This window comes from Pseudoalteromonas sp. SWYJZ19, from assembly GCF_015864375.1.
Lineage (GTDB): Bacteria > Pseudomonadota > Gammaproteobacteria > Enterobacterales > Alteromonadaceae > Pseudoalteromonas > Pseudoalteromonas arctica.
In genome coordinates, this window is record NZ_JADYXI010000004.1 from 57,672 (window position 1) to 115,342 (window position 57,671).

Here is a 57,671-nt window from a genome sequence, read left to right on the forward strand (position 1 = left end):
TCGCGCACACGTAGTACGTCAATTGGCATATTAGTTGAGTGTGCAATTAAGCGTTGTTCACGAAGGTTAAGTTTAACACCTAACTGTTTTAGCAGATCTTGACAATCTTTAGATAGGCGGCCACCTTTTTGGATGGCGATACGTAGACGATTACTGTTGTTCATTATTCATTTTCCTTTAATTTAAAAACTAAAAACCCCGAGGGGAACCTCAGGGCGAAAATGAATCAATGTTATTTGAATCGCCAGAGGTTCCTTTTAGGAATAACCTCTCAGCGAAAGACCTGACAGGTTATTCCGGTGAATGGTGGTGATGATGTACTGTTGTCAGGTTTAAGCGCATTTTTTATCCTATGTAACTGCCCGTTGTTTTGTTAACGTGCAGTTGTTATCTGTTTAAATAAATTTCGCATTCATAAAAACATAAACAGCTATATTATGGCAAGTTTTTTTTAGCTTAATTAAAGCATATGTTATAACTGTCGATAATATTAAGGTAATAAGCGCAATTTTAGCGAATAATTGTTTGTTTATTATTCAAATTAAGCATTTTGACAATCAAACAGTTAAAATAAGGAAGTATGTATGGATATTATGATTCCTTATTTAGGAAGAATAACTAGGCTAGAAGTTGAGACAAAAAGTGCTTTTCATATTGCGGGTGTGCAAAGTGGCGCTGCGGCTGAAAAAGTTGAACTAGAGAATAAAAAAAGGCGTGAGTTACAAAAAAAGAAAAATCTCAATATGCTTGATGATCAAAATAATAAAAAAAAGTCTAACTTAGATGGGGACGAAAATCCCCATTTAGATACATGGGCATAGGTTACAGTTAATAGTTTAAAGTTATTTGTAGATTGCTAGAATTCAAAAAGGGAAGCCTATTTACTAGGCTTCCCTTTTTTGTTGAACTAATTACTTCTGGCTTTTACTTTTGAATATATAAAAGCTAAATATAGCGAATACACAAACTTGAGCCGCAATACCTTGCCATGTCGATTTTATACCAAGCCATGCAATATCAAAGCTCATTGGTAGTGACGCAATACCTATTATATCGGCCTCTTGTAGTGCAATAACGGCTTTGCCCATAAGCACAAATGAGAGTGCAAATAATAGGTAAGTGGTAATTGCAAAAAACTTAGCAACCGGTAATTTAATTGAGTATTTAATTAATACCCACGTAATAATAGCCAGTATTGCTACACCGATGGCAAAACCCGATGCAATAGATGAATATTGAGCCGGCGAGCTTTGTGTTAATAATGACTGGTAAAATAGTACGGTTTCGAATACTTCACGGTATACGGCAATAAAAGAAAGCCCTGCTAACCCCCATAATGTACCCGACTCAAGACGCTTATCTATATTGTCTTTTATGTATTTTTGCCATTGTTGCGCACTGGTTTTACTGTGCATCCATACGCCAACATACAGTAAAATAACAGCGGCAAATAATGCACCTGCACCTTCCATAACTTCGCGACTTGCACCACTTATTTCTATTAATGTTTGCGCAGCAGCCCATGTTAAGCCACCTGCAATAAGTGCGGTTATCCAGCCAACATGTACATATTTAAGCGCATCTTGACGTTTAGTTTTAATAAGTACGGTCATAAGGGCAATAATAACGAGGAGTGCTTCTAAGCCTTCGCGTAGCAATATAACTAAACTTGCTGAGAGGAGTGCACCATCAGTTAGTTTGGTTTCGTTTAGCATGCTATCTGCTTTCGCGAGTTGAGCTAGCGCCGCACTTACTTTATCGCCAACGATGGCAGTATCTTTCTCGTTTTTGAAGGTTTGACGCAGGTTCATCAGTTGTACTTCGATGTTTTTACGCAAAGCTTCGTCGTAAGCATTTAAGTTATTTTCAACAAGTTCAAAGCCATCTAAGTATGCGCTAATTGCTAAGTCACTCGCTTGAGAGTAATTACCTTTAGCATGCGCGGCTTGCGCTGCAAGTAACTGCGTTCGAGTAACCGTTATCGGATTTTTTTTACCGGTAAATAATTGCTCTGGATTACCACGTAACCATTTAACGTAGTGTGCTTGCGCTTCACTTTGACCTGCCGATAATTGTGCAGGGTTTAGGTTTACAATTTGCGAAGCGGTAACATTTTGATCTACATTTTGCGGTTTTTTAACGTCTTTAAATGCCAAGCTACCAACATAAAAAGCTAAAGACCAACGTTGTTGTTCGTTAAATTGAGTAAACGCAACCATTGGCGTGTCGTTAATACCATTACTTACAGCGTCAAACAAACCCATTAATGAGCGGTTAGTTGCGCGTTCTTCATCGGTAAAGTTGGTAGGCTCTGGTGATAAGTTTTTTGCAAGCGGGCCGTCGCCTTGACCACTTGGGCCGTGACACATTGAACAGTTAGCAGCAAAAAGCGCTTTGGTTTGCTCAACAGGTAGTAGTGACGTAGGTAACGATAGCTGCGGCATAAAGACAAGAAGTGATTCACGAAGCGCAGAGCTTGCTGCGCGTACATCGGCAACGCTTGCTTTATTGGCAATCGCTGAATGCAAGGCTTTAGCTTGTACCTTTACTGTGTCGAACTCATTTGTTTGGCTTGATAGCTGTCCAGCTTGCTCAATAATAACGTGCGCAAATTCAGTCATTTCTTGATATTCGTCGGGGTCGAGTATTTCACCATTCCCAACAGCTGCTACGTAATCAACACCTACGTACTCTGCAAGCTGTGCAATTTGCTTTATTTTTATTTGTTGATCGGGTGAGGCAGAAACGCTAAAGCTTGCCGTCATCATGATCAAAAGTGCAAAAATGAAATTAAGCTGACGCTTGCTTACAGACACAAAGTTAATAAACATGTGAGAATTATTTATGGACATTGAAAAGCCCTGCAGAGGAAAAGCCAAAATTATAATTGTTTTCATTTGCATTTCAAGCAGATTAATTTAAACAAAGCAGATAAATAAAAAGGATAACAATTTATATAACTTTAAAGTGTTTTTGTAACACGAGAGTAACAGTAACCAAGTGATTTTTATAATAACTTGGTTACTGAATGTGTTGCGGACAAAGTATTTATTACTTGGCTTGCTCAGCTGACTTAATGCTGCTTTGAATAAGCGGCGAAATAGTTAAGCCTTGTACAATAATAGAAAATATAACCACAACGTAAGTAACAATAACGATTAAGTTATGTAGGTCTGAACCGCCTACAAAAACTTGCTCGCGTGGTATAGCTGCGGCCATTGCCAGTGCAAGGCCACCACGTAGTCCACCCCAGGTTAAAATTTTAACACTGTGTTTATCGTAAGTCCTAAAGCGTTTAAAAATTACAAATGGTGCGCCTACACTTATAAAGCGTGCAAGTAATACCGCAGGTACCATTAATAAGCCTAAACCTATTTCGCCAATAGTGATTGGCATAGTAACTATCAACATACCTATTATTAAAAACAGTAGGGCATTTAAAAAGCTGTCGGTTGCATGCCAAAAGTCTTTTACGTAGCGTGTGTCTTCAGGGCCTGTGCGCTCAGTTGCTTTAGTGCGGGTGATATTACCCATTAATATGCCGCTCGTTACCATAGCAAGTGCGCCAGATATTTCCCAAATATTTGCAGCAGCAAAACCTGCGGTAGGAATCGTTAAGGTAATTAATAAGCGAATGTTTACATCGCGGCTATTAATAATTAAAAAGTGGCCAACTAATGCAATGACTAAACCAAATGCAATACCCCCTATGGCATCAACAAAGAATAGCTCTGCTATGTCGCCAAATTGTGCATCGGTACCATAAAAAGCAACTGAGAATATAGTGGTAAATATAACTAAACCGATACCATCGTTAAATAGCGACTCACCTTCTACTTGAACTGAAATACCTTCTGGTGCTCTCATTTGTTTAATAATAGCAAGTACAGCAATAGGGTCGGTTGGACTAATAAGCGCGCCAAACAATAAACAATAAATAAAAGGAACATCAAAACCAAAAACGGGGAATAAATAAAAGCTTAAATAGCCCACTATAAATGTGGAAGCAATGGTTGAAAATAATACCAGAGCAGTAATTTCCCATCGCTGCTTACGTAGGGCAAGTAGGTTTATTTCGAGCGCACCCGCGTAGAGTAAAAACCCCAACATGCCTTTAAGTAATAACTCGTTAAAGTTAATACTGGAAACAATTTGGGTCATTGCTAATGCATTTTGATCGCCTAATAATTTAACTGCAATGATCAGCAATAAAGAAATAACCACAGAGCCCGTTGTAATGGCAATAGTAGTTTGCATTTTGAGGATGTACTGGTTTGCAAAGGCTATAAATATTGCAATTGCAGAGAGAAAGCAAATGAGGTACCAAGCATTCATTGATTAACCTTAACTATTTTTTAAACGACACACAAAAAGGAGGATTATAAACCCGCGTATGGTACTCCTGTAATATTTGAGAGTCACAGTATTTATACCTTTATATCGCTTTTAATAAGGATTATTTTTAGTAAGAGTTAATAACAAATTAGGCTTTGTAAATATTGTCATCAATAAATTAAATGTACGTTATAAATACAGAGTGTATTGTAAAATCGAATAATGAATCACTCCCTAAGCTCGAATAATAAAACGCACGTTAACCCATAAAATAAAAGTGCGTTTTGTAATTACTTGCCCTAAATGCTTTGCTTACGTAAAATCCCGCTATTATTTATTTTAAAGTGATTGGTATTATCAAACAGCTGTTTAGTGCAACCGGACCTTTGGCGTCATCGTTAGATGGATATACGCCTCGCCAACCACAAATTGATATGGCTGTAGCCGTTGCTGATGCATTAAAAAACAGTTCGCAATTAGTTGTTGAAGCAGGCACGGGTACTGGTAAAACATTTGCCTATTTAGCGCCTGCACTCAAATCAAAAGGCCGAACGATAATATCGACTGGCTCTAAAGCCTTACAAGAGCAGTTATACCACCGCGATTTACCTCAATTAGTAAAAGCGCTTAGTGCTTCTAAAAAAACCGCCTTATTAAAAGGGCGTGCCAATTACTTATGCACCTACCGACTAAACCAGCATGTTGCGCATGTACCTACTGACGACTCTGATGTAATGCACCAACTAGCCATGGTGGCTAAGTTTGCCAGTGAAACGCAGTCAGGCGATTTAGCCGATTGTATTGGTATAGAAGATGATGCCAAAGTGCTGCCTTATGTAAACTCAACAGCCGATAATTGTTTAGGCAAAGAATGCCCAGACTTTCAAAGCTGCTATATACGTAAAGCACGTTTAACTGCGGCCGATGCTGATGTGGTTGTTATTAACCACCATTTGTTTTTTGCCGACATGGCCGTAAAAGAAAGTGGCTTTGCTGAACTTATGCCAAAAGCCGATGCGTATATATTTGATGAAGCCCACCAGTTAAGCGAAATCGCCAGTGATTATTTTGGTGAGAGTATTAGTACTAAAAAGCTGGTGGATTTAATTAATGATTTACGTGCTATTTATAGAGCCGAAATTCCCGATATGCTGCAGCTAGGTAAAAGCTTAAATAAGCTTGAAACAAGCGTTGCTGATTTACGATTACAGTTTGGTGTTGATGGCAGTAGAGGCGATTGGCGAGAAAAGCTAAGCGATAAACAAATATGCGCGGCACTTCATCGTGTGATCAGTGATTTAGATTTTGTTTATCAAGTACTTAAACTTTGCCTAGATAGAAGCGACAAAATTGAGCATCCGTTTGAGCGTGCACTTGCGTTTAAAGGGCAGTTAGAGCGGGTTTTTGATACTGCTCAAACCGGTTTTAGTTACTGGTATGAAACAACGCGCCGTTATTTAACTATTAATATAACGCCATTAAATGTATCAGCTAAATTTGCTCAAATGATGCAAGACACGGGGGCAGGCTTTGTATTCACATCAGCAACACTTTCGGTCGACAACAAACTAGAGCATTTTAATGCAAGCCTCGGTTTAAAACCAAAGCAAAGCATGATGGTAGATAGCCCATTTGATTACCCTAATCAGGCGCTGCTGTGTTTACCGCGTTACTTACCTGAATCGCATGCTGATAATATGCCGCATGCGATTGTAAAATTAACACTTGAGCTTATAAAGTCAGCGCAAGGGCGTTGTTTTGTGTTATTTACGAGCTATCGAATGATGCACTTAGTTGCCGAAGGGCTCACCACACAAATAGACTACCCAGTTTATATGCAGGGGCAAATATCTAAGCGTATTATTTTAGAGAAATTTACCCGCCATGGTAATGCGGTATTACTCGGCACGGCTTCTTTTTGGGAAGGTGTTGATGTACGCGGCAGTACACTAAGCTGTGTTATTATAGACAAATTGCCATTTGCAGCCCCTGACGATCCATTGCTTCAAGCTAAAATGCAAGATTGCCAAATGCAGGGAAAAGACCCTTTTTCACACATACAATTACCGCAGGCTGTTATTGCGCTAAAACAAGGTGTAGGGCGTTTAATTCGAGATAGTAAAGACAAAGGCGTACTTGTAATATGCGATAATCGCTTAGTTACACGCCAATATGGCCAAGTATTTTTAAAAAGCTTACCGCCGATGCGCCGCACGCGAAGCTTAGAAGATGCCAATACATTTTTAAAACAAATTAATTAGAGTAATAAAATGATCAAAAGTAATATTCTTGCCCTTGATGCTTCAACTGAAGCACTTTCAATTGTTTTACATTTTCAGGGCCAAACATTTCATCATTTTGAAGAATGTCCGCAGCAACATAGCCAAAAAATACTTCCACTTGTGGATGAGCTATTAACTAAAGCAAACTGTAAATTAAAAGACTTAGATGTCATTGGTTTTGGGCAAGGCCCGGGTAGTTTTACTGGTGTGCGTATTAGTGTAGCAATAGCACAAGGTTTAGCGTATTCAACTAATTTGCCGCTTGTAGGTGTGTCTACTTTGGCTATTATGGCGCAACAAGCGTTTGAACAAAACGGTAGTCTTAGTGTTTATCCAAGCATAGATGCACGCATGGGCGAGATATACTTTGCACATTACCAAGCGCAAAATAATCTAATGCTTTTAGTTAACCAAGAGTGCGTTATAAAACCTGATTTACTAAACAATGACTATATAGCGACCAGTGAGCCATCTGTAGCGGTGGGCACAGGCTTTAAAACCTATCCTGATGCGCTTAATGACTTTGAAAACGTGACAATTAATACTGATATTACATTGCCTGATGCGCGTTATATGTTAGCGCATGTTGAAGCCGCGTTTTTAGCGGGTGACGTTGTAAAAGCGAGTGACGCTCAACCTAAATATGTGCGCGATACGGTAACGTGGAAAAAGCTACCAGGACGTGAGTAGCCATATCTTGAATTCAAGTATTATTTGCAAATTGGTTGTTTTTAAATCATAATTTTATGCAATATTAAGGTTGGAGACGCGTAATGACGCTGCCTATTGGTTCAGGTTTTTTTACCGGAGATATTCCGGGTAGGGTTAGCCCTACTAAAGTTGTTACTAATAAACCACAGAGTTTATTAGACCAGCCGGCTGCTCAAAAAACGAATACCGATTATGTAAAAAGCAGTGTCGAGGGCGTCGAACTGGCTAATCAACTGTTTAAAAGCAGTGCTAAAAGCAATGAATACAGCCAAACAATTTACGACCAACCGACAGCTCAAGTAAGTAAAGCGATTTCTACTTATACTGAATTTGCCAATTTAGAACGCAGAGCCGAAGTACAAAATTTAATAGGCGTTGATATATACGCTTAAAGCTCATTCAAACGTTTTATACCAACCTACATAAATCTTTGATCAATTTAACGGATTAAATTGCACTATAACGTCGTTAAAAATTTTTTATTTAGAACAACTAGATACAAAAATTTTTGCCTAGTTCTAGTGTAATTTTCTTAACGTTAAATAGACCCCGTATATAAGCAGGTTGGTATTAGATAAATACAGTGATAAAATTTAATAAAAAGCCCGAACATATGTTCGGGCTTTTTGTGTTCAAAACGAAGCAAAGATTACTGTTCAATAAAGCCGATTAGCTTATCTGCAATATCAGTATTATTTTGTGAACCAATAAATTGATCACTGCCTTTGCCATAAGCAAATACTTGAACGTCTACAGCGGTGTGTCCACCGGTTGTCCAGCCAGTAAAGCTCGCATCACTAATAATACTTTTAACAGCTAAATTAAGCGCTTTTTCGCCCATTTTTTTAGCTTGCTCAAGTTTGATTTGGTTTTCAGTTGTAAATTCAATATTGGTGTTAGCAGTCCATACTGGTTTTAAGTCTTTAGACTCCATAAGTTTGTCTGTTAACTTACTAGCCGTTGCCTTAACACCTTTAATTACGTCTGTTTCCCATTTAAATTGGCCGTGCGAACCAATAGTTAGGCCGCCCGTTGAGTGATCGGCTGTAACCACAAGTATAGTGTCTTTATTTTTATCAACGTATGCTTTTGCTTTTTCGATTGATTTAGCAAAGTCGTCCATTTCAGCCATCGCACAGGCTATATCGTTAGAGTGACCACACCAATCAATTTGGCTGCCCTCAATCATTACAAAAAAGCCTTCTTCGTTTTGGTTATCTAGTAAACCAAGTGCTTTAGATGTTAACTGAGTCAGGCGAGTTGGGTTTATATCAAGTGCAAATGGCAGGCCTTTGCTTGCATACAAACCTATGGCAGGTATTTGTGTAATTTGGCCCAGATTATTAATATCGTCGCCATATTGGTAACCTGCGGCTTTAAATTCTTCAACTAAATTACGGTCATCTCGAATAAAATATTTAGTACCGCCACCAAGCATTAAATCAACGGGTAATTTACCAGCAATCTTATTATCAATATAATCGTTGGCAATATCATCGTAGTTGTAACGAGATTCATTGTGAGCTGTAAAACTCGCTGGTGTTGCATGATTTATTTGTGACGTTACAACAAGCGCTGTTGTCATACCGCGCTCTTTTGCTATTTCGAGCATGGTTTTAACTGGCTTTTTATCTGTATCTACAGCAACCGCGCCATTATAACTTTTATGACCGCTACTAAGCGCTGTAGCACCTGCTGCACTGTCAGTTACATAAGTATGGTCGTCAGGGTAGGTATGCGCCATGCCTTTTAAAATAGTGTCAAAAACCGTACCTTCGACTTCTTTTGTTGCAGGGTCATCTTTAAAATAGCGATAAGCCGTGGTGTAAGCCGGACCCATACCGTCACCAATCATATAAATTACATTTTTAGGTGCTGATTCTGCGTAAGCACCAGAAGCGGTGCATAAAAGTGCCAATAAGCTGATCTGTTTTTTCATGGTTGTACCTTATGAGTGTACCTTATTTAATAGCCGCTGATATTGTATACAGATAGGATGATAAATAAATGAATATCTGAGATATTTATAATTTATACTTTGATTTTATATACATAGAATTGTAGTTAACGCTGTTAGTTCTATTTATTTAAATTATACTAGTTATAAGCTATCTATATATGGTGCTCTCACCTTTTATTTGTTTAAAAGGTACTCAATATTAATATGTTAAAAAACCTTTGCTTATCACACCATTTTTAAGTTGTTGAAAATATTGAGTTTGGTTTTCTACTCAGTGCTATATTTGATACCAGGAAGATAATTAAATCGTGAATTTCGCACCATTTCCTAAGTTAGTGGTCTGACAACTTGTATGCTATAAATAATGATGCTCTAAATTAATAAAGGACTTACCATGCAGCCGTTTAATATTGAAACCAATAATTTAAATATTCATGGCTTAAAAGTAGGTTCAGGGAACGAAATAGTAATAGCGCTACATGGGTGGTTAGACAACTGCCATAGCTTTATGCCAATGTTAAACAACGTTAACCCAAAGCACACTTGGTACTGCATTGACTTTGTTGGGCACGGTTTATCGAGTTGGCGAAGTGATGACGCACACTATTATTTTATTGATTATATTGATGATGTGTACCAACTTATAAATGCGCTTGGTGTTAAAAAAGTACATTTAGTGGGTCATTCAATGGGGGCTATGGTTGCAGGACTTTTGGCTAGTTGTTTTGGCGATTATGTTAAGTCTGTTACCTTTATAGAGGGTATTGGTTGTGTTACAACGCCAAGTGAAGGTGTATGCGAACAGCTAAAAAGTGCGGTATTAAATAGAGCGCGTTTAAAAAATAAAAAGTCGAGAACTTATAAATCGAAAGAACTTATTTATGAAGCACGTGCTCAAACAACCGATTTAAATAGTGAGCTTATTACGCTCTTAATGCAGCGAAATATAAAACAGACTTCAGATGGTTTTACGTTAACAACAGATCCAAAGCTTAAAAATCACTCAGGTTTTAGGTTTGATGAAGCGCAATGTATTGGTGCAATAAAAGATTTAGCTGCACCATGTCAATTAATTTTAGGTAACGAAGGTTATTCGTTTGTAAAACAAAATTTGGCAAAGTATATTAGTTATTACAATAACTTGAAGGTAATTGAAGTAGAGGGTGGGCATCATTGCCATATGCAAAGTAGTGAGTTATGTTTTGAGCATATTCAAGACTTTATGCTGCAAAATGGTGCATGTTAATTGTAAGTTTACGTGAAATGTGGGATTATTCCTGCATTAGAGTATTTGCTCAATTGTTAAAGCGCCTTACTTAGATTAAGGTTAATAAAAATATAATTATAAACAGGGGCTAAGAGTGGAAAAAATCTGGCTTAAGCGCTACCCAGAGGGTATGCCTGAAACAATCGATCCTGAGCATTACAACTCGTTACTCGAAGTGTTCGAAAAAAGTTTTTCTGATTACAAAGATCTACCTGCATTTACTAATATGGGTAAAACGTTATCGTATGACGAAATTGACACCGCAACCAAAAAAGTTGCTTCCTATATTCAAAATGATTTGGGTCTTAAAAAAGGTGACAAAGTTGCCGTAATGATGCCTAACTTACTGCAAACACCAGTCACAATTTTAGGTGTTTTGCGTGCAGGTTGTGTGGTTGTAAATGTTAACCCACTTTATACTGTGCGCGAATTAGAGCATCAGTTAAAAGATTCCGACACTACCGCTATTTTCATTCTAGCAAACTTTGCTGACACGCTCGAAAAGTCACTTGCTCATACCGATGTTAAACACATTGTAGTAACGCAAGTAGGCGATATGGTTGGCGGGCTTAAAAAGCATATAGTTAACTTTGTTGTGAAGCACATTAAAAAAATGGTGCCAAAATTCAACTTACCGAACACAATTAACTTTTCAGACGTTTTAGCTGCGGATGAAGCTAAATACACGCGTCCTGAAATGAGCTTGTCTGATCTTGCTTTTTTACAGTACACCGGTGGCACAACAGGTGTATCTAAAGGTGCAATGCTTAGCCACGGTAATATGGTCGGTAACCTTGAGCAAGTTTCAGGTTGTTTAGATAAAGTGTTAAATCGTGGTACAGAAGTCGTTATTACTGCTTTACCGCTTTATCATATCTTTGCTTTAACAGCTAATTGCTTAACGTTTATGAAATACGGCGGCTTAAACGTACTTATTACTAATCCACGTGATATGCCTGGGTTTGTTAAAGAGCTTGGCCAACATAACTTCACCGCTATTACTGGCGTAAACACACTATTTAATGGTTTATTAAATACTCCAGGTTTTGCTGATCTAGATTTTAGCCACTTAAAAATGTCGTTAGGCGGTGGTATGGCGGTTCAACGTCCTGTTGCCGAAAAATGGCAAAAAGTGACTGGTTCAAAACTAATGGAAGGCTACGGACTTACTGAATGTGCTCCTTTAGTTACTATTAGTCCTTTTGATTTAAAAGCATACAATGGCTCTATTGGTTTACCTGCGCCTAATACCGATATTAAGTTAATGCTTGATAATGGTGAAGAAGCCGCAAAAGGCGAGCCAGGTGAGCTTTGGGTTAAAGGCCCGCAAGTAATGGTTGGTTATTACAAACGACCAGATGCAACCGCTGAATGTTTAAAAGACGGCTGGTTTGCTACAGGTGATATTGCGACTTATGATGATGAAGGTTTCTTCTTTATTGTAGATCGTAAAAAAGACATGATCATTGTATCTGGCTTTAATGTTTTTCCTAATGAGATTGAAGAAGTAGTGGCTATGCACGAAGGTGTACTAGAAGTAGCCGCTATTGGTATTCCTCATGATGTAAGTGGTGAACAAGTTAAAGTTTTTGTTGTGAAAAAAGACCTTTCTTTAACTGAAAAAGATATAATAAGTCACTGTCGTGAAAATTTAACTAATTACAAGGTCCCCAAACTGGTAGAGTTTAGGGATGAGTTACCTAAAACTAACGTAGGTAAGATACTCCGAAGAGCCTTGAAAGATTAGCAACCTATAAAAAAGCCGACATATGTCGGCTTTTTTATTGTAGGAGATTAAGTGCAATACCAATTGATCGAAACCCAAAATCAACTGAACACTTTTGTTGAACAAATAAAAAACAAACCTATTTTAGCTATCGATACTGAGTTTATGCGTCGTCGTACTTTGTATCCTGAAGTTGCACTTATCCAAGTTTTTGATGGTGAACACTTAGCACTTATAGATCCATTAGCTGAGCTTTCACTATTTGATTTTTGGGAAATACTAAAAGATCCCGCAGTTTTAAAAGTACTGCATTCTCCTTCAGAAGATATTGAAGTTTTTCAAAAGTACGCAGGCTTTGTTCCAGCCCCGTTATTTGATACACAATTTGCATTACAATTACTTGGTGAAGGCAACTGTATGGGTTTTGCCCTTATGGTAAAAGAGCTGCAAGGTATTGAAATAGATAAAAGTGAGTCACGCACTAACTGGCTGCAACGCCCGTTAACTAAAAAACAATTAGACTACGCGGCTGCTGATACTTTTTACTTATTACCGTGTTTTGAGCTGATTATCGATCGCATTAATGCCGCTGGCTTCTTTGACATTGTAATAAACGAAAGTGAATTGATTGCCAAAAAACGTGCATTTCAAACACCTGACGAGCTTTTATATAAAGATATTAAAAATGCATGGCAACTTAAACCGCACGAACTAGCTGTGTTAAAAGAGCTTGCTGTATGGCGAAGAAATAAAGCTATCAAGAAAAATTTGGCACTTAATTTTGTGTTAAAAGAACATAACATGACTGAAATTGCCAAACGTGGTCCTTCAAGTTTAAACGCTCTACGTCAAATTCCAGGAGTTGAAGCTATTGAAGTTAATCGCTCTGGTGTCGATATAATAAAGTGTATTGAAGTTGCTAAAGAAGTCCCAGATGCTGAGCATCCAGATGTACTTAAGCGCTTAATTGATTTTCCTACCTATAAAAAAGTAGCGAAAGATATAAAACAAAAAATCACTAAAGTAGCTAAAGAGCACAATATACCAGAAGACGTTATGGCCTCTAAAAAGCAAATCAATCAATTGATTAGTTGGAATTGGAAGTTAACGCCTGATCAAAAACAGAGTCATATAAAGCCTGACTTACTGAGCTCTTGGCGATATACCTACGTTAAAGATGCTTTAAAAGAGTGGGATACTTAACGCTAAATATATACCTTTAACTGTGTGATAAGGGTCTTTTGATTCATATTACATGGTTAAAAAGTTTTAGTTGAGCGCAGGCATTAAAGCGTAGATATTCATAGTAATTATTAAAAAGTAAACACAAATAAAGAGGGCGCTAATAAAGCGCCCTTTCTTCGATTACTTCTTTTCTTCATCAGGTAGTGTAACGTTTAGCTCAAGTACGGCTAAATCGTCTTCGTTCTGATCGAACTGAACCTGAACTGCATCGCTACTTACGTTCACGTATTTACGGATCACATCTAAAATATCTTGTTTTAATTGTGGTAAGTAATCCGGCGTTCCTCGTTGAGAACGCTCGTGCGCGACAATGATCTGCAATCGCTCTTTTGCTAATGACGCACTGTTTTTCTTTTCTGAGCGGAAGTAGTCAAGTAAAGACACGTTAACCTCCAAAAATCCGTTTAAATAAGCCTTTTTTCTCAACGTCTAAGAAGCGAAAATCGACAGTTTCACCTAGTAGGCGATTAATTGCGTCAGAGTAAGCTTGGCCTGCATCAGATTCTGTATCTAATATAACAGGTTGGCCTGAGTTTGAAGCACTTAACACCGCTTGCGATTCAGGGATCACACCTAGCAGTGGAATTGATAGAATATCTTGTACGTCTTCTACCGATAGCATTTCACCTTTTTCAACACGACTAGGATTATAGCGTGTTAATAGTAAGTGTTCTTTAATGTTTTCTAGGCCTTCTTCAGCTCGTTTTGATTTGCTGTGTAGAATACCTAAAATACGATCAGAATCTCGAACTGAAGACACTTCTGGGTTTGTTGTCACAATTGCTTCGTCAGCAAAGTACATTGCCATCATAGCGCCAGCTTCAATACCTGCTGGTGAATCACATACTATGTAATCAAAGTCTTCTTTTAATTCGTTTAATACGCGCTCAACACCTTCACGGGTTAATGCATCTTTATCACGAGTTTGTGAAGCGGGTAGTAAAAATAATTTATCTACACGTTTATCTTTAATAAGCGCTTGGTTAAGTTTTGCCTCACCATTTATTACGTTTACAAAGTCATAAACAACACGGCGTTCACAACCCATAATTAAATCTAAGTTACGTAAACCAATATCAAAGTCGATAATAACTGTTTTATAGCCTTTTAACGCTAAGCCTGTGCCAATTGCAGCACTTGATGTTGTTTTGCCAACACCGCCTTTACCAGAGGTAACGACAATTACTTTTGCCATGAGATTTATCCTTTAACCAAAGCTGAAATTTCTAATGATTCGTCTTTTTGTTGTATTTGCACTGCATTTCCCCAGTGTTCACCTTGTAGCGAATCACTGATCCAGTAGTTACCATCTATTGAAACTAGTTCGGCTTCAAGTTTTTGGCAAAAAATGTGTGCTTCTTTAAAACCTTTTGCGCCTGCAATAGCGCGGCCGCGTAACGTGCCATATATATGTACATTACCGTCGGCAATAACTTCAGCGCCGTGACTTACTGCACCAAGCACGATTAAATCGCGGTCTTTTGCATAAACTTGCTGGCCAGAGCGAACGGTACCGCTAATAATTTGCGCCGGCAAATGCACTGTTTTTTCTACAATAGACGTATTAGCCTCTTGTTTAACAGGTTCGCTCTTAACGTCTTGTGAATAATTCAAAACAGATAAGCCAGCAGCTTTAGCTTGTGTATGTTGCTCATCTGAGCCATTACATACACCAACAGCGTTAAAGCTCATACGCTCGATTAATGACTTTAAGTGTACAAAATCAAGTGAACTGTTTTTAATTTCAATTAAATTAACAACAATAGGAGCACCCTCAAAAAACTTAGGGGCCTGGGCTATTTTTATATATAGTTGTTCTGCTAAAAGGTTTATATCAGTACTATAAAGATGCAAAACTGATAACGTAAAAAGATTCCCTTTTAACTCAAAAATTTGGTCCGACATACACGCTCAATTGAATTGTCTGATTAGAAATTAATTTTAGATAAACGTAGGCTGAATAGGGCCTTTATTGAAATTTCTAATCTAATTTTTCTAACTTATTATTACTCTCATGTTATAGTGTGCGGCATTGTTAAGCAAGAATTTATAGGGTCATAATGCTCACAGCAGTATATAAAAGTAAGAAAAAAGCGGATACGTTCTTATTTGTTGAAAAAAGAGATGATTTTGACAAAGTTCCGGAACCTTTAATGGCTATGTTCGGTCAACCTCTTTATGTGATGATCATCAACTTAGCAAAACGTGAGCATTTAGGTGGGGCAGATTTAGAGACTGTAAAAGCAGCGTTATCAAACCCTGATAAAGGCTACTACTTACAAATTCCACCACCTGAGCAAAATTTGCTAAGTCAGTTACGAAAAGAAAATGGAGTTGATAGTGATTAAAAAACTTATCGTTATATTATGTGGTGTATGTTTAAGCTCATCTGTGATGGCAAAAACACAGGCCGAATTTCAAGATTATTTAGCAAATTTAAAGCAAGAAGCCATCTCAAAAGGCTATGAAGCAAAACTTATTGATGATGCTTTTGCAACAGCAACATATAAAGAAAAAGTGGTTTCGGCTGATAAAAACCAGCCAGAAGTAAAAGAAACCCTTGAAACGTATTTACCAAAACGCGTACCACAGTGGAAAATAGACCGCGCACGCAAGCTTTATTCAGAAAACAAAGATGTACTTGAAAAAGTAGCGAAAGAGTTTGGCGTACAAGCACGCTTTATAGTGGCATTGTGGGGACTTGAAAGTAACTTTGGCGCTATTCAAGGTGGCCATAATGTTATTTCGTCACTTGTTACACTTGCTTTTGATGGACGCCGAGAAGCGCTTTATAAACGCCAACTTTGGGCTGCACTCGACATTTTAAAATCGGGCCATATCACGCTTGATAAATTTAAAGGCTCATGGGCAGGCGCAATGGGGCAAACGCAATTTATGCCTACCTCTTTTAATGCTTACGCGGTTGATTACAATAATGATGGCCGTAAAGATATTTGGACCACAAAAGAAGATGCTTTTGCTTCAATTGCTAACTATTTAAAGCAAGAAGGCTGGAACGACTCTCTTACGTGGGGTCGCCAAGTACAGTTACCTGAAAACTTTGATAGTAAATACGTTTTGGTGCGTGGTACAAAAACGCGCAAGCAGTGGTTAGAATATTGGAATGATTCTGAGCGCTCATTAGCTGATTGGCAAGCACTGGGTGTACGTAAAGCTGATGGCTCTGATTTACCTAATGTGGACGTACGTGCTGCGCTGGTTATGCCTGATGATATAAATGGCCGTATGTATTTAGCGTACGACAACTACAAAGTATTTATGCATTGGAATCGCTCGTATTACTTTGCTACTAGCGTAGGTTACTTGTCGGATAGAATTGGTTATCCAAAAATCTAATTATTAAAATATACATATAAATAAAGCCGCAATTGCGGCTTTATTCTTTTTTGAATATTTTATCTTTTAAGTCAATAACTTTACCAATTCCAGAACCTAGCTTCATCAGCTTATTAAGTTGCTCTGGCGTTAAACGTTGCAGCTCTGATGACCATTTAGTGACAGTTTCAAGTAGGTTGTGAATTTTCCCCATTTGTTTTTGTGCATAAAGCTCATCGTCGTTACTGGCTTCATCTAATAAGTTATCGCGTAGTAATGTTAAGGTGGGCTCAATTTCGCGCTTTTTACGTTCTTCAAATACGCGATTTGCCATATCCCAAATATCGCCAGCAGGGGCGTAGTACTCTTTTCGATCGCCAGGAATATGCTGCACTTTAATTAATTGCCACGATTGCAACTCTTTAATACCCATGCTTACATTACCGCGAGAAATACTAAGCGCATCTGCAATCTCATTGGCTGTCATTGGATTTTTAGTAATAATCAGCAAACCACACATTTGCCCAATCGTACGATTGAATCCCCAGCGGCTGCCCATCTCACCACAATGCATTACAAAGGCAAAATTCTTTTCGGATAAACTCATAGCTTAGTAACTTTCAGTAATTTCAGAAAGTAAATGCTAGCACGCTCATTTTGGATAGCAAGTTCTTAGCCATTTTATAAATTGATTTTAACGACTAAAGTATGATTTAGATTAATATTTATACATCTATATTGGGATATGTTGTACACAACAATACGTAAATAAATCCTTATTTTTAATTTTTTTCACATACGATGGAATGACTATGAAAGCTGCAATTAATAATGAATACAAAGGTAAATTACAAATAACAGATCTGCCAATTCCTGAGGTTGGAATAAACGACGTTTTAGTAAAAATAGCCGCTTGTGGCGTTTGCCACACCGATTTACATGCCTGTCATGGTGATTGGCCGGTAAAGCCAAAAATGCCATTAGTTCCAGGGCATGAAGGAGTTGGTGTTATTGATAAAGTTGGAAGCAACATTAAGCACTTAGAAGTTGGCGATAGAGTGGGTATTCCTTGGCTCTATAGTGCATGTGGGCACTGTGAGTTTTGCCTAGATGGCAAAGAAACACTGTGTTTATCGCAGCATAATACGGGTTATTCTATTGATGGTAGCTATGCAGAATATTGTTTGGCTCACGGTGATTACGTTGTAAAAATACCTGAGGGATTAGGCTTTTCTGAAGCTGCTCCATTATTTTGTGCAGGTGTTACAACCTATAAAGCATTAAAAGTATCTGGTGCTAAACCTGGGCAGTGGGTTGCTATTGTTGGTGTAGGCGGGCTTGGTCATTTAGCAGTACAGTACGCTAAAGCAATGGGTTTTAATGTAATAGCTGTTGATACAGGTAAAGAAAAACTCGCGCTTGCTAAAGAGCTTGGCGCAGATATAACACTCGACTTTAAAGAAGTTGTTCCTAGCGAAGCTATTTTTGAACAAGTAGGTGGTGCGCATGGCGTTGTGTGTACTGCGGTATCTAAAGCTGGGTTTGAACAAGCTTATAAAAGTGTACGCCGTGGCGGTAAATGTGTATTAGTGGGATTACCTCCAGAGGATATGCCGCTTCCTATTTTTGATACTGTGCTTAATGGCGTGTCAGTAGTGGGCTCTATTGTTGGTACACGTAAAGATTTGCAAGAATGCTTGGAATTTGCAGCGCAAGGTAAAGTAAAAGCGATTATTGAAGAAAAACGCTTAGAGGACATTAACGAGATTTTTGATGATATGCTCAAAGGTGAAATTAACGGTCGCATAGTGGTTACTATTTAATTTAGATTAAGCGTTTATAAAACACAAAAAAGCACGGCTTCTAAATTAGAATACCGTGCTTTTTAAGTATTTAACTAACCTGAGCTCTGGTTAAGATAGATTTATTATCCAGAGTTCAGGTTAACTAGTTAAAGAGTGTAACTAAAACTTAGTTTTGCATTACGCTCTTCCCCTGGCATACCACCTAAAAACATCGCTTTTGAGTAATACTTTTTGTTGAACAAGTTATTTAAGTTTAACTGCATATGCCATTTATCAGTTGTATACGATACCGCTGTATCGTAAATCGTGTAACTTGGTACGTAACCATCAGGAATTGAGAACGAACTTGAATTAGTACTTCTGTTATCTACAAATGTAATACCACCACTTATATTTACAGCTTCAGGTAAGTTAAACATATCTGCGTAATAAGTTACCCACGTGCTTGCTGTTACGTAAGGTACACCTTTTTGGCGTGTGTCGTAACTGCTGCTGTTAGGGTTACTTTTGTCACGTGCATCTTGATAAATACCGTTTACGTTTACTTTCCATTTATCATTTAAGTAAGCGTTTAAATCAAGTTCAATACCTGTTGTTTCTTCTTTACCATCATAATAGCTTTCAGGTACATTTGAGCCTGATGTTAAAGCGTCATAAAGTGGATTTGCGTATTCTAAATTAGTACGAGAGCTTTCGAATATAACAACAGAAGCCAGTAGTTGATCATCAAACGCTTTAAATCTAAAGCCTAAATCGTTACTCATTGATTCAGAATCTTCTCTGTCTGCTTCATTACCCGCAACAGATCCCAATACACTATACGCTGTACGACCTTTTGAATGATTTACAAATACAGATAAATCTTCAGATGGCTGGTACGTTGCACCTAGATTATACGTTAAGCCAGAATCTGATGTACTCGCTTCAGGTGTTGGCTCTGCGCGGCTTGAGCTATAGCGCTCATCTACACCAAAGTGCTCGTAAGTTTGCTCAATTCGGTTATATGCTACACCAATACGCGTTGTAAGCTCTTCAGTAAGATAACCAACATGTTGAATGCCTAAGCCCCATGCTTGTACTTTTTTATTGTAGTCGCTGGTTTTAAGTGGATCGAAGTCATCAAAGCTGCCAGATGGCCAATTTGGTTCTCTTATATCGTAAATATACGGCAAAGAACCTTGGTACGTTACATCACCATCATTGTTTGTGAGTACGTAATCTTGATCCCATATTGAGAATTGTTTAAAACGAATATCTCTATCTTCGTAGTTTGCGTTAATAAGTAATTCGTTATCTACGTCGCCTAACATAAAGTCATAACGTAAATCTAAAAAGTACTGCCACGATTTTTCATCTGCTTCTACCTGGCGGTATTCTTGACGGCGTGCTGCATACGGGTAAAGTACACCATCTTCAACTAAAGGTGCACGAGGGTCGTTATTTATAATTGAATCGCGCGTTGAATAAACGTAGTTATAAGCACCTGTTTGGCGTGCAAAACTTGATGTGTAGTTACGGTACTGTAGTTGCTGGTTTAAAAACAAATCGTCAGTAATGTAATAGTTATGCGTTAATTTAAAACGCAGCTCTTCACCTTCGTTGGCATCAGCCATTGGTGAAATAATACCATTTGTGCCAAAGCTATAAGGTGTTAAGCCATCAGATGCAGATAGCGAATTAGCAAGTTGGTCGCGTTGCGCATCACTTAACTGTACGCCGCTTCCTGTCGGATCGTTTACTAAATCGGCACCGGTTACTTCACCCGCGCTTAAACCGTTTGCAGTTTCTGCGTTGTAAATACGAATAGGGTGACCAATAGAATCAACCGCTATTTCATCTTTTATATAGGCTGCAGAAAGCATGATGTTTTGTCTGTCGTTTAGTACGTATTTAAGCGAGGTATAAATTTCGTCGCGATCTTCTTTTAAATCGCGAAAGCCGTCACTTGACGCTGTTTTAGCCATTACACGATAGGCCAAGTCATCTGTTATAGCGTTAGTGCTATCAAACGATAATGAATAGCTATCCCACTGGCCAAGCTCAGCCGATACTTTGTGTTTTTCTTCAAATTCTGGCTTTTTCTCAATTAGGTTAATTACGCCACCCGCACTACCAATGCCATATAAACCTGTTGCTGGGCCTTTTAAAACCTCAACAGATTCAACATTTGTAAGTGAACGAGTTGGATTAAATGTATTACCCAGGCCTGCACCACCATACATACCATCGTAGGTGTAGTTTGCATCTAAACCACGAATTACTAAGTTATCACCAATACCGTAGTTATTACCTGCTTGTGTTAAACCACTTACGTTTCTAACTAAATCTTGTAGGCTATCTACACCTTGAGATTCAATAAGTTCACGGTCAATAATCACAACCGGTGCAGGTGTTTTCATTAAAGACATGTCTGATTTAGTAGCAAGACCTGAGCTCATCACCACGCGGTTTTGTTTTTCGTATACGCTGATGCGTTCAATATCAGCATCAACTTGTGTATTTTGGGCAAATGCCATATTTGCATTTAAACAAGCAAGAGTAATAAGAGAGTACTTAAACGTTTTCATAGAGTGATAACTATTCGCGTTATTGAATTTGCGCGAATGATAATGGTTATTGTTTTTAAAGTGAATAGAAAGTTCATTTTATTTGATTAAATAAAACTGTTCGGGTAATTAATAAACAAAGTTAAGCCTATAAAAGGTACGTTGTACCTTTTATAGGCTGTTTGAGATGGGTGAGGGGTTTATTAAGGCTAAGTAAGCTCAGCCTTAATAGTGTGTATTTACAATTGGTTTTTATAAACAACACCTGCTTTCATTACAAAGGGTACTGACTCTAAGGTTTTAATGTTTTTAAGCGGGTTTTCTTTCACAGCAATTATATCAGCAGCAAATCCGGTTTTAATTTGCCCTAACTGAGTATCCATTTTTAATAACTTAGCGCTATTAATAGTGGATGCTTGAATGGCTTGTAGTTCTGTCATGCCAAATTCAACCATGCGGCTAAACTGTTTTGCATTATCTCCGTGCGGGTAAATTGCTGCATCCGTTCCAAAGACCATTTTCACACCCGCTTTTACAGCACGGCTAAAGCTATCACGTTGCCTTTTAGAAACTTGGCGTTCTTTATTTAGATTTTCTTCGCCTACGCCGTTTTGCTCGCCATAAGTTAGCGTGTATTCGGTGTTATAAATATCCATAGAAAGCCAAGTTCCATGCTCTTTGGCAAGGGCTATGGCTTCGTCATCTAAAAAGCTGGCGTGCTCTACGCTATCAACACCTGCTTTAATGGCTGTTTTAATCCCGCTTGTACCGTGTGCATGAGCTGCAACAGGTAAATCTCGCATATGGGCTTCATCAACAATGGCTTTCATTTCTTCAAAAGAATACTGCTGTGCACCTACTTTAGTCCCTTTTGAAAATACTCCACCGGTGGCGCAAAACTTAATAGCGTTTGCCCCGTATTTAATGTTTTCGCGTACTTTTATACGCGCAGCCCATGGACCGTCTGCGACGCCACTTGAAGTATATTTAAGCTCAGGAGGTAATCGGTTGTTATCACAGTGCCCGCCGGTAATTCCGAGTGATGGCCCCGCAGCCCAAATACGAGGGCCAACTATGTCACCCGCATTTATGCCGTCACGCACCGCTATAACGCTGTAACCTTCTGCGCCAACATTACGAACTGTTGTAAATCCGGCTTCTAAGGTTCTTTTAGCAAAATGAGCCGCTTTAATTGCCATTCTAGGAACTGACTGGCCTAAACGTTCACTGCGTGGAACGGTCGGATCGCTTGTTAAATGCACATGCATATCCATTAAACCTGGCATAAGGGTTAAATCAAGTAGTTGAATATGTTTATCATCTTTAGTTAGCGTTGGTTTTTTATTTTGTTCAATGTTTGTAATTACGCCATCATCAATAGTAATCAAGGGCGATTTAATGAGTTTGCCATCTTCCACATTAACCATGGCTTTAGCCGATAGGTATGTAACGGCATGGGCATTAAAAGTAGTTAAACACAGTAAGGCAATAGAGGTGCTGAGTAGTTGTTTTTTCATTTTATTTTTCTTTTAAATCATATTTGAATTAATAGAAATGTAACAAGCTCAGATAAAAGTGCAAATTTAATACGATGAACGCAATCTATCGTAATTACTTTATTAAGTAAGGCTTAATGCGCATAATCAAAAAACGATATTAAAAAGGATTATCATGAAATCAATTAAATTAGCATTAGTTGCCAGTGGCGTTATGTTTGCTTTAAGTGGCTGTATGAATACTGAGCTTAGTACACACACTAATAACAGTGCGCAGTTAAACACCGTTAACGCATCGGCAGGTATTGTTTCAGAGCTTTCGGCAGAGCAACAGCTCGATGTACTTGTTGCACAGTATTACGATGAATCGCTTACATATAGCCCCATCAGCGCAACGTATAATGGTCGTAACGAGTTTAACGATCAATTTACGCCTGTGATTTCAAAAGAAAATAGAGCTAAAAAAGCGGCTTTTTATAAAAAATATCAACAGCGTTTAAACTTTATAGATAAAGCACAGTTAACAGGGCAGTCGCTTTTAAGTTTTGAAATATTAGAGCGCGACCTTGCACTTAAATTAGAAGGCATGCAGTTTCCTGATTATTTACTACCAATTAACCAAATGGCGGGTGCGCATAACACCTTTGCAGGTTTTGGTTCAGGCCAAAGTGCTCAGCCGTTTAATACCGTTGAAGATTACACGGCTTTTATCTCGCGTAGCGAAGGTTTTGTAAAGTGGCTTGCCAGTGTAGAGCGTTCAATGGCGCAAGGCATTAAACTAGGTATTACGTTACCAAAACCACTTGCTGAAAAACTGCAGCCACAATTTGCAGCTCATGTAGTTAAAAATGCCGAAGACTCACTATTTTGGGGACCAATTAAAAAATTACCAGACTCGTTTAGCGCACAGCAAAAGCAAAAAATTACAGCGCAGTATCGTGAATTGATTATGCAGCACTTAGTACCGGCTTATAAAAGCATGAGTGACTTTTTAGCTAATCAGTATATTGTAAATAGCCGAGAAAGCGTTGGTTATAGTGACTTACCAAATGGTAAAACATGGTACGAATACCAAATTAAGAAAAACACGACGCTTAGCTTATCTGCAGATGAAATTCATGACATTGGTTTAAGTGAAGTGTCGCGTATTTTAAGCGAAATGAAAAAAGTAAAAGAAACCGTAGGTTTTAAAGGCGAATTGTCTGAATTTTTTGACCACTTACGTAATTCAGACGAGTTTTACTACAATACGCCACAGGAGTTAATTGCGGCATATGAAAACGTTAAGAAAAAAATAGATGCGCGTTTGCCTCTGCTTTTTAACATAGCACCAAAAGCACCTTACGTTGTAAAAGCGGTTGAAGCATACAGAGCGCAGTCTGCAGCTGGTGCGTCGTATGCATCTCCTGCACCTGATGGCTCTCGCCCAGGCATTTTTTATATCAATACCTATAACTTAAAAGCACAGCCGAAATTTTTACTCGAAACCTTATCTATTCATGAAGCAGCGCCAGGTCATCACTTTCAAATAGCCCTGCAACAAGAAATAGACGGCTTACCTGACTTTCGCAAATTTGGTGGTTACACCGTATTTGCAGAAGGTTGGGCACTTTACGCAGAAAGTTTAGGCAAAGAGCTAGGCTTATTTACCGACCCATACATGTGGTACGGGCGTTTATCAGACGAGCAATTACGTGCAATGCGTTTAGTGCTTGATACTGGTTTTCATGCAAAAGGGTGGACGCGTCAGCAGGGTATTGATTACATGCTTGCTAACTCATCTATGGCTAAAAGTGATGTAATTGCTGAAGTTGAGCGTTATATTGCATGGCCAGGCCAAGCGCTTTCTTACAAGTTAGGTCAATTTAAAATTCAAGAACTACGTGATTATTCAAAAAAAGAACTCGGCAATAAATTTGATATTAAAGCGTTCCACACGCAAATATTAATTGATGGCGCATTGCCAATGCCAATCCTTGAGGAAAAAATTAAGCGTTGGGTTAAATCTCAAAGCTAATTTGTAGCGCAAAGCCTGTACTTTGAAAGGGTATTGGCTTTGCGCCATTTACAGCAATACGGTAGAATGCGCGCTCTTTAGGGGGCACGAGTAAACTATGTTTGATCAACAATTAGCAAATACACAATTTTGGCTTAAAAAAAGCTTAAGCGACATGAGTCAAAACGAATGGGAAGCCATTTGTGATGGATGCGGAAAATGTTGTTTAAATACGTTTATTGATAGCGAAGATGAAGACGAATTTACCGCCACCGATCAGTTACGCGAAGGTGAGCAATTAATATTTACTAATATTGTATGTCAGTATCTTGATAACAACACCTGTGGTTGTAGCGAATACGAAAACCGCCAAACGCTTGTTCCTTCTTGTGTAAAACTCACAAAAGAAAACCTTAAAGACATCTTTTTTATGCCACAAAGCTGCAGCTACCGTCGTTTACATGAAGGTCGTGGTTTGGCTTCTTGGCATCCGTTATTAAACAATGGCGATAAAACAAAAATGCACGAATTAGGGATTTCTGTAAAAGACAAAACAGTAAAAGATTGCGATGTAAAGCTAGACGACTTTGATTTGTACATTGCAGAGTGGCCAACAAAGGACGCTGATTAATGAGCAAACAACAAGCGGTAATTGGTTTAATTAATCCTAAAAGCCCGACTAATGTTGGTGGCGTATTGCGTGCTGCAGGGTGTTACGACGCTAAACAGGTTTTCTTTACTGGTAATCGTTATTTAAACGCCAAGAAATTTCATACCGACACAAAAAATGTACTTGAGCGTATCCCGCTTACCGAAACTGATAGTTTAGAAGTAGTAAAGCCACAGGGTGCTACCGTTGTTGTTATTGAACTTATTGAAGGTGCAACACCTTTACCTGAGTTTAAGCATCCTGAAAATGCGTTTTATGTTTTTGGCCCTGAAGATGGCTCTGTGCCAAAAGACGTTTTAAAGTGGTGTGATGAAGTGGTATATATTCCAACTATTGGCTGCATGAACTTAGCGGCTACCTGTAATGTTGTTTTGTATGATCGCTTAGCTAAATTAGGCGGCGTTGAGAGTAGTGACGATACTATTATTAGCTCTCGTGATACGAACAATAAAATGAAATGGCAAAAAGCATCTGATTAATTGAGGTTTATTTGTGCAAAAATGTTAGTTTTGGCTAAACTTAAAAACATTATAAATCATAAATAGATACTAGAATGCGCTTGTTTTATTTTATATTATTACTGACAAGTAGTAATTGTTTTGCTGACACATCAGTTGAGTATTATCAAAATGGTACTCAACATGTTTTAACTGGACATTACCACAAATCAGGAGTGCTCTATGAAGCGAACAACCCCAAACAAACACTCCATTTAGCCACACTCGATTGGCCTCCTTATATTGGTAATAATTTATGTAATAAAGGCTGGGTTTATCAATTTTCAATTGCCTTGTTAAATAGTAAGGGCTACAGCGTATATATTGAATTTTTGCCTTGGGCAAGAGCTGTACGAAATGTAGAACTAGGCAAAGCTGATATATTAATGCCTGAATACTTTATAGAAGATACAGCCCCCTCCGATTATGTTAATGGTAAAACACGTCGAGAATTGCTCGGTTTATCTAATTCATTTAAAGGTGGCGAAATTGCATTTTTAAAAAGGAAAGGCGATACAGACCGTTTCACTGGAAACTTAAAATCGCTTAAAGGGCAAAAGATTGGTGTTGTTCGTGGGTATCAAAATACGCCTGAGTTTGATGCCATGATGGACAATGCTGAGTTTGAAGTTATTACCTCTGTTGATGATTTACAGCTTGTTCAGCTTCTGGTTGCTAAACGTGTTGATTTGATTATAGGCGACCCTCAAGTTCTTAAATTCTCAGTAACTTATTCTTCTTTAACTAAACCTGAAAAACAATCTTTGCTTTCTTCTATTGAGCAAGAAAGCATTCCTCTGCAATACAACCCTTTATATTTTGCTATTAGTAAGCTTACACCTAAATGGCTTTTAGTCTTAGAGGACATAAATGAAGGGCTTTATCAGTTTCATAATAGTGGCGAGATAGACCGTATTATCAATACGACAAATACTCAATGCAAACCATAAAGTTGGAACGTTCCTTTGTTGCGCTGACTAATTTATATATAAACATGTAGAATCGTTTTCAACTTGTTAATGGAGTGAAAACGACGTGAGTGAAATAAATACAAATCAATCATTCGCGGTCAACGAACAGTCAAATAAAAATTATCTGTTTCCACTGACTGCAATGACGACCCTATTTTTTTTATGGGGTTTTATTACTGTTTTAAACGATGTACTAATACCACGCTTAAAAGGCGTATTTGATTTAAGCTTTTTTGAAGCGATGCTAGTACAGTTTTGCTTTTTTGGGGCTTATTTTATTGTTTCTATCCCTGCGGGTATTTTAGTTAAGCAGTTTGGTTATAAAAAAGGGATTTTAACCGGTTTAATTGTGGCTTCAATCGGGTGTATGTTGTTCTACCCTGCAGTAGTGGTACATGAATATTGGCTATTTTTAGGTGCTTTATTTGTACTTGCCGCTGGTGTAACGGTGCTTCAGGTTTCTGCCAATCCTTATGTTGCAGCTCTTGGGAGCGAAAAAACAGCTTCTTCTCGTTTAAATTTGGCACAAGCACTTAATGCGCTTGGTACTACCGTTGGGCCTTATGTAGGTGGTTTATTATTTTTTGGTACAGCAGGTAGCCTAGCTGCTTCTGCAGCAACTGCTGAGTCTGTAAAAGTGCCTTATTTAATGCTCGCTGGTGCCTTATTACTTATCGCTATTATATTTGCCTTTATAAAGCTTCCAGAAATTGAAGCCCATAAAGAGGAAAATAATGCTGCAGTAGAATCTCGTTCATTAACTCAAGCACCTCACTTAACTATGGGTGTACTTGCTATATTTTGTTATGTAGGTGGGGAGGTTGCCATTGGCAGCTTTTTAGTTAACTATTTTGGTGAGGCGCACATAGCAGGACTTGAAGAGCATACTGCGGCTGCACTTATTAGTTATTACTGGGGCGGGGCAATGGTAGGACGTTTTATTGGCTCTGTATTATTACAAAAGATAGCACCTTCTAAAGCTATAGCGTTTAATGCATTTAGTATTATTGCGCTATTGCTGATCACTATTTTTACTCAAGGTGACGTCGCTTTATACTCAGTATTGGCAATTGGTTTATTTAACTCAATTATGTTCCCGACTATATTCTCAGTTGCTATTGAGCGACTAGGATCGTTGACCAGTAAAGGTTCTGGTTGGTTATGCTTAGCTATTGTAGGCGGTGCACTTGTACCATTACTTCAAGGCTTTATAGCCGATACAGTAAATATACAGCAAAGCTTTTTTGTTCCGATGCTCTGTTATGTATTTATTGCATGGTACGGATTAAATGTTGTTCGCTTAGCAAATAAGTGGAAATAACAGACTATACAAGAGTGACTGAATACGTATTCAGTCACTTATAAAGCTACATTTAATAGGAACGTTCCATAAGCAATTAATACGAGTCGCAATTTATTTCAATATTAGTCAGTTACCCCCTACAGCCTTTTGTTTTTTAATCCTTTATCCTTATTTTTATCTAATAACCTAGTCACAAGCCTTATTTATTAGGACATTTAGCTAAATTTTTGCTAAAACTGTATGGATAATAGAGATAAATAATAAAAAGGATGTATATGCTTAACTCGTTGAAATTTACTTCCAAAGTGACTATTGCAGCCTCTTTAATTTTGGTTTTGGTGCTAGGGTTATTTACTTTTAATAACTACATTTCGATGCGCAAGCAAACCGAGCTGCAGTTAAGCCTTGTATTACAACAAAATTCCGAATCTGTTTCACAAAATATAGCGAGTTGGTTAAATGCAAAGTTGGCGATTGTTATATCAATTGCTAAAACCCATAAAGCTAATGATTCTAAAGCACTCACCCTTTCACAATTAAATACTGCAGAGCTTGCCGGAAGCTTTAAAAATACGTATATAGGTAAATCCAGCGGCACGTTTATATTAAACGATCAATCAGTTGTTTTACCTGCTGATTTTGATGCGACCTCTCGCCCTTGGTATAAATTAGTCGAAAACAAATCAAATACCGCTTTTACAACTCCCTATATTGATGTAACAACTAACGAGCTTACAATTTCAGCGGTAGTACCCATGCTACAAAATGGCCAGTTTAGCGGCGTTGCAGGTGCCGATATTGATATGCAAACAGTGACTAAAATTATTAACGATATTGATTTTTTAGGTCTCGGTTATGGTTTTTTACTCGATAACAAAGGTCAAGTGTTAAGCCATCCTAATGCTAAGTTAAACTTAAAAAATACATCAGACATTTTTGGTACTAATACGCCCTTGCAAAGTGAGTTTACCCAATACGAGATAAACGGAGAGTCTAAGCTTATCTCGTTTACAAAAATTAGTGGTATTGAAAACGTAGATTGGTACCTAGGTGTTGTTATAGATAAAGATAAAGCGTATGTCAGCGTTTCTAACTTTGGCCAAACTGCGGCTGTTTTTATGGTGATAGGGATCATTACTATCATTATTATGATGCAGCTTTTATTACGCTATTTAATGCAGCCTATGAACCGTTTAAACGATGCCATTAAAGATATAGCACAAGGCGAAGGCGATTTAACAAGGCGCTTAACCGTTGAAAATGATGATGAGTTTGGCGACTTAAGCCATTCATTTAATATTTTTATCGAAAAAATTCAGCATTCAATAGAGCAAGTAAAAGAGTCCACAGAGCAATTAGATACAGTTATTGAGAGCTTGGTATCACAAACACATTCATCATTGTCTATGTATGATGACCAAAGCAAGCGTACCGATAGCGTGGCAGCGGCTATTAATCAGTTTTCAGCTACATCTATGGATATTTCAAATAATGCAGAGAGTGCATCGCAGCTTGCTAAAAATGCAGATGAGCACTCAACACAAAATCAAGAAGCATTAAGCCACAGCGTTGCAACCATCCATCAGCTTTCGGCTAATATGGAGAAAGCTCAGCAAACTATAAACAGTTTAAATACGCACACAGCCAGTATTGGGCAAGTGCTTGAAGTTATTAAAGGTGTAAGCGAGCAAACTAATCTATTGGCACTCAATGCTGCAATAGAAGCCGCTAGAGCAGGAGAGGCAGGACGCGGTTTTGCTGTTGTAGCAGATGAAGTACGCCAATTAGCACACCGCACTCAACAATCAACGCAAGAAATTGAAGACACGGTGAGCCAGTTACAAAAAGGCTCAAACCTTGCTGTAGAGCTTATGAAAACAAGCCTTCAAGACAGTGAAAAAAGCGTACAACAAGCAGATGCCGTCGGCAATTTAATGAGTCATGTTATACAAGCTATTAAGCAAATTAACGATGCAAATCAGTCTATGGCCAGTGCAACCGATGAGCAAAACCAAGTTGTTAAGTTATTAGATACCGATATTCAAACAATTAGCGCGCTTTCTATACAAGGCAAGGCTAACTTAAATGACACACTTAACGAATGTACCAAACTAAAACAACAGTTTAGTGCCTTAGAAAATATGGTTCAAAAGTTTAAAGTATAAAATTAATGACTAAAAAAAATGTAAATAAACCAAACTGGCTCAGTCTAATAAATATCGACAGTGTTTATAGCTCAGACATGCAACGCAAAGCGTTTTCTTTATTTACCATGATTGGGATATCAATTGTGGTGATTGCTGTATTAGTGTTTTTGAATTATAAGGTTTACTCACCGATACTCACTGCTTCATTAATTATCGTTAACATTACAAATATAAGCTGTTCTATTTACTTTATAAGAACGGGTAATCTTCAAGTAGTGGCATTAATGAGTATGAGCATTGTGTGCATGATGTTTGTTGCACTTGTTTATACCGGTGGTAAAGACAACACCGCGCTATATTGGCTAATGTTTTATCCTGTAGTGACGTTTGCATCTTTAGGGGTCAGATTAGGTGCTTGGTTAGGTTTTACTTTACTGTTTTCTTGTATTGTTATTTTATACGGCCCTGACTTTGGTCAAGTTAGCTATGGCGACGTAGAAAAAACACGATTTATAGCGTCCTTTTCTATGGTGTTTTTATTCTCATTTATTGGTGAGTATTTTAGGCATAAAAGCCACATGGCTATTGCCGATATTACGCTAGAGCAAAAACAAGATGCTTATACCGACCCCCTTACTGGTATAGCAAACAGACGTTTCATTACCTCTCATTTTTTAAAGCTTGCCCAAACACGCCCAGAGCAGTACTTACCTTTTTCAATTTTGTTAATTGATTTAGATAACTTCAAATCTTTAAACGATACGCATGGTCACGATTTTGGTGATACGGTATTGATTGAATTTACCAAGCTCCTTGAATCTCAGTTTTTGGCAACTGCGCTAAAGGCCCGTTATGGCGGTGAGGAGTTTGTTGTTATTTTACCGCAGGTTACTGTTGCTACAGCCACTGTAATAGCAAACAAATTTCGAGAGGCTGTTGCAGGGCACGTTATATTTACTGATGACAAGCAGCGTATTTCAATCACCTGTAGTATTGGTATTTCCCAAGTAAATAAAGTAACTGATTATGATGATTCGTTAAAACAAGCTGATGAAGCTCTTTATAGTGCAAAGGCTGCTGGTCGTAATAGTGTCGTCTCGAACTAGTTGAAGGATTAATATGTCTCAAAGTAAATTAATATATGTTCATGACCCAATGTGTAGCTGGTGTTGGGGTTACTCACCAACCTGGCTTAAGCTAAAATCAGAGCTTGCTGGCAAAGTAGCAATTGAATATAAAGTAGGTGGATTAGCACCTGATAGCCAAGACCCAATGCCACAAAATATGAAAGAGATGCTTGAGGGTACTTGGCATAAAATTTCAGCGCAGTTAGGTACGCAATTTAATTATAACTTTTGGCGTAATTGCCAGCCAAGGCGTTCAACGTATCCCGCATGTAGAGCCGCACTTATAGCGCGTAAAGCGGATAAAGAAGCCCAAATGGTGGCTGCAATTCAAAATGCTTATTACCTAAATGCGCAAAACCCGTCTGATGAAAGTACATTAATTAGTTTGGCTGAAAAGATTGGCTTAGATAAAAATGAGTTTACCGCGCAGCTAACGTCAAGCGAGCTTAATGATGAATTTAAAGCTGAGTTATCCTTTGTTCGTACACTACCAATCCAAGGTTTTCCCTCACTAGTGCTTATTAAAGGTAATAAAGCATACCCAATTGAAATAAATTACACTGATTGGCATTATTCCCTTAATCAAATTAATTCAATTTTAAAATAATTCAGCCTGTTTATAAGGCATTTTGCTAACAAATGCTCTTATCATCTTAAAAACCCCCTCGTAAGTCTTAATTATTACCACTGTCATAAAAGCGACTTTTTTGCGCAACATCCTTGTCATGTTTCATCTATAAACTCCTGCTCATTGAAATTATTAAGTCATAAATTATTTATATAACAAAGTTTATGACCTAAAAAAACAAACTAGCAAATCCGCTAACTAACGAGTAAAGGTGTATGCGATGAAAGGCGTTAAACCATTAATTTTAGCTGGTATTGTGGCCGCAAGTGCAGCAGTACACGCAAACGATTTAGATAAGGTTATTGATAAAAGCAGTGAAATTAATAAATCAGCTGCGCAATCACAAACAAAAATAGACAAGATTGCAGATTCAATGCAAGGACGTTTACAACAATTTAAAACCCTCAATAAAGAAATTGACGGTTTAGCTGTTTACAACGCTCAGCTAACTAAACAGTTAAATAATCAAGTAGAAGAGATGGAATCTTTAAACCTGTCTATGGATCAGGTTTCTATTATTGAACGTCAAATTACGCCGCTAATGCTTAGAATGATTGAAGGCCTTGAGCAGTTTGTATCTTTAGATATTCCATTTTTAGCTGATGAGCGCACTAAGCGTGTTACATCTTTAAATGAAATGATGAATCGTGCAGATATCAATTCAAGTGAAAAATTTCGCCGTGTACTCGAAGCCTATCAAGTAGAAGTAGACTACGGGCGCACTATTGAAGCCTATACCGCACTTTTAAACGTGGATGACAAAGAGCGTGAAGTCGATTTTTTACGCATTGGCCGTTTAGAGCTTATTTACTTAACACGCGATGGTAAAAAAGCAGGTAGTTGGAATGCAGATACAAAATCATTTGAAGCATTACCAGACTCTACAATAAGCCAAATTAATAAAGGCTTACGTATTGCGCGTAAGCAACTTGCCCCAGATATGTTAACTCTGCCAGTACATGCAGCAGAATAAGAGGTTAAAAATGAAATTGTTTACTCAAATGACAAAAATAGCTCTTTTTGCTGCAAGCCTAAGCATTACTGGTGCAAGTATAGCGGCAGAGCCAATGAACCTAGATTCATTACTTAAAACGCTCGAAAATGGTCAATCAGCTCAAAGCGAGCAAAATAAGCAGCGCGAACAAGAGTTTACTGCTCGTCAAAACGAGCAAGTACAAACGCTTAAAAATACGCAAGCAAAGCGTAATCAAATGCTGGTGGAATCTGAGCGCTTAGAAACGCAGTTTGAAGAAAACGAAGTTAAACTTGCTAACTTAACAGACACGCTTTCTAAACGAATGGGTTCCCTTAAAGAATTGTTTGGCGTGTTACAGCAAGTAGCAGGTGATTCTAGTAATAAGTTTGCGACATCAATTATATCTTCCCAGATTGCTGGGCGTAGTACGTTTATGGATGACCTTGCTCAAAAAATGGGTTCAACTTCAAAACTTGCTTCAATAGAAGATATTGAAAAAGTATGGTTTGAACTACAGCGCGAAATGACCGAGCAAGGCAAAGTAAGTCGTTTTAACGCAAGTGTCATTGTTGAAGGCGGTACTAAAGCACAGCAAGAAGTTGTGCGAGTGGGTGCATTTAACCTTATATCAAACGGTAAGTACTTAGAGTTTAATTCCTCGACTAATTCTTTGAGCGAATTAACTCGCCAACCTGTATCGCGCTTTACCGCAACGGCAGACGATCTTCAAAGTACTAAAAGCGGTGTGGTGCAATTCGCACTTGACCCAACAGGCGGCTCTATTCTTGGTTTATTAGTTCAAGCACCCGATACACAAGAACGTGTTCATCAAGGTGGCACTGTTGGTTATGTGATTTTAGGTGTGGGTGTTATTGCACTCCTTATATCACTAGAGCGTTTTTTCTCATTATTGATTATGGGCGGTAAAATTCGTCGTCAGCTTAAAGATACAGTTGCACGTGATGACAATCCGCTTGGACGTGTAATGAAAGTAAAAGATCAATTTCCGAGTGTTTCACACGACACACTTGAGCTTAAATTAAGTGAAGCTATTTTACGTGAAATGCCAAAAGTGACGCGTAATTTAACACTTATCAAAATCATCTCTGTTGTTGCACCGCTGTTAGGTTTATTAGGTACGGTAACAGGCATGATCAATACATTCCAAGCAATCACCTTATTTGGTACTGGGGATCCTAAGCTTATGGCGGGTGGTATTTCTCAAGCACTAGTAACAACGGTACTTGGCTTGGTTGTGGCAATTCCGACGGTATTTTTATACACCTTACTTAATACGCGCGCTAAAAATATCTTGCTAACTATTCAAGAGCAGAGCGCCGGTATTATCGCAGAGCGTAGCGAGAAGGGAGCATAAACCATGGTGCTATTGATTGACTCAATCAATGCTATCCGTGATTTTCTCGACACTGGTGGCCAGGTTCTCTTGGTCATCGGGGTGTTAATCTTCGCGATGTGGTTATTGATACTCGAGCGATTTATTTATTTTTTCAACGGTTTTCGAAGCTATAAACAGGGTGTGAAAACCGATTGGATTAACCGCGCAGAACGTAATAGTTGGAACGCAGAGCAAATCCGCGAAGCAATAATATCGCGAGCAGGGATGCGCTTAAATACAAACCTTTCTTTGATTAACGTAATGGTTGCCTTGTGCCCGTTACTTGGTTTGTTAGGCACCGTAACAGGAATGATAGAAGTATTTGATGTTATGGCAATAACAGGTACAGGCAGTGCGCGCTCAATGGCATCAGGGGTATCTAAAGCAACTATTCCGACAATGGCAGGCATGGTTGGTGCGTTATCTGGGGTATTTGCCTCAACGTATTTACAACGAAAAGCTAAGCGCGAAGTAGAACTACTACAAGACAGCATGGTTTTAGACCATTAAGCAAAATTTTGATAAGCGGCTTATATAAAGTCGCTCATCCTAGGAGAATAAAAATGAGAGCCCCGTTAGGAAACCTATTTCAAGAAGATGAAGCTGAAGAAATAAACATGACTCCAATGCTAGACGTTGTATTTATCATGCTTATTTTCTTTATTGTAACTGCCTCTTTTGTTAAAGAAGCCGGTATTGATGTAAACCGCCCAGAAGCCGCAACAGCGGTTAAAAAAGAGCGAGCAAATATCCTTGTGGCGATTTCAGATACAGGTGAAATTTGGATTAATAAACGTCAAATTGATGTACGCGCAGTACAAGCCAATATCGAGCGTTTAAAAGCAGAAAATCCACAAGGTAGCGTTGTGATTCAAGCGGATAAAAAAGCCACTACCGAAATGTTAATAAAGGTGATGGATGCCTCGCGCGCGGCGGGCGCATTTGATGTATCAATTGCCGCACAAGATGCGTCTTAAGGGCTAGTTATGTTGCGATATTTAGTTGCATTAGTGATAGCTGGTGTAGTGACCTTTATGTTGTTTTTAGGCATGCAGGCACTGATCACTGGCGGTGAAGGCGCTATGACGGATCCGGTAAAGGGTAACGTACTTGATTTTGTTCGCTTGAAAAAAGAAGAAACCGTACAAAAAAAAGAGCGTAAGCCACAAAAGCCACCAACACCAAAAGAGCCGCCACCACCAATGGAATCACCGCAAATGCAAAATAGTGATGCTACAGCTAATGCTAACAACTTTGACTTTGGTGCAAACGTTGATGCGGATGTAAATTTAGCCGGCGGGTTAGCACTTGAAACAAGTGATGGTGAGTATTTACCCATTGTTAAAGTGGCACCTGTTTATCCGCGCCGTGCATTATCGCGAGGTATCGAAGGCTACGTTATTGTTGAATTTATAGTAACTAAACAAGGCACTGTACGCGACCCACAAGTAATAAAAGCAGAGCCTGAGTCACTGTTTGACAGAGCGGCCATGGATGCAGCACTTAAATTTAAATATAAACCACGTGTAGTTAACGGTGATGCCGTTGAAGTAGCGGGTGTTCAGAACAAAATATCTTTCCAAATTAGTGGTTAACTAGTAGCTAACCACAAGTATACGGACAGTAATGCGAGGCGATTATGAAACTATTTATTAAATCAGTTATGAAATTAAACCCTACAACTAAATTTTTAAAAGTCACATTATTTTGTACCGCTGCAGTGAGTACAAGTATTGTTACACCAAGTGCTCTAAGCCTGATACCAGGGCTAAATGTAGCTACGGCACATGCAGAGCAAGAGCAAAAAACAAAACGTGTACCAGCGCTTCGCGAAAAGGTCTACAGCCAGCTTGCACGTGCACAAAAACTGGCTGACGATGGCGATGTTAAAGCAGGCCTTGAAGCGCTTGATAGCATTCAAGAACGTGCATCAAGTATGAACTCGTACGAAATTGCAATGATGCATAACTTTTATGGCTTTATTTATTACAACGAAAACGATTTACCAAAAGCCATTGCCTCGTTTGAAAAGGTCGTAGCAGAGGAAGCCATTCCGGAGTCACTTCGTTTAAGCACTACCTTTAGTTTAGCGCAACTGGCTATGGCTAATAGTGATTACACTAAAGTTATCGCATTTTTAGATGACTGGGACACTATTAACACTAAGCCTAAAACAGAAGCTTATTACTTGTTAAGAGCCCAAACTTATTATCAGTTAAAAGATTATGAGAAAGGACTTGAGTATATATCTCAGGTTATTGCACTGAGCGATAATGAAGGCAAAGCGCCTAAAGAGAATTGGTTAGTGCTACAACGTGCCATGTACTACTCACTTAATCAAACAGGTAAAGTAGTTGCTGTACTTGAGCGCTTAGTAAAGCTTTATAACAAGCCTGAGTATTGGGTGCAGTTATCGGGTATGTATGGTGAAACAGGGCAAGAAAAACAACAGTTAGCCGTAATTGAAGCGGCTTATCAGCAAGGTTTTTTAACCTCAAAGTCTGATTTGCTCCAATTAGCGCAAGTGTATTTATATAACGGCTTAGCATTTAAAGCCGCAGACGTTATGAGCGATGCGATTGAAAAAGGGATTGCAGAGCAAAACGCTAAAAACTATGCCTTTGTAGCTGAGGCGATGATCCAAGCAAAAGAAGACGAAAAATCAATAAAATACTTTGTAAAAGCAGCCGATTTATCACCCAGTGGTAAGTATGATCAACGCTTAGCTGAAGTCTATGTTAATACTGAGCAATATGAAGAAGCGGCCGACGCAGCGCGTAAAGCACTTGATAAAGGCTCACTTGATTTTGAATCAAATGCATTTGTAGCCTTGGGTATGGCTCAGTACAACTTACAAAATTTTGATGCCTCTATTTTAGCGTTCGAACAAGCCGAAAAACATAAAAAATCACAGCGTTTAGCGCAGCAATGGATTAAATATGTAAAGCGCGAAAAAGTGCACGCAGAAACACTCAGAACAGCACTACTGTAAATTTCAATAATTCCTGCACACGTATAAGTAGGAATTATAAAGCCGTTTCATAATCGCAATACCAAACCGCCTCATGGCGGTTTTTTTGTTGCTATAAAAAGTAACCAATTGATTTTATGAAAGTTAACATTGTCATCTTACGGTTATCAAACTGTAACTACTTTGTCATATCACTACAGTATCTTACCTGCATTCGATAACTCAAGTCACCTTAATGCATGAGTATCGTGCTTTAAAGTGACTTAAGTTTTTACTTAATACGCTAACAAAATAATTAAATACTTTAACGGAGTGAACAATGAAATTATCTGATTTATTCAAGGTCAGCCTAGTAGCAACTGCAATGACTCTAGCTGGCTGTGGCGGCGATATCGAAATTACACCCACTGTAAACGATAACAGCTCTACAACAGATAACAGTGTTAATAATTCAAATAATACAGCGGGCTCAACGGCTGATGAAGACGCTGAGTGTGCAAGCTATGAATCAGATGCAGGTACGGTAACGGGTGTCGTTAGCGGAATTGACTGTTTATATAACGACTCATTTGCTAGTAAAACGATCTCTATTACAAATAACATTACGTTTAAAGAATTGCCAGGCGGCGGTGTTCACGTTTTTGATGATGCCCTACAAATTGGCGAAGACGGCAGCACGGTTGATGGTTTTGAAATTCCAGCGAATGGTCCAACGATGACCGTTGAGCCTGGTGCGGTGTTAGCTTTTGGTTCAGGTGAAGCTATTTTACGCGTTGCACGCGGTGCAAAAATTCAAGCTGTAGGTACGCAAGACAAGCCTGTTGTATTTACATCAGCGAATGCGTTTGACCGCTTTGATACCGCTGGCGAAGGTGCACGTTACGCTGACTGGGGCGGTATTATTATTAATGGTAACGGCATTACTGACCAATGTACCGATGCAGAACGCGGTGGCGCTACATGTAACGTCGCTTCAGAAGGTATTACAAGTTACTTTGGTGGTAACAATAATGCAGATTCTAGTGGCAATATTAAATGGGCTAAAATTTGGTATGCGGGTTCGGGTCCACGTGTTGGTGGTGAAGGCGACGATTTAAACTCTTTAACACTTAATGCTGTAGGTTCTGGTTCTGAGTTTGATTATTTACATATTCACCAAGGTTTTGATGATGGTATCGAAATTTTTGGTGGTGCTACAACGCTTAAACATGTTGCAGTAACAGATACGCAAGATGATTCATTTGACTTTGATGCTGGTTGGCAGGGTAAAGCTCAATACTTATTTATCCAGCACGGTACTGTAACGTTAAACGACGGCACAGTTGTAAACATGGGTAACAATGGCTTTGAATCTGATGGCGTTAAAGGTGCATCTTCTGAGCAAGTTTCTCCTTCTAACCCAACTGTTGCAAACGTCACTGTAATTACGACTGATGGCAACTCTGTACGCGATGATGACCCTTCACAAGCATACAAGTTTGATGATCAGTTCAATTCAAGTATTTACAACGCTGTTATTATTAAGAAAAACGCGACAAATACACAGTGTATTCAATTCTCTGGTGACGGCGAAAAGCAAGCTGACAAAATTTCATTTACAAGTTCTGTAATGGCGTGCTCTGCAAACTTTACTGATACAGATACCTTTGCAAGTGGACCATTAGAAGGTCAAACCAAAACAGCATGGTTCGAAAATAGCGGTGCTAATCAAATTCTAACGGATGACGTAGTGCTTCTTGCTGATAATGGTTTTGCAACTAACACAGCAGCTAGCGAAGTAACGGTTACGGCCACTGATTTAAGTGCAACAGATTCATTCTTTGAAAACGTTAACTACATTGGTGCAGTATCGGATCAGGATACAGATTCTAGCTGGTATAAATGGGTTCAAGCAGCTGTTACAGCAGCCAATGCTGACTAACTAAGTACTGCATTTATAACCTCTAATTAAAGGCGCCTTGTGGCTTGTATATTAAGCGTAAGGCGCCTCTTTTGTATAACCTGATTAGGATTTTCTCATGTCTAAAAAACATAGACTCAATCAAATTACTTGGGCAATTGGCTTAGGCTTAGCTGCACAGTCTACAAGCCTTATTGCCGCCCAATCGGATGAACAGTTTACTAATTCACAAGAAATAGAAGAAGTTGTTGCTGTAGGTACGCGCTTACAAGGCAGCGCAGCCGCTGTTGTTGAAGAGCGTAAAAACCAAGCGTTTGTTGCCGATATTTTAGGTTCTGAACAATTAGCGCGTACTGGTGATAGTGATGCTGCATCTGCACTTAGGCGAGTAACAGGCTTGACGTTAGTAGATGGTAAGTTTATTTACGTACGCGGTTTAGGCGAGCGTTATTCAAGTGCTCGATTAAATGGGGCTTATATTCCAAGCCCTGATTTAACACGTAATGTAATCCCACTAGATATATTTCCTGCCAGTATTATTGAGAGTATGGCTGTTCAAAAAGCGTATTCGCCAGATATGCCCGCTGCGTTTGGTGGCGGTAATATTGATATAAGAACTAAAACAGCGCCAAGTGAATTTACAGCAGGATTTGAAGTAGGCGTAGGATACGATACAGCATCAGGCGATGGATTTACGTATAATCGTAATGAAGAGGGCATTCCAGAGGCTTTAAACAATGCGATATCACAATACCGTGGTAACTTTGGTATTGGCAATATAGTAAGTCGTGAAGGTTTTGTTGATGGTGAGCAAACCCGCGCTGAGCAAGCAACAGCGATTAACAATGCATTGTTAAAGTCACTGCCACGTGGGTATGAGCTAAAAGATGAGTCGTTAGACCCTCGTTATAATGTTAAAGCGCATTATGGCGATAGCTTTGAAGAGTCTTACTTTGGCGGCAAATTTGGCTTTTTACTGGCTGGTGCATATAAAAATGAGTGGGATTTTGAAGAGCGTTTTAGCTCTGTAATCACTCAAGATCTTGAAAACCAGGATGGTTCAATTGATTGTACAACATCGCTTGCCACCGCAGATGATGTATCTAACTCGTGCTACAACACAGTCAAAAATTCACAGGTAACTACTGAGACCGAAAGTTATAACGGATCGCTTAGCCTTTCTTATTCGCTTGGCACACATAGTATTTCAGCTCAACAGCTTTATATTATAGATAATGAAGACGAGTCAGAAATTGCTATTTCGCAAAGCCCTGCCGGTAGCTCTACGTTTAGTATTGCAGGCGATGGCGTTGCAAATCGTAACCACGCGTTTAATTACGAAGAGCGCCAGTTAAATATTACTCAATTTATTGGTCAACATACCTTTTTAGATTACATGGGAATAGGTGCTGATTGGCAATACACTGAAGCTAAAGCAACGACAGATATTCCTACCAGTGCGGATTTTGAATTTCGTGATAGTTATAATAACGATGGCAGCTATGCGGGTTCTACTATAACCGGCGATGATAACCGCGTAATTATGTCGTACACAAATATGCAAGAGCGCGTTAAGTCCTACGGCGGTAATCTTACATTGCCACTGTCTTTTGACGCGATGGAAGTTGAGTTTAAGTTTGGTTACGATTTTTCTGATAGGGCGCGACTATTTAATACCTCAAGTTTTGCTATTAATAACAGTGGTGGCTCGGGTATTTCAATTAATGATGGAAGTGCTGATCCACTTAATAACAGTGGCTTTTTAACTGACGACTTCATTAATAATAACGCCATTTTAGTTGATTTTAATGAGCCTACAGCGCCTGATGCCGACGATTACATTGCCGCTCAAAAAGTTGATGCCGGTTATGCGTCATTTGATGTTTTTTACGATCAATGGATAAGAGTCAGTGGTGGTATTCGTTATGAAGAATTTAAGCAAACATCCATTGGTACATCGAGCCTTATTTTTGATCAGCAAGATTTAAATACTTTTTACGATCCTGAAAAAATTGAAGCGGGTTCTATTGTCACAGATGATTGGTATCCTGCATTGTCAGTTACTTACGTAGGCAGTGACGATTATCAAATTCGTTTAGGTTATGGCGAAACGGTTGTTCGACCTGACTTTCGTGAAGTTGTACCGGTAACTTATTATGACCCGTTAACTGATATCAGAACATTTGGCCGTACAGGTATAAAAAGTAGTCCCATTAAAAACTATGACTTACGTTATGAGTATTACGGGCAAGCGGGTAATTCATTTAGTGTAGCTGCCTTTTATAAAGACATAACAGCGCCTATCGAAACTGTACTAAATATTGGTGATGAAGATTACTCTGCGTCATTTATTAATGGTGAAACTGCTGAGGTTTACGGTATTGAGGCTGAATGGCTTCAGGACCTAACGTTTGCTGCAGAAGGTTTATTTACCAGTGGTAACATTACAATAAGTGATTCTGAGGCGTCTATTGACCCTGCGCTTGCTGGCACGTTAACTAACCCTAAAAAGCGTATGACAGGTCACTCTCAATATGTAGTTAACTTACAACTTAATTACGATTCACTTGATGGTATGCACAGTAGCTCACTTGTTTATAACGTATTTGGTGAGCGTATATTAGCAGCTGGTGTGGCTAATCGTGATGATGCCTACGAGCAGCCATTTCATTCACTTGATTTAGTTTACACGTACTACCCTGATTTTAATTCTAAAGTTAAATTTAAAGTTAAAAACTTACTCGATGAAGATCAAGAAGTAACCCAATCAGATATTATTGTTCGCTCTAAAGAGCAGGGCATTACCTTTGACTTAAGTTACAGCTACGAGTTTTAAGCGTTTATTTTATTGTTATCCCCCTCGTAAGGGGGTGAATAAATCCACCGCTAACCCTGTATTTAATACAGGGTTTTTTTATGACTATGAAAAAAATTTGAGTTCTACTTTATTCACTAGTTTTAGCGCGCTGGTGGTGTTATTTTGACGTTAATAAAAATTAAATCTCACGCAATGAATTTTAATTTTTAATGTATTAAGGCATCTTTTATGAATCAAACAGTGGAACAAACAATGAAAAAAGTAGGATTAGTCGGTTGGCGAGGCATGGTTGGCTCAGTGTTATTAGAACGTATGCAGCAGCAAAGTGATTTTGCCCATATCGACACCACCTTTTTCACCACCTCACAAGCGGGTCAACTAGGCCCAGATATAGTAGGCGACGCAAAACCATTACTAGATGCAAGTGACATTAGCGAACTTGCTAAAATGGATATTATTGTTACTTGCCAAGGCGGTGACTACACCAATGCGGTATATCCAAAACTTCGAGAGTCGGGTTGGGATGGTTACTGGATTGATGCAGCTTCAGCACTGCGTATGAGTGAGGACAGCATTATAGTGCTTGATCCCGTAAACAAAGATGTTATTGAACAAGGCTTAGAGCAAGGCGTTAAAACCTTTGTGGGCGGTAACTGTACTGTATCGCTGATGTTACTTGCATTAGGTGGTTTATTTGAGCAAGACCTAATTGAATGGGTAAGCCCAATGACTTACCAAGCGGCGTCGGGCGCTGGTGCACGAAATATGAAAGAGCTTATTGCACAAATGGGTGCTATTCATGCAAGTGTTGCAGATAAACTAGATAACCCAAGCTCTGCTATTTTAGAAATTGATAAAATAGTAAGCGAAACGATGGCGTCGAGTGATTTACCACAAGACCAATTTGGTGTGCCACTTGCCGGTAGCTTGATCCCATGGATTGACGTGCCTATGCCAAGCGGTCAGTCTAAAGAAGAATGGAAAGCGCAAGTAGAAGCCAATAAAATTTTAGGTTCTTCAAAGCAACCAGTACCTATTGACGGTTTATGTGTGCGTATTGGCGCTATGCGTTGCCATTCACAAGCGATGACCATTAAATTACGTGAAGATATAAGCGTAGAAAAAATTGAAGAAATTTTAGCGTCTCATAACGAGTGGGTTAAAGTAATTCCGAACGAGCGCGAAATTAGTTCTACAGATTTAACACCCGTTAAAGTAACAGGCACTTTAAGCATTCCTGTTGGCCGTATTCGTAAATTAGCGATGGGGCCAAAGTACATTAGTGCATTTACAGTAGGCGATCAGCTTTTATGGGGAGCGGCAGAGCCACTTCGTCGTATGTTACGCATAATTGTTGATGGTGAGTAATACCAATTCGCAATAATACTTGATCAATTTGAGGGGTTAAATCTGACGCTAACTACGTTAAAAATTTCTGATATAGAACAACTAAATAATGAAATTTTTGCCTTGTTATCGACACGATTTTCTTCCCTCAAAATAGATCACTTAATTAAGCGAGTTGGTATAATATATAATCAGTATTAACAAAAAGGGTTGGCAAATTGCTAACCCTTTTTGGTTTTATGAGTAATGAAGACTTAAACAATACTTATTTATGAATGTTTACTGTTGTTTATTATTGAACTTAAGTAAACTGTTTACACTGTGCAACAGCCTGTTCAAGTAACATTAATGACTTCTCACATAAATAATTTTGCCAATAAGCGGTTAGCATTTGTTAGCTCTTATTTTATCTCTGCAATCGCTATAAATACGGTTGTTTCTTGTTTTCTTATTTTTAGCAGTATTAATCACAGTGCCTCTCAAGAAAAACTTTACTGGTTTTTTACGCTAACGCTTATTTCGTTACTTCGAATAGTTAGTCATGTATTTGTTAACAAAGCTCACCCTTTTAAATATCATCTGTATTTTATAGGTTTATTATTAACAGCTTTAACGTGGGCTGCTTTTCCTATTTTGTTTTATGAAAACATGGGAATACAAGAGAAATTTGTCTCTCTGGTTGTTTTTAGCTCCCTAGCTGGTGGCGGTGTTAATGTTTTAGCCTCTGATATTCGCTCATCACTGTCGTACATAACCTGCTTGTTGGTTCCATTTAGTATTTTATTACTTTTGCAGCCAATAGAAGATGAAAATGTATTGGGTGTTTTAGGACTCGTTTTATGGTTTATATTATGTTTTGTAACGGCTATACGCAGTGCAAAAGATGTAAAGTCATCTATTAATAATGAACTTAAGTTAGATCAATTCATTGAAAACTTAGAAAATGAAGTGCAAGTTCGTACTGAACAAATAATCCTTTTAGAGCAAAAAGACAATCTAACTAAATTGTTTAACAGGGGAAGTTTTGTTTCTAATGTTGAACTTGATTTAGCCAATCAAAGTGATGATATTAAAGCTGTTTTATTTTTAGATATGGATGACTTTAAAATCATCAACGATAAATACGGTCACGATTTTGGTGACTTTGTATTAGCCCAAACAGGTAAACGATTAGTTGAAACACAAACCCAAGGCGACTTTATTGCGTGTAGGTGGGGAGGGGATGAGTTTATTTTTTATTCTCGTAGTAACACCGAAGACGAGCTTTTTGACTGTGTTTTTAGATTAGTTAAAACTTTAACGAAAACAGTGAGTATGGATAGCTATCAAGTAAATCCCTCTTTTAAGGTTGGGCTGTATTTTACGCGCGAAAATTTTGTTCTTGAAGACGCGATTAAATATGCTGATGTGGCTATGTATGAAGGTAAGAAAAGCCGTAACGAAATATCGGTATTTGACGAGCGGATGCACGAATCGCTTAAAAGAGAAGAAGTACTTCGTAGCTCTATTAAAGAATGCGTAGATAAAGGTGACTTTCATCTGTGTTATCAACCTATTGTTGATATAACTACAAATGAAATAACAACGTTTGAAGTACTACTTCGTTGGCAATTTAATGATGAATTTATTCCGCCTTCAGAATTTATAGATATTGCTGAGCGATATGGAAAAATTAATATATTAGGTGAGTTTGTACTTGAGCAAGCTATTGCGAGCCTAAGTAAGTTAAATGCGGTAAATAGTAATATTGGACTGTCTATTAATGTGTCGGTGTTGCAACTAGAAAACCATAACTTTTTAGAATTTTTGGTTGGGCTTTTAAATAGATACGCAGTTAAACCATACAATGTCCATTTAGAAATAACAGAAACAGTGATGATTAAAAATTTACCGTATTTGTCAAAAGTGATTACGGCCATAAAAAATACCGGTGTACGTATCTCTATTGATGATTTTGGTACTGGTTTTTCTTCTATATCAGTTTTAAAAGAGCTATCAGTTGATTATATTAAAATAGATAAATCTTACATTGATAATATTTGTGAATGCTCAAAAGATAAAAGTATTGTATCTGCGGTAACTAACATGTCGCACATGATTGGTTGCCAAGTAATAGCGGAGGGCGTAGAAAACACAGCTCAGTTAACGTTATTACAAAGTTTACAAATTGATAAATACCAAGGCTTTATATTCAGTAAACCAGTTAGATTTGCCGATGCGCTTAAACTTATTAGTTAGAGCGCTGACTTTTTAGACTCAAAGTTTGTTTTATCTAGGTTCGATTTAAGCGTGCCGTGTGTTTCTTGCTCGCTGCGAGCGGTAACTTCTTTTGTGTTATTCTATTAGCTTACATTCATATGAAAATAACTTAAAACGGAGCAATACGCCTCGTTTTTTTAATGCTATTTGCCTAAAGATGCTGCCGAAAATTCAACCTAAAAAGATAGGTAGGCCTTAGTAATAATGAACTTTTATTGACTTAATTCGCTTATATGAACTACCTGATTACGCCCTCCACTTTTAGCATGATAGAGTGCTTTATCTGCCTCATTTATTGCGCTTTCAATTGCGGTTTTATTACATTTAATATTTATTACGCCAAAACTTGCCGTAACATTAATTACTTTATCATTAAAATGAATCGGATTACTGGCGAGTGCGTTTCTTAGTTTTTCGGGGAATGCTTTAGCTGTAAGCTCGTCGTTACGTGCTATTAATAAGGTAAATTCTTCGCCACCAATTCGGCCAAACAAATCATCTGGATTTATGCAGTCTTGCATTATTTTCGCCGCTTCTACTAACACCACATCACCTCCTGCATGTCCAAACTCATCGTTTATTTTTTTAAATTTATCTATATCCCAATAAATTAAGCTTACGTACTTATAATTATTAAGTTTATCTTTTAGTTGCTCTTGGCTTTTATTATAAAACCCACGCCTATTTAAGCAGCCCGTAAGTACATCAGTCATTGCAAGGTGGTTCATTTTTTCGGCTAAATCAGACGCCATTATGAATATTATAAATACGGCCATGCCTACATGAGCAGCAGGGACTGTCATAAAATTAATTAACGTATACAGCGCTATATATTCTTCATTTACTTGGCTACCTTGTAGTAACGCTATGCTTGCTGCAACAAATAAAAGTAATCCACATAGCGTATAAGTAATACTAGCGCCTATTTCAGCAGGGAGTGATTTTTGCTTATGCCTGAAAATAATAACCGCACTTAGTATCAGTAAGATCACATCGTAATACACATACAACGACATAAATAAGCCAACATGCACATTTATGGCTGTAAAATAATAAACAGCAGCAAGAGTTACTATTGCCGAGATGATTAAATAGCGAATTTTTATACTCGAATTTACCCTAATACAATGCCCCCATGTACCAAGTAGCACAGAGCCTACTGAGAAGCTGCTTCCTAACATCCAATATAGTGTATGAGAGTCAAATAATGGTTCTGCTAATATTGTTGCCCATTGGCATGCAGAGAGTGCGAATGCGATTGTCCAAAGCATGGCATATTGCTTTTTACCTAACGTAAACCACGACATTAAAAATATGACAGACCAAATAACACTGGTTAAAAATAGGGTAACTAATATATAAAAAACAGGGTTCATGTATTTTTATTCTTGTTTGCGTTAATTTTACTTTAGTAGATGAAAGCAGTTTATTCGAATCAATGCAGGTTATTAGTTGGCAAAAGTATAGATAGATAAGGATGGGAATCATTTCATTAAGCGGTGTATTTGAATAGTGGTATATCCCTTGCTGTAGTGACTGTAGTTTAGAGTTTAAGCTTATATGGCTTTGCTCTATTTGTAATTTTATACCTAACAGGTACTTAAGTTACAAATATTAGTAATTTTTACACGTTTATTTATGTACTTAATTAAAAAGTTTAACTAATTAGAGCCTGTTTATCTTTCGAGGTTAAATGTGCAGCCGTACGTTTGGTTTTTAGGTATGGTTGAGTTTATGTTGTGTGGTTGTTCTTCATAAATAGGCGATAACGCAGCATAAATGCCAAACATACGTTGCCCTACATAGAACAGAGTTTAATCCTTAAAGGTCAATAGGCCCTGGTTTTTAGCAAAGGAAATTACAATGCATTTTTCATCTACAACATTTCACACCAAATATTTTAAAGGTGTAATAGCGCTGATTGTATTGCTTATACTAATGCGAATAGCCGCGCCTTATGTAGTTCAATACTACGTAAATTATCAGTTAAAACATACGCAAGGTGTTACGGGGCATGTTGGTGATGTAGATTTGTTTTTATATCGCGGTGCCTACGCAATTGACGACGTTGAAATTTACGCTGTTGATGCAACTTCAGCTCCGAAGCCTTTACTGAGTATTCAAACTCTTGATTTTTCACTCGCGTGGTCAGCCCTTTTAAAGGGTAATTTAGTAACAAACATGGCCTTTACGCGTCCTGAAATAGTTATTTACGATAAAGACCCCAATGCTTCTGAGCAAAATAAACAAGTAAAAGACGAAACTACCTGGGTAGGGCTCGCCAATAACTTAGTACTGTTTTCTATTGATACCTTAACAATTGAGCAAGGAAAGTTAACCTTAGTTAATTCAACTAACAGCGGTGAAAATCCTACTTTTATATCAAGTATTAACGCCAAAATTGAAAATATAACGAATGCGCAAAACCTATCAAAAACACTTGTGACTACTCTAAACGTAGAGGGAGCATTAATGGGGGAGGCAGCATTAAAGCTTAATGGCAAATTAGACCCTTTTAGCAAGCAAGCTAATTTTGACTTTAACGCAGAGGTACAACGTTTTTCAGTTAAAAATTTAGACACTGTATTTAAAGTGTATACACCATTTGATATTGAAGCGGGAGGCATTGATGGCGCTATGGAACTTGTGGCTAAAGATAATAACTTAAATGGTTATGTTAAAGCGGGCGTTCAAAACTTGCGTGTTTTTTCGTGGCGCGAAGATATTGAAAAAGATGACGACGGCATATTTACAGCCATATTTGAAGGAAGTGTTGATTTACTAGGCTCTATCCTCGAAAACGATGAGTCTAAACTTGTTGCTGCACGCATTCCTATAGAAGGGCAATTAGACAATGCAGATGTATCGACTTTCCAAGCAGTTACTTCGGTTTTAAAAAATGCTTTTTTTGATGCCTTTAAAATGAAAGTCGATAACGTTATTTCTTTTGAAGATACGGATAACAAACCTGATAACGAGGGGAATTAAAGCACTTTGGTAACGCATGTTTCAGTTGAATGCCCAATCTGCACCCACTTTTTAAACTTTAAGTGGGTGCTTTAGTACTCTTATCAGATTAGTTTTTGCGGTTACTCAATAGCTCTTTAAGCTCAGCAATTTGGGATTGTAGTTCGTTTACTTGCCCTTGCGTTGCAGGTAATGAGCTATCATCTGCGAGCTCTTCTCGCGCTTTGCGGTGCTCCTCACTCATAACTTCTAAAATGGCACCTACCATCATATTCAAAAAGACAAATGCGGTTAGAAATATAAACGTAAGGTAATAAATCCAGCTTAGTTCGTACACTGCCATTGTTTCGTACATTATGTCGGTCCAATCTTCAAACGTTGCCACCCTAAATAGGGTTAGCATAGAGATTGAAACGTCTTGCCAAAGTACGGGGTTTATTTCGGCAAACATCATGCTGCCCATTGCAGCGTATATATAAAAGATAACAAACATTAATAGGGCTATATAACCCATTTGTGGGATGGCTTTAAGCAATGAGTTAACTAATAAGCGCAGCTCTGGGATCATCGATACCAATCGCAGCACTCTAAATATGCGCAGTAAACGAGCAATTAACATAGTAGAGCCGGCAGCAGGATATAAACTGCCCAAAACTATGATGGTGTCGAATATGTTCCATCCTTTAGAAAAAAAGTGTTTTATGCCTTTACTTGCAATAAAGCGGATTACTAGTTCAATTAAAAAGAATGCGGTAATGCCAACATCCATCCAATTTAGAGCAAGCTCTACGGTAGGATGTAGTGAGTAAGTGTGTGCACCTACTGTCAGGGCAGAAACAATAATTACAGCTATAACAAATGATTGAAATATCTTGCTTTTGTCTATACGCTGAAACAACTTTTGTAACTGCGACATCATAGAAATAGATCCTTTGGAGATTAAGGTTTTATGGCGCTAATATACAATAATATTGTAATAATTTAACGCTTTTTCGATATAGAAAGTGTAAGGAAATTTAATGTTTGTCAATAAACTAAAAAGTAGCGCATTACTTATTGTTGGATTATGTGTTTTAGCTGGTTGCAGCTCTGACGCGCGTTTTCATGAAGTTCAATCGGCGCGCCTTGATGAATGTAACTATAAAGCCGACAAAGAATATTACGAATGCCTAGATAAACAAGACTCTAACTACGAAGAGTTTAAAAAACAGCAACAAGCCCAAACTAAGTAAGTAAACTTTATATTTATGACTAAAACTCAAAAGCAGCGCGATAAGCACATTCGACTAGCACTTACTAATGCATGCGAGGCAATAAAAGAAAGCGTAATTGGTTTTGATTATCTAACGCATACCATCGATTTAAATAACGAGGCCAATACGTTAAAAGTACAGTGCTATTTTAACGATGATATAGCCCTTGAAAGTGCAAAACCGCAACTTAACGAATTAACAAATATAATACTCAAAGAGCTTACGAGTATTAAGTTGAACGCAAAACCAGCACATATTTCATTTTCCGCCAATTAACAGAGCTTTTGTTGGTTTGATAGCACATGGACGTTATAATTAGATAAATTATTTTTAGGGTTTAAATTATGGCTGTTCCTACGCGTTCGCAAATTTCACCAGGTACCACAGTAAATATTGTATTAAAAGAAGATCAACGCAGCGGCACATTAACCGAAGGTGTTGTTGAGCGTCTTTTAACAAAATCACCTAATCACCCACACGGCATTAAAGTACGTTTAGAAGATGGTCAAGTTGGCCGAGTAAAAGAGATTTTATAATGGCAGCGTTAACAGAACAGGCTTTTTGGGAATTAGTAACAACGCCTGATTTAGGGCTCGATCCGCAAAGTGTGAGCGATAACCTAAAAACTAAACTTAATGATTTAAGCGATCAACACCTTATTGATTTTGATAAGCATTTTGGCATACATATGCGCAAGTGTTTTACCTGGGATTTATTTGGTGCCGCTTTTGTGATGGCTGGATGTAACGACGATTACGGCTTTAGCGAATTTAGATGTTGGTTAATTTCGCGCGGTAAAACAGTATTCGAAAACGCCTTAGAAAATGCTGATTCGATAGCGCAGTGTACACCCGTTTATTACTTAAACGAGCAGCCTTATCCGTACATTGATGAGTATGACTTAATAGCCGGTTTATTATTTGAAGAACGCAGTGAAGACGAATTGCCGTTTATCCCATCTGGCAGTGATGAACCCAAAGGTAAACGTTTTAAAGACAAACCTAAGTTTTTAAAGCAAAGCTACCCTTTATTATTTGCAAAGTACTGGCAATAAAATAAATACCAATTCGTATAACTAGTTAAACAATCTAATGAGTTCAATTGACCCTTACAATTAAGCGCATTGGTATAAATCGTTTTGTTGTTTAAGTACGTATTAAATAAAGTGCTTAACAACAAAATGGTTTGTAATGAGTATCTAGGGCATGTTTACCTTTGGTGGTTGAATTTGTTCAATCCAAGAAGGATTTAATCGCGGCGCGAAATTTGTAAACTAGTGGGCTCGACAACTGCTCCTGGGTTATTCTAGTAAGAATAAGTAAAAACCGAGCAAAGCTTCCGCGTCCTACTCACGCGCTCGCTCCTGTAATACGACTTCTCTCCTTTTATAGTAAATCTCTGTTATAGTTGTTAAAAGTTATAAAAGCTAAGTGATTAGGCATTTTGCTATTATTTAACACGCTGACTCACGAGGATACACCCACGAAATGAAATATTTAACACTCGCTTTATTAACTGTCGCTTTTACAAGTGCAAATGCTTTTTCTGAGCCGAGTAATAAAACACGATTTATACCGTTTTTAAAGTCAAAACTGGGGGCATACGAAGTTGTGTCGACCAATTCAGGGTTATGCGTTAATAGCGATTTGAGTTTGACAGACGAAAGTGATTTAAGTGCAGGTTTTAAACTTGGAGAACAAATTGTATTTGGATCGCTCCACAATGGTACTCGCACTATTAAAAAACCAAACTTTTGTTTTATAACCAGTACGCTTAAATATAAAAGTGATGGCCTTGAAAACGGTTTAAGAATGAGCCGTTGTGAAAACCCTGCAAACGAAAAAACAATCAGTCAAAGTATCAAATTCTTAGCTGATAACACACTAAAATACACATTAAGCGAACCTAGTGTAGAGTGCACATTTAAAAAAGCAGACGAGAGCAAATAAAGCATCTAGTAAGTAGTAAATCATTCGCAGTATATTTTAGGGATATCGCGCCAACGCGTAGTGTACTGCGGCGATAAAAAATCACGGTTCATGTGCCATCGGTCATTTAATTTACTGCTTGCAAGGCTGAGCATCCCTTTTCCGTATCGATTGTTAATTGTGTCTAGGCATTGCATAAGCTTTGGATTATCAGGGCTCTTATTAAATAAGTCATTTTGCTGAAACTGTTCTGATATTAGCTCTACCGCGCCCACACCACACTTATAAAACCGAACTCCCGGTTGGTAAATATTATTAAATACCTCAGATACAGCATTAGCCATCACGCAGGTGTCGTTAGTGGGTGAGGGGAACTTATATACAAACGACTTTTTATAATATCTGTTTTCGTGCGCGCCACTGGCTGCAAAAATATAAAGCTGGTAGGTGAGCGAACGTTGCGCTCTTAGTTTATTAGCCACTGTGGTTACATGGTTAATTAGCGCCGTTTTAAGGGCTGTTGGCTCGCATATGCGCTCTCCAAAACTACGGGTCGAATAAATCTCTCGCTTGTCTTGTCGTACATCATCCCAGTTTAAACATGTTATCCCGTTAAGTTCGCTTACTGTACGTTCAACAACCACACTAAATGCACGGCGCATTGCTTTAGGGTTTTGCTGAGCAAGGTCCCAAGCGGTGTGTATATTCATTATTTTAAGCTTTTTAGCTAGTCGCCGGCCTATTCCCCACACATCTTCGCAGCTCATTCTTTGTAAAATAGCTTGGCGAGTTTGCTCGCTATTTATTACTGCAACACCATTAAAGCCACTGAGCTTTTTAGCGGCATGGTTAGCGGCTTTTGCTAAAGTAGGGGTCGGGCCAAAACCAACACCTACAGGAAGCTTTGTTTCGCGCCATACTGTGCGCCTTATTGTATGGCCGTATTCATGCCAGTCTTTAATTAATGATGTGTAGCCATTAAAGTGCAAAAACGATTCATCAATACTGTATATGTGCTGTGTATCGCAAAAGCGGCCAATAATATTCATCATTTTGTCGCTTAAATCAGCGTAAAGCTCGTAATTACTAGAGCGAATAACAACGTTATTTTGCTCAAGTAAATGCTTAACTTTAAAGTACGGGCCAAATTTAGGAATATTTAAGCGCCGAGCAATAGGACAAATAGCGCATACACAGCCATCGTTATTGGTAAGTACAACCACGGGTTTGGAGCGAATAGCAGGGTCGAATACTTTTTCGGCACTGGCATAAAATGACACAGCATCAACTAAGGCATACATTTTAGTAACTCTGGGCTTTGCCTGTGCATTCTTATTGATAGCGTTACTACGCCTTCTAGCTGAAATTCGTCTGAAGAGGTTAGTTGTACAGGCTTATGTAAAGAAGAAGCCGAAAGCAGCCTCGCATTGGTTTTATCAAGTAGTTTGCATACAAAAAGACCATTTAAGTTAGCAACAATAACGTCACCATTTTCTGCAGGCTCTGCACGGTCGATAACTAATAAGTCCCCTTCAAAAATTCCGACTTCTTGCATAGAGCACCCCGATGCAATACCAATAAACGTAGCATCTGGATGCTTTATTAAAAGCTCATCAAGGGTTACACCTAGCTCGGTGTACTGCGCTGCGGGGGATTCAAAACCACACACGCCTGCTTCTATATAAATGGGAATGACAAACATAACACAACCTAAAACGCATATACTGTATAAGTGTACAGTATATGCGTTTTGTGTAAGTTATGCCAAGAAATGTATGGCTGATCAATCCATGTTTTTGATCATTTGTTGTGCGGTATCTAAAAAGTCTTTGATTTGTTGAGGGTTTAAGTTTTTACACATTTGATTATTTATTTTTTTCTCTGAGGCTAATAACTTATCAAAAAGAACTTTACCTTGCTCTGTGAGCGACAAAATAAAGCAGCGTTTATCGTGCTCACTCGCCTGTTTATTAATTAAATTTAAGCCAATAAGATCTTTAATTAAACGTGCTATTTGCGCTTTGTCGCGCTGCGTTTTAGTAACTATATCGTTAGCCGTACAGTTATTTACGTTCGCGATAATATGTATGCAGCGTACGTGCATAGCATTAATACCAAGTTCGCCTGCGTTAATTGCTTCACGAATTGTGACACGGTAATTTTGCATTAGTTCAAACAGCGTATTTGATAAAGGTGTATTCATAGAACTCTCAATATGGTTGACAAAGTCAATTAAATTGTTATAGTTGATTTTATCAACCAATGGGGCGTTGTGCAATGACTGCTTTTATAGCAGTTAATTATTTAAACCTAAGTTTTGTAAACGAGGTGATTTAAAATGGGTAAACAAGTTCGCAAAGCAACAGTATTAAGCACTGAGCAAATTACACCGCACTTACAGCGCATTGTTGTAGGCTCAGACGATTTTGCAGATATAACCTCCGCGCACATTGGTAATTATGTAAAAGTACTGTTCCCAAAAAATGGTGAAGTAGATTTTAACTTAAAAACAGCGTGTATGCGATCATACACAATAAGGCATGTGGATGCGCAAACCGGCGCACTAACGCTTGATTTTGTTATAAATATGCACCAAGGCCCCGCGACTAACTGGGCTAAAATTGCAAAAGTAGGCGACGCGCTAGGTATAGCTGGACCAGGCCCTAAAAAATTAGATAATTACGCGCACCCTCATTATATATTATTGGGCGATTTAACCTCAGTAAATGCTATAAAAGGCTATGTGCAGCAGTTACCTGAAGCTGCAAAAATTGATGCATTTGTACATGCCCCTACTGAGCAAGACATTATCGATTTAGAAACAAATCGCGATATAAACTGGTTAATTACCAATAATGCCGATACAGCAATGCTAAGTGCACTTAAAAATTTGCACATTACAGAGCAGCCACCTATTGTGTTTATGGCACTGGAGGCAGGCCTTGTACGTACAGTAAAAACACTGCTAACTGAGCAACTTAATATACCGCGCGGTAATATTGTATCCTCTGGTTATTGGAAAAAAGGCGTAGACTCAGAAGGCTATAAAAAGCAGCGCCAACGTGATGCACAGCTTGCCTGAATACCTTAGAGCAAAATAACATATACCTATTTTGCTCTAATACCTCTGCGTAACTTGAATTGACCTAATAGCAGACCCATTTAAGTGTTTTATGCTAATGATGTAATCCATTATTAGTATGCATTTTTAGGAGCTGCTATTTTGTTAACTTCCATTCCTTTTTCGTTACTCGAACTTGCCCCCATGATCAAAGGGGACAGTGTTGCCAACACTCTTCATAAAAGTACTAAATACGCACAGCGAGCAGACGAGCTTGGCTTTAATCGCTTTTGGCTTGCTGAGCATCATAATATGCCAGGTATAATTTGCGCTGCCACTTCTATTTTGGTTGGTCACATTGCAGGTAATACCAAAAAGATACGCGTTGGATCGGGCGGTATTATGCTGCCAAACCACTCCCCATTAGTTGTTGCTGAACAATTTGGTACGTTAGAGAGCTTATATCCTGGGCGAATAGATTTAGGATTAGGGCGTGCCCCCGGCAGCGACCAAGTAACTAGTCGTGCATTAAATAGCGATATGAGCCGTGCTGAAAACTTCCCGGGTGAAGTAACTGAGCTGCAAACGTTATTAGGTCCATACAACGGTACGCACCCAATACGCGCTATACCGGGTGAGAACACAAACGTTCCTATTTGGTTATTAGGCTCGAGTTTATTTAGCGCGCAACTAGCGGCGCAAAAAGGGTTACCGTATGTATTTGCAGGACATTTTGCACCGCGCTTTGTGCACGATGCAATAGCGTTGTATAAGCGCGAATTTAAAGCATCAAGCGACCTTGATAAGCCATACGTAATGCTTGCACTGCCTTTAGTGGCAGCAGACACCGACGATGAAGCGCAATACTTGTCGACTACTTCTAAGCAACGTGTGCTCGAACTGATACGCGGTAACGAGCTGTGGCTAAAACCACCTGTTGAAAGCATGGACGGGTTATGGAGCGAACAAGAACGCGCTCATGTAGAGAACTTTTTAAGTCTAAGCGTAGTAGGCGGACATGTAAGTATTAAACACAAGTTAGAGATGATAGCGAAACAGCTAGAAGTTGATGAGTTTATATTTACCAATGATGTATTCGATAGTGAAAAACGCCACCGTGCACTCGAAATTTTAATGGAAATAAAGCACTAAAATATAGTTAGTTAAGCAAGCGTACACTCTGGGCTTGTTAACATACAGACATCATCAAAAGTTAAACTTTTTTAACTCATTTTATTAACTTTAAGTGATGTCTGTATTTGTTATTTAAATATTCAAAGTAAATTTGATTGCTATTTTTAGTATATATTTTGCTTTACATACCGTTCTGTTTTTTCAATCGAACTGATTTAAATAATCAATTTTAAGATATCACTTTTATTTTTTATAATGTATGTATTAAACCAAACATCATTAAATAAAGGTAGGTTCACCGTGAAGTCTCTAAATTGCGCAACAGCTAATTCAGTTAACAAAACAGCGCAACCAAAAGTTGCACTGATTGCTGAAGGTGGCGGGCAGCGAGGGATCTTCACAGCTGGCGTACTTGATGCGTGGTTAGAGCAAGAATATGACCCATTCGATTTATTCATTGGCACCTCTGCAGGTTCGCAAAACTTAACTAGTTACTTAGCGCGTCAAAAAGGCTATGCCAAACGCCTAATTAGAGGGCTTTCGCGTAACAAACGTTTTTTTCAGCTTGGTCGCGGATTAGTGGGTAAACACATAGTTGATTTAGATTGGTACTTTGACAAAACCACTGAGGTAAAAAGAGCCATAGATTTTAAAACAGCTAAAACGAGTTTGGGCGCGCGTGAGCTACTTATAACAGCCACTAATGCACGAGACAGAAAAGCATATTACTTATCGCCAACAGGTGAGAGTGGCCAATGGCGTGATTTGTTAAAGGCTTCTAGCGCACTCCCGTTTTTATACAAACAAGGTGTAAAGTTAACACCTTGGTTAAACGCAAAAGCAGCTAACGAAATACACCTTGCTGAAGAGCAAGTACAGAGCGATTTTTATCTAGACGGCGGTTTAGCAGCTCCATTACCAGTACGTGAAGCTTACAACCGAGGCGCTCGTAAGATTGTAGTAATAAGAACGGTTGACGCTAATTTTCAAGCGCAATCTGCATGGGTACAAAAGCTAAGAGCATTTGCTATAGCATCAGGCTATTGTCCAAAAACATTGGACTACTTGATACAGCATGAGAAAGCGTATTTAGATGAGCTTGAGTTTATTGCAAATCCACCAAGTGATGTTGAAATAATACAAATTTTTGCAGACGAAAAACTGCATAGCAAATTATTAGGTAGTTCAAATAACGATTTACGTTTTGATCATAAATTAGGCTTAGATGCCGGTCGCTCATACTTAGCAATGCAAAATTTACAGATTAACAGCAACAACCATTACAGTGCACCTACACAATACAGCTATAACTAATTAAATATAATTACAAAAAAGCGCATAACTTTATGCGCTATTTTTTTGCCATTCTTAATCCTCATTACGCCTCATATAAACCTTACTGCATCAAAATAAAAACTATTGCATCCCGCACCTATGCGCAAAATAAAATACTGAATCTTAAAAAGATATTATTGATTTTTTAACTAATCAATATAAAGTGTAGGTGTGATTTATTATTCACATTTATAGAAATAAAATTCAATGTTAAATGTGCTTACTTACAGATTATTAAACACCAATACACACTTCACTATCGGGTAAAGCCAAACTTA

The 57,671-nt window shown here is 38.3% G+C and carries 52 protein-coding genes (1 of these 52 only partly in view); 37 read left to right on the forward strand and 15 right to left on the reverse strand.

All coding sequences use genetic code 11. The features are described from left to right. Nucleotides 1-164: the beginning of an ATP phosphoribosyltransferase gene (hisG, locus tag I6F45_RS05375; RefSeq protein WP_007580644.1), read on the reverse strand. It extends 736 nt beyond the left edge of the window; 164 of the gene's 900 nt are visible here — the first part of the coding sequence; its start codon is at nt 162-164; the stop codon falls past the left edge of the window. A gap of 420 nt (nt 165-584) precedes the next feature. Between hisG and I6F45_RS05380 the strand changes: the two genes are divergently transcribed. Continuing rightward, nucleotides 585-821, forward strand: coding sequence for a hypothetical protein (locus I6F45_RS05380; RefSeq protein WP_197118969.1), 237 nt, complete (start codon nt 585-587; stop codon nt 819-821). A 90-nt stretch (nt 822-911) separates the two neighbouring features. On the opposite strand, the gene I6F45_RS05385 is transcribed toward I6F45_RS05380, so the two are convergent. Beyond that, complete coding sequence (locus I6F45_RS05385; RefSeq protein ID WP_165728070.1) at nt 912-2,768, reverse strand: cytochrome c/FTR1 family iron permease; 1,857 nt, start codon at nt 2,766-2,768, stop codon at nt 912-914. Between the two features lie 283 nt (nt 2,769-3,051). After that, nucleotides 3,052-4,335, reverse strand: a complete 1,284-nt coding sequence (locus I6F45_RS05390; protein WP_197118970.1) for a cation:proton antiporter — start codon at nt 4,333-4,335, stop codon at nt 3,052-3,054. A 344-nt stretch (nt 4,336-4,679) separates the two neighbouring features. Between I6F45_RS05390 and I6F45_RS05395 the strand changes: the two genes are divergently transcribed. The 3 genes from I6F45_RS05395 (at nt 4,680) to I6F45_RS05405 (ending at nt 7,720) form a co-directional block, all read left to right on the forward strand. Continuing rightward, entirely contained in the window at nt 4,680-6,596 is a 1,917-nt protein-coding gene (locus I6F45_RS05395; protein WP_197159885.1) for an ATP-dependent DNA helicase, read from the forward strand. 9 nt (nt 6,597-6,605) lie between these two features. Then, the gene (gene tsaB / locus I6F45_RS05400; protein WP_024591060.1) at nt 6,606-7,307 is read left to right on the forward strand and encodes a tRNA (adenosine(37)-N6)-threonylcarbamoyltransferase complex dimerization subunit type 1 TsaB; all 702 of its coding nucleotides are present in this window, start codon (nt 6,606-6,608) and stop codon (nt 7,305-7,307) included. 83 nt (nt 7,308-7,390) lie between these two features. Next, nucleotides 7,391-7,720, forward strand: a complete 330-nt coding sequence (locus I6F45_RS05405) for a hypothetical protein (RefSeq protein ID WP_007580633.1) — start codon at nt 7,391-7,393, stop codon at nt 7,718-7,720. A 257-nt stretch (nt 7,721-7,977) separates the two neighbouring features. Here the strand turns inward: I6F45_RS05405 and I6F45_RS05410 are convergent, their stop codons facing one another. Continuing rightward, complete coding sequence (locus I6F45_RS05410; RefSeq protein WP_166420523.1) at nt 7,978-9,267, reverse strand: alkaline phosphatase; 1,290 nt, start codon at nt 9,265-9,267, stop codon at nt 7,978-7,980. Nucleotides 9,268-9,682: 415 nt separating this feature from the next. Between I6F45_RS05410 and I6F45_RS05415 the strand changes: the two genes are divergently transcribed. The 3 genes from I6F45_RS05415 to rnd all read left to right on the forward strand — a co-directional run bounded on the left by I6F45_RS05415 (nt 9,683) and on the right by rnd (nt 13,484). Next, nucleotides 9,683-10,534 carry an alpha/beta hydrolase gene (locus I6F45_RS05415; RefSeq protein ID WP_165727985.1) on the forward strand — a complete coding sequence of 284 codons (852 nt, stop codon included), beginning with the start codon at nt 9,683-9,685 and terminating at the stop codon, nt 10,532-10,534. A 115-nt stretch (nt 10,535-10,649) separates the two neighbouring features. Next, nucleotides 10,650-12,302 carry a long-chain-fatty-acid--CoA ligase FadD gene (fadD, locus tag I6F45_RS05420; protein WP_197159887.1) on the forward strand — a complete coding sequence of 551 codons (1,653 nt, stop codon included), beginning with the start codon at nt 10,650-10,652 and terminating at the stop codon, nt 12,300-12,302. A 51-nt stretch (nt 12,303-12,353) separates the two neighbouring features. Beyond that, nucleotides 12,354-13,484 carry a ribonuclease D gene (rnd, locus tag I6F45_RS05425; protein WP_197118975.1) on the forward strand — a complete coding sequence of 377 codons (1,131 nt, stop codon included), beginning with the start codon at nt 12,354-12,356 and terminating at the stop codon, nt 13,482-13,484. Nucleotides 13,485-13,646: 162 nt separating this feature from the next. Here rnd and minE read toward each other — a convergent pair whose 3' ends face one another. From minE to minC, 3 genes are read right to left on the reverse strand one after another with little or no spacing between them, the layout of a single operon-like run. Continuing rightward, nucleotides 13,647-13,910 carry a cell division topological specificity factor MinE gene (gene minE / locus I6F45_RS05430; RefSeq protein ID WP_007377619.1) on the reverse strand — a complete coding sequence of 88 codons (264 nt, stop codon included), beginning with the start codon at nt 13,908-13,910 and terminating at the stop codon, nt 13,647-13,649. A gap of 1 nt (nt 13,911) precedes the next feature. Then, on the reverse strand, nt 13,912-14,721 hold the full coding sequence (gene minD, locus I6F45_RS05435) for a septum site-determining protein MinD (protein ID WP_165727982.1): 810 nt from the start codon (nt 14,719-14,721) through the stop codon (nt 13,912-13,914). Between the two features lie 5 nt (nt 14,722-14,726). Continuing rightward, nucleotides 14,727-15,431, reverse strand: coding sequence for a septum site-determining protein MinC (gene minC / locus I6F45_RS05440; RefSeq protein ID WP_007583271.1), 705 nt, complete (start codon nt 15,429-15,431; stop codon nt 14,727-14,729). A gap of 155 nt (nt 15,432-15,586) precedes the next feature. Between minC and I6F45_RS05445 the strand changes: the two genes are divergently transcribed. Both I6F45_RS05445 and I6F45_RS05450 read left to right on the forward strand, forming a co-directional pair. After that, nucleotides 15,587-15,874 carry a YcgL domain-containing protein gene (locus I6F45_RS05445; RefSeq protein WP_024591056.1) on the forward strand — a complete coding sequence of 96 codons (288 nt, stop codon included), beginning with the start codon at nt 15,587-15,589 and terminating at the stop codon, nt 15,872-15,874. Next, nucleotides 15,867-16,883, forward strand: coding sequence for a lytic murein transglycosylase (locus tag I6F45_RS05450; protein WP_197118976.1), 1,017 nt, complete (start codon nt 15,867-15,869; stop codon nt 16,881-16,883). The genes I6F45_RS05445 and I6F45_RS05450 overlap by 8 nt, the downstream gene beginning before the upstream one ends. Before the next feature lie 40 nt (nt 16,884-16,923). On the opposite strand, the gene I6F45_RS05455 is transcribed toward I6F45_RS05450, so the two are convergent. Continuing rightward, nucleotides 16,924-17,469: a GbsR/MarR family transcriptional regulator gene (locus tag I6F45_RS05455; RefSeq protein ID WP_197159889.1), complete on the reverse strand. Its 546-nt coding sequence runs from the start codon at nt 17,467-17,469 to the stop codon at nt 16,924-16,926. 205 nt (nt 17,470-17,674) lie between these two features. Between I6F45_RS05455 and adhP the strand changes: the two genes are divergently transcribed. Next, nucleotides 17,675-18,685: an alcohol dehydrogenase AdhP gene (gene adhP / locus I6F45_RS05460; RefSeq protein ID WP_007583268.1), complete on the forward strand. Its 1,011-nt coding sequence runs from the start codon at nt 17,675-17,677 to the stop codon at nt 18,683-18,685. 128 nt (nt 18,686-18,813) lie between these two features. Here adhP and I6F45_RS05465 read toward each other — a convergent pair whose 3' ends face one another. Then, on the reverse strand, nt 18,814-21,234 hold the full coding sequence (locus tag I6F45_RS05465; protein WP_197159891.1) for a TonB-dependent receptor: 2,421 nt from the start codon (nt 21,232-21,234) through the stop codon (nt 18,814-18,816). A gap of 218 nt (nt 21,235-21,452) precedes the next feature. Beyond that, nucleotides 21,453-22,730: a Xaa-Pro dipeptidase gene (locus I6F45_RS05470; RefSeq protein WP_197159893.1), complete on the reverse strand. Its 1,278-nt coding sequence runs from the start codon at nt 22,728-22,730 to the stop codon at nt 21,453-21,455. Between the two features lie 154 nt (nt 22,731-22,884). On the opposite strand from I6F45_RS05470, the gene I6F45_RS05475 reads away from it, so the two are divergent. The 18 genes from I6F45_RS05475 to I6F45_RS05560 all read left to right on the forward strand — a co-directional run bounded on the left by I6F45_RS05475 (nt 22,885) and on the right by I6F45_RS05560 (nt 45,694). Beyond that, nucleotides 22,885-24,726 (forward strand): DUF885 domain-containing protein, encoded by a 1,842-nt coding sequence (locus tag I6F45_RS05475; protein ID WP_197159895.1) that lies wholly within the window; start codon nt 22,885-22,887, stop codon nt 24,724-24,726. Nucleotides 24,727-24,823: 97 nt separating this feature from the next. Then, on the forward strand, nt 24,824-25,336 hold the full coding sequence (locus I6F45_RS05480; RefSeq protein ID WP_165727974.1) for a YcgN family cysteine cluster protein: 513 nt from the start codon (nt 24,824-24,826) through the stop codon (nt 25,334-25,336). Next, nucleotides 25,336-25,854, forward strand: coding sequence for an RNA methyltransferase (locus I6F45_RS05485; protein ID WP_197159896.1), 519 nt, complete (start codon nt 25,336-25,338; stop codon nt 25,852-25,854). Before I6F45_RS05480 ends, I6F45_RS05485 begins: the two co-directional genes overlap by 1 nt. A gap of 74 nt (nt 25,855-25,928) precedes the next feature. Continuing rightward, on the forward strand, nt 25,929-26,822 hold the full coding sequence (locus I6F45_RS05490; protein WP_197159898.1) for a substrate-binding periplasmic protein: 894 nt from the start codon (nt 25,929-25,931) through the stop codon (nt 26,820-26,822). Between the two features lie 85 nt (nt 26,823-26,907). Further along, nucleotides 26,908-28,164 (forward strand): sugar MFS transporter, encoded by a 1,257-nt coding sequence (locus tag I6F45_RS05495; protein WP_197159900.1) that lies wholly within the window; start codon nt 26,908-26,910, stop codon nt 28,162-28,164. 257 nt (nt 28,165-28,421) lie between these two features. Continuing rightward, entirely contained in the window at nt 28,422-30,311 is a 1,890-nt protein-coding gene (locus I6F45_RS05500; RefSeq protein ID WP_197159902.1) for a methyl-accepting chemotaxis protein, read from the forward strand. Between the two features lie 5 nt (nt 30,312-30,316). Continuing rightward, entirely contained in the window at nt 30,317-31,399 is a 1,083-nt protein-coding gene (locus I6F45_RS05505; RefSeq protein WP_197159904.1) for a GGDEF domain-containing protein, read from the forward strand. 13 nt (nt 31,400-31,412) lie between these two features. Beyond that, nucleotides 31,413-32,027, forward strand: coding sequence for a DsbA family protein (locus I6F45_RS05510; RefSeq protein ID WP_197159906.1), 615 nt, complete (start codon nt 31,413-31,415; stop codon nt 32,025-32,027). Between the two features lie 241 nt (nt 32,028-32,268). Continuing rightward, a complete protein-coding gene (locus tag I6F45_RS05515; RefSeq protein WP_008169959.1) occupies nt 32,269-33,021 on the forward strand; it encodes a DUF3450 domain-containing protein in 753 nt (250 codons plus the stop codon). Nucleotides 33,022-33,031: 10 nt separating this feature from the next. Beyond that, nucleotides 33,032-34,399, forward strand: coding sequence for a MotA/TolQ/ExbB proton channel family protein (locus I6F45_RS05520; protein ID WP_197159907.1), 1,368 nt, complete (start codon nt 33,032-33,034; stop codon nt 34,397-34,399). A gap of 3 nt (nt 34,400-34,402) precedes the next feature. Further along, on the forward strand, nt 34,403-34,930 hold the full coding sequence (locus I6F45_RS05525; RefSeq protein WP_166420857.1) for a MotA/TolQ/ExbB proton channel family protein: 528 nt from the start codon (nt 34,403-34,405) through the stop codon (nt 34,928-34,930). Nucleotides 34,931-34,983: 53 nt separating this feature from the next. Continuing rightward, nucleotides 34,984-35,397, forward strand: a complete 414-nt coding sequence (locus I6F45_RS05530) for an ExbD/TolR family protein (RefSeq protein ID WP_004334764.1) — start codon at nt 34,984-34,986, stop codon at nt 35,395-35,397. Nucleotides 35,398-35,409: 12 nt separating this feature from the next. Further along, nucleotides 35,410-36,015, forward strand: coding sequence for an energy transducer TonB (locus I6F45_RS05535; protein WP_197159968.1), 606 nt, complete (start codon nt 35,410-35,412; stop codon nt 36,013-36,015). A gap of 68 nt (nt 36,016-36,083) precedes the next feature. Continuing rightward, the gene (locus I6F45_RS05540) at nt 36,084-37,412 is read left to right on the forward strand and encodes a tetratricopeptide repeat protein (RefSeq protein WP_197159969.1); all 1,329 of its coding nucleotides are present in this window, start codon (nt 36,084-36,086) and stop codon (nt 37,410-37,412) included. Nucleotides 37,413-37,710: 298 nt separating this feature from the next. Then, nucleotides 37,711-39,312 (forward strand): hypothetical protein, encoded by a 1,602-nt coding sequence (locus I6F45_RS05545; protein ID WP_197118986.1) that lies wholly within the window; start codon nt 37,711-37,713, stop codon nt 39,310-39,312. A 97-nt stretch (nt 39,313-39,409) separates the two neighbouring features. Continuing rightward, a complete protein-coding gene (locus I6F45_RS05550; protein WP_197159908.1) occupies nt 39,410-42,127 on the forward strand; it encodes a TonB-dependent receptor plug domain-containing protein in 2,718 nt (905 codons plus the stop codon). A gap of 210 nt (nt 42,128-42,337) precedes the next feature. Further along, complete coding sequence (gene asd, locus I6F45_RS05555; protein WP_197159909.1) at nt 42,338-43,477, forward strand: aspartate-semialdehyde dehydrogenase; 1,140 nt, start codon at nt 42,338-42,340, stop codon at nt 43,475-43,477. A 327-nt stretch (nt 43,478-43,804) separates the two neighbouring features. Beyond that, the gene (locus I6F45_RS05560) at nt 43,805-45,694 is read left to right on the forward strand and encodes a putative bifunctional diguanylate cyclase/phosphodiesterase (protein ID WP_206009631.1); all 1,890 of its coding nucleotides are present in this window, start codon (nt 43,805-43,807) and stop codon (nt 45,692-45,694) included. A 233-nt stretch (nt 45,695-45,927) separates the two neighbouring features. Here the strand turns inward: I6F45_RS05560 and I6F45_RS05565 are convergent, their stop codons facing one another. Further along, nucleotides 45,928-47,091: a GGDEF domain-containing protein gene (locus I6F45_RS05565; RefSeq protein WP_197159910.1), complete on the reverse strand. Its 1,164-nt coding sequence runs from the start codon at nt 47,089-47,091 to the stop codon at nt 45,928-45,930. Nucleotides 47,092-47,578: 487 nt separating this feature from the next. Between I6F45_RS05565 and I6F45_RS05570 the strand changes: the two genes are divergently transcribed. Continuing rightward, entirely contained in the window at nt 47,579-48,703 is a 1,125-nt protein-coding gene (locus I6F45_RS05570; RefSeq protein WP_197159911.1) for a DUF748 domain-containing protein, read from the forward strand. A gap of 88 nt (nt 48,704-48,791) precedes the next feature. Here the strand turns inward: I6F45_RS05570 and I6F45_RS05575 are convergent, their stop codons facing one another. After that, on the reverse strand, nt 48,792-49,601 hold the full coding sequence (locus I6F45_RS05575; RefSeq protein ID WP_007583228.1) for an ion transporter: 810 nt from the start codon (nt 49,599-49,601) through the stop codon (nt 48,792-48,794). 100 nt (nt 49,602-49,701) lie between these two features. Between I6F45_RS05575 and I6F45_RS05580 the strand changes: the two genes are divergently transcribed. The 5 genes from I6F45_RS05580 (at nt 49,702) to I6F45_RS05600 (ending at nt 51,884) form a co-directional block, all read left to right on the forward strand. Then, nucleotides 49,702-49,914 (forward strand): hypothetical protein, encoded by a 213-nt coding sequence (locus tag I6F45_RS05580; RefSeq protein ID WP_197118990.1) that lies wholly within the window; start codon nt 49,702-49,704, stop codon nt 49,912-49,914. 15 nt (nt 49,915-49,929) lie between these two features. Further along, nucleotides 49,930-50,211 carry a hypothetical protein gene (locus I6F45_RS05585; protein WP_007583225.1) on the forward strand — a complete coding sequence of 94 codons (282 nt, stop codon included), beginning with the start codon at nt 49,930-49,932 and terminating at the stop codon, nt 50,209-50,211. A gap of 68 nt (nt 50,212-50,279) precedes the next feature. Further along, complete coding sequence (locus I6F45_RS05590) at nt 50,280-50,471, forward strand: YwbE family protein (protein ID WP_007583223.1); 192 nt, start codon at nt 50,280-50,282, stop codon at nt 50,469-50,471. Next, the gene (locus tag I6F45_RS05595; protein WP_007377587.1) at nt 50,471-50,989 is read left to right on the forward strand and encodes a DUF4240 domain-containing protein; all 519 of its coding nucleotides are present in this window, start codon (nt 50,471-50,473) and stop codon (nt 50,987-50,989) included. The genes I6F45_RS05590 and I6F45_RS05595 overlap by 1 nt, the downstream gene beginning before the upstream one ends. A gap of 433 nt (nt 50,990-51,422) precedes the next feature. Further along, complete coding sequence (locus I6F45_RS05600; RefSeq protein ID WP_010552920.1) at nt 51,423-51,884, forward strand: hypothetical protein; 462 nt, start codon at nt 51,423-51,425, stop codon at nt 51,882-51,884. A 20-nt stretch (nt 51,885-51,904) separates the two neighbouring features. Here the strand turns inward: I6F45_RS05600 and I6F45_RS05605 are convergent, their stop codons facing one another. From I6F45_RS05605 to I6F45_RS05615, 3 genes are all read right to left on the reverse strand, one after another. Further along, the gene (locus I6F45_RS05605) at nt 51,905-53,164 is read right to left on the reverse strand and encodes a Y-family DNA polymerase (protein ID WP_165727958.1); all 1,260 of its coding nucleotides are present in this window, start codon (nt 53,162-53,164) and stop codon (nt 51,905-51,907) included. After that, nucleotides 53,152-53,565, reverse strand: a complete 414-nt coding sequence (locus I6F45_RS05610) for a S24 family peptidase (RefSeq protein ID WP_165741208.1) — start codon at nt 53,563-53,565, stop codon at nt 53,152-53,154. Before I6F45_RS05610 ends, I6F45_RS05605 begins: the two co-directional genes overlap by 13 nt. Nucleotides 53,566-53,646: 81 nt before the next feature. Beyond that, complete coding sequence (locus tag I6F45_RS05615) at nt 53,647-54,066, reverse strand: MarR family winged helix-turn-helix transcriptional regulator (RefSeq protein ID WP_010552917.1); 420 nt, start codon at nt 54,064-54,066, stop codon at nt 53,647-53,649. Between the two features lie 135 nt (nt 54,067-54,201). Here I6F45_RS05615 and I6F45_RS05620 point away from each other — a divergent pair, with 135 nt between their 5' ends. The 3 genes from I6F45_RS05620 to I6F45_RS05630 all read left to right on the forward strand — a co-directional run bounded on the left by I6F45_RS05620 (nt 54,202) and on the right by I6F45_RS05630 (nt 57,372). Further along, nucleotides 54,202-54,945 (forward strand): siderophore-interacting protein, encoded by a 744-nt coding sequence (locus tag I6F45_RS05620; protein WP_165741207.1) that lies wholly within the window; start codon nt 54,202-54,204, stop codon nt 54,943-54,945. 141 nt (nt 54,946-55,086) lie between these two features. Further along, nucleotides 55,087-56,076, forward strand: a complete 990-nt coding sequence (locus tag I6F45_RS05625) for an LLM class flavin-dependent oxidoreductase (protein ID WP_165741206.1) — start codon at nt 55,087-55,089, stop codon at nt 56,074-56,076. A 282-nt stretch (nt 56,077-56,358) separates the two neighbouring features. Continuing rightward, a complete protein-coding gene (locus tag I6F45_RS05630; protein ID WP_165741853.1) occupies nt 56,359-57,372 on the forward strand; it encodes a patatin-like phospholipase family protein in 1,014 nt (337 codons plus the stop codon). The last annotated feature ends 299 nt before the right edge of the window (nt 57,373-57,671 follow it).

Coding starts and splice junctions, on each gene's coding strand:
- minD (WP_165727982.1), bottom strand. CDS start 14,721: ATGGCAAAAGTAATTGTCGTTACCTCTGGTAAAGGCGGTGTTGGCAAA.
- I6F45_RS05505 (WP_197159904.1), top strand. CDS start 30,317: ATGACTAAAAAAAATGTAAATAAACCAAACTGGCTCAGTCTAATAAAT.
- I6F45_RS05575 (WP_007583228.1), bottom strand. CDS start 49,601: ATGATGTCGCAGTTACAAAAGTTGTTTCAGCGTATAGACAAAAGCAAG.
- asd (WP_197159909.1), top strand. CDS start 42,338: ATGAATCAAACAGTGGAACAAACAATGAAAAAAGTAGGATTAGTCGGT.
- I6F45_RS05470 (WP_197159893.1), bottom strand. CDS start 22,730: ATGAAAAAACAACTACTCAGCACCTCTATTGCCTTACTGTGTTTAACT.
- I6F45_RS05465 (WP_197159891.1), bottom strand. CDS start 21,234: ATGAAAACGTTTAAGTACTCTCTTATTACTCTTGCTTGTTTAAATGCA.
- I6F45_RS05525 (WP_166420857.1), top strand. CDS start 34,403: ATGGTGCTATTGATTGACTCAATCAATGCTATCCGTGATTTTCTCGAC.
- I6F45_RS05515 (WP_008169959.1), top strand. CDS start 32,269: ATGAAAGGCGTTAAACCATTAATTTTAGCTGGTATTGTGGCCGCAAGT.
- I6F45_RS05485 (WP_197159896.1), top strand. CDS start 25,336: ATGAGCAAACAACAAGCGGTAATTGGTTTAATTAATCCTAAAAGCCCG.
- I6F45_RS05390 (WP_197118970.1), bottom strand. CDS start 4,335: ATGAATGCTTGGTACCTCATTTGCTTTCTCTCTGCAATTGCAATATTT.
- I6F45_RS05540 (WP_197159969.1), top strand. CDS start 36,084: ATGAAATTAAACCCTACAACTAAATTTTTAAAAGTCACATTATTTTGT.
- I6F45_RS05615 (WP_010552917.1), bottom strand. CDS start 54,066: ATGAATACACCTTTATCAAATACGCTGTTTGAACTAATGCAAAATTAC.
- I6F45_RS05510 (WP_197159906.1), top strand. CDS start 31,413: ATGTCTCAAAGTAAATTAATATATGTTCATGACCCAATGTGTAGCTGG.
- I6F45_RS05585 (WP_007583225.1), top strand. CDS start 49,930: ATGACTAAAACTCAAAAGCAGCGCGATAAGCACATTCGACTAGCACTT.
- minC (WP_007583271.1), bottom strand. CDS start 15,431: ATGTCGGACCAAATTTTTGAGTTAAAAGGGAATCTTTTTACGTTATCA.
- I6F45_RS05590 (WP_007583223.1), top strand. CDS start 50,280: ATGGCTGTTCCTACGCGTTCGCAAATTTCACCAGGTACCACAGTAAAT.
- I6F45_RS05605 (WP_165727958.1), bottom strand. CDS start 53,164: ATGTATGCCTTAGTTGATGCTGTGTCATTTTATGCCAGTGCCGAAAAA.
- I6F45_RS05580 (WP_197118990.1), top strand. CDS start 49,702: ATGTTTGTCAATAAACTAAAAAGTAGCGCATTACTTATTGTTGGATTA.
- I6F45_RS05490 (WP_197159898.1), top strand. CDS start 25,929: ATGCGCTTGTTTTATTTTATATTATTACTGACAAGTAGTAATTGTTTT.
- tsaB (WP_024591060.1), top strand. CDS start 6,606: ATGATCAAAAGTAATATTCTTGCCCTTGATGCTTCAACTGAAGCACTT.
- I6F45_RS05500 (WP_197159902.1), top strand. CDS start 28,422: ATGCTTAACTCGTTGAAATTTACTTCCAAAGTGACTATTGCAGCCTCT.
- I6F45_RS05550 (WP_197159908.1), top strand. CDS start 39,410: ATGTCTAAAAAACATAGACTCAATCAAATTACTTGGGCAATTGGCTTA.
- I6F45_RS05595 (WP_007377587.1), top strand. CDS start 50,471: ATGGCAGCGTTAACAGAACAGGCTTTTTGGGAATTAGTAACAACGCCT.
- adhP (WP_007583268.1), top strand. CDS start 17,675: ATGAAAGCTGCAATTAATAATGAATACAAAGGTAAATTACAAATAACA.
- I6F45_RS05475 (WP_197159895.1), top strand. CDS start 22,885: ATGAAATCAATTAAATTAGCATTAGTTGCCAGTGGCGTTATGTTTGCT.
- I6F45_RS05600 (WP_010552920.1), top strand. CDS start 51,423: ATGAAATATTTAACACTCGCTTTATTAACTGTCGCTTTTACAAGTGCA.
- I6F45_RS05620 (WP_165741207.1), top strand. CDS start 54,202: ATGGGTAAACAAGTTCGCAAAGCAACAGTATTAAGCACTGAGCAAATT.
- I6F45_RS05530 (WP_004334764.1), top strand. CDS start 34,984: ATGAGAGCCCCGTTAGGAAACCTATTTCAAGAAGATGAAGCTGAAGAA.
- I6F45_RS05455 (WP_197159889.1), bottom strand. CDS start 17,469: ATGAGTTTATCCGAAAAGAATTTTGCCTTTGTAATGCATTGTGGTGAG.
- I6F45_RS05480 (WP_165727974.1), top strand. CDS start 24,824: ATGTTTGATCAACAATTAGCAAATACACAATTTTGGCTTAAAAAAAGC.
- I6F45_RS05570 (WP_197159911.1), top strand. CDS start 47,579: ATGCATTTTTCATCTACAACATTTCACACCAAATATTTTAAAGGTGTA.
- I6F45_RS05445 (WP_024591056.1), top strand. CDS start 15,587: ATGCTCACAGCAGTATATAAAAGTAAGAAAAAAGCGGATACGTTCTTA.
- I6F45_RS05565 (WP_197159910.1), bottom strand. CDS start 47,091: ATGAACCCTGTTTTTTATATATTAGTTACCCTATTTTTAACCAGTGTT.
- I6F45_RS05415 (WP_165727985.1), top strand. CDS start 9,683: ATGCAGCCGTTTAATATTGAAACCAATAATTTAAATATTCATGGCTTA.
- I6F45_RS05560 (WP_206009631.1), top strand. CDS start 43,805: ATGACTTCTCACATAAATAATTTTGCCAATAAGCGGTTAGCATTTGTT.
- I6F45_RS05410 (WP_166420523.1), bottom strand. CDS start 9,267: ATGAAAAAACAGATCAGCTTATTGGCACTTTTATGCACCGCTTCTGGT.
- I6F45_RS05380 (WP_197118969.1), top strand. CDS start 585: ATGGATATTATGATTCCTTATTTAGGAAGAATAACTAGGCTAGAAGTT.
- I6F45_RS05520 (WP_197159907.1), top strand. CDS start 33,032: ATGAAATTGTTTACTCAAATGACAAAAATAGCTCTTTTTGCTGCAAGC.
- I6F45_RS05610 (WP_165741208.1), bottom strand. CDS start 53,565: ATGTTTGTCATTCCCATTTATATAGAAGCAGGCGTGTGTGGTTTTGAA.
- I6F45_RS05405 (WP_007580633.1), top strand. CDS start 7,391: ATGACGCTGCCTATTGGTTCAGGTTTTTTTACCGGAGATATTCCGGGT.
- I6F45_RS05545 (WP_197118986.1), top strand. CDS start 37,711: ATGAAATTATCTGATTTATTCAAGGTCAGCCTAGTAGCAACTGCAATG.
- I6F45_RS05385 (WP_165728070.1), bottom strand. CDS start 2,768: ATGATGACGGCAAGCTTTAGCGTTTCTGCCTCACCCGATCAACAAATA.